Source organism: Polaribacter sp. 20A6, assembly GCF_011378915.1.
Taxonomy (GTDB): Bacteria; Bacteroidota; Bacteroidia; order Flavobacteriales; family Flavobacteriaceae; genus Polaribacter; species Polaribacter sejongensis.
The window spans coordinates 57,672-99,896 of record NZ_WTPZ01000010.1; the positions used below are offsets into that span (position 1 = coordinate 57,672).

Sequence of the window (42,225 nt, forward strand, 5' to 3'; positions counted from 1 at the left end):
GAGGTTTTTGCAACCGTAGTTATTGCTTTTATCTTTTTAAGAATGAAAATTTTATCAGCAAAAACAGCAGGAAAAGCGTCTATTGCTTCTGCAACCATATTTTTAGCAGGAGGAATTATTGGAACTTTACACCACTTATACTATTCAGGAACCCCCGTACAAGCGATTGCTTTAGGTGCAACCTTTAGTGCTTTAGAAGTAGTGCCGTTAACCTTAATGGGATTTGAAATTCGTGAAAATTGGAATCTTTTAAAATCGAACGAATGGATTCAGAAATACAAATGGCCTATATTTTTCTTTATTGCCGTGGCATTTTGGAACATGGTAGGAGCAGGTGTATTCGGTTTCTTAATTAACCCACCAATTGCGTTGTATTATATTCAAGGTTTAAATACTACGGCAGTGCATGCACATACTGCGTTGTTTGGTGTGTATGGTTTATTAGGTATGGGATTCATTATTATCTGTTTGCGTTTTTATTCAGACAGAGAATGGAGTTCTGTAAAATTAAAAAGAGCTTTTTGGTTTTTAAACATTGGTTTAGTAGCTATGGTCTTTTTAAGCATGTTGCCAGTAGGAATTATACAAGCCTACACGTCAATTACAAAAGGATACTCTTTTGCAAGAGATGCAGAATTACTATATTCTCCTACAGTACAAACCTTAAAATGGATGCGTATGATTGGTGACGTTATTTTCTCTGTAGGTATATTCTATTTTTGTTGGTTTACCATACAAGAAACCATTTATTGTATCAAAAAGAAAAATTAATTTTTAAATTTATATACAATCAGCACAGACCTTTCATAGGTTTGTGCTGATTTAATTTTTTATAAAATGAAAGAAATAGAAAACAGAGCAGATATAAATCTATTGGTCATTACTTTTTATAATGAAGTTAGAAAAGATGCTTTATTAGGTCCTATATTTAATCATCATTTAAAAGCAGAACAATGGCCTCCACATTTAGAGAAACTAACCGATTTCTGGGTAACAGCTTTATTGGGTGATGTTTGTTTTAAAGGCAATCCTACAAAAGCACATTTAAAAGTTGATAAACATTTAAAGCACACCATGAGTCAGGAACATTTTGGACAATGGTTACAGATTTGGTTTCAAACAATTGATTCTTTATATGTTGGTGAATTAGCACAAAGAGCCAAAGATGCGTCTAGAAGAATGGCAACAGGTCAGTATTTGAATGTTTGGAAAAGTAGAGAAGTGTAATATCTTGTGCAGTTAGAAGCTTTTAAACACTAATACTTCTGTTTTATATTGATATAATTATGATGTAAGTTCAAAAACTGAAATTCATGATTATTTTTATCTTTGATAATATTTAATTATGATGGCCTTTAAATTCTAAAAAAGTAATTAAGTGACAAATGTCAGTAAGTCTATTTTAGAATTTATATAGTTTTGTTGCTTGTAAAGTGTTTGAACATTAATTGCATCAAACGAATTATTAAAACGAATTATGAAAACGAATTATGAAAGTAATAAGACTTCTTTTTATTTTAACATTATTATCCAATTTTAGCTACGGACAAAGCAACAAACTAAAATTAAATCTCGATGAAGCTGGAAAAACATACATAAAAGCATCTCTTAGAATGCAATTATGGGCAAGGTATTTTGACACGAATCCAGGTACTACTATTAATAATGAAATTGCAAATAATGTGTTTGACATTTCTATGAGAAGATTAAGAATGGATATTTCGGCACAGTTATCACCTAAATTATATGTTTACGCTGCATTGGGGGGCAATAATTTGAATACTAAAACAGAAAAGGATTTTCAGTTTGGAGTTTTAGATTTATATGCTGAATATGAGTTTGCAAAAGAATTTGAATTAGGTATAGGAAAATCTGGTTGGGAAGGTTTAAATAGATGGAATGTAAGAAGTAGCAAATCTTTAATGGCCTTAGATGCGCCTTTATTTTCGTTGCTAACAGTTAATAAAAATGATGATATTGCTCGTAGTTTAGGTATTTGGGCAAAAGGACAAATACATAAGTTCGATTATATTTTATCTTTAAAAGATCCTATTCAATTTGGAGTTGACGCAACCGAAGGGAAAGTGGATTATGCTTTAAACAAACCGAGAAAAAGAATTTCTGGTTATGTAAAATATGAGTTTCTAGATAATGAAAGCAATAAATCTGCCTACAGCGGAGGAACAGGAACCTATATAGGAACAAAAAATATTTTAAACTTAGGAGCCGGTTTTATGAACCAACCTAAAATGACTTCACAGCTTGTAAATGGTGAAGAAAAATATTACGATTTTAAAAATTGGGCAGTAGATGTTTTTTATGATGCTCCGCTTGATAAAGAAAAAGGAACGGCTATTACAACCTATTTAGGGTATAATCATAATGATTTTGGTCCAAATTACATTCGAAATGTGGGTGCTAATGATATTACTTCTGGCGGGACTTCTTTTAATGGAAGTGGTAATGATTTCCCGATGATGGGAACTGGAAATACCACCTTTTTCCAATTAGGATACGCACTTGCTAAAGGGAAAAAAAGTTATCAATTACAACCAAATATTGCTGTTCAATATTCAGATTTTGATGCTTTACATGATGCAATGATTGTGTATGACTTAGGTATTAACTGTTTCTTTAGAGGCCACGATAACAAACTAACTTTAAGTTACCAAAATAGACCTGTTTATCAAAATATAAATAATCAATTAAAGGTTGATGAACGCAAAGGAATGGCTGTGTTACAATACCAAATTATAATCAACTAAACGTAATTGAATATTTAGATATTAATAGTTGGCTTTCATCAAAAAAACGATATAATTACAATGGAAAATAAAATTTTTAATTTGAAACAATTTGTTATTATCACTTTAATAACAAGTATTTGGATAAATATTGCGGAAGTAGCAAGAGCCATGTTTGTTGCATTTCCATTGATGGAAGAATTCTTTGCAGGCAGAATACCAATTGGTGCCATGGAAATAAGTAATGCCTTAATTTGGGGAATATGGGACACCTTGTTGTCTGCAACTTTAGTATTTATATTTTGGCTTTGTTCAGTTGCATTTGGAAATAACTTAAAATCAATTATTATTTCAGGTACTACCACTGCTTTAGCGACGATTGGTGTTTTCTGGATTGCCAGTGTAAATACAGGTTTGGGAGAGTGGAGTACGGCTGGTATTTTATTCCCTATCGCTTGGGTTGAAATGATTATTGGAGCTTGGATAGCGTCAAAACTTTATTCAAAAAACAAATAAAGAATATCTATTTGCTTTATAGAAAGAGAAAAACGAAAAGCTAACACCATGTAAAAATAATTACTTAATTAATGCTTAATCAAAAGTAGCTGTGTTTCATCATAAACGTAGATTTTCTTGAAATAGGTTTTAAGTTTCAACTAAACTCTCTAAAGCATAAAACAATCTATTAGCTGCATTCTCTTGCGATCCAAAAATAGAACGGAATAACTCTCCTTTTTCTGAAATAAGTAACCATTGTGGTGTTCCTTCTGCATTAAATTGATCATAAACTTTATGGTTTTTATCAATATAAATAGGAAACGGATTCTCGCCACTTGTAAAAACACTTTTAATATTGGCTTTGGTTCCTTCTCTGTTTAAAAAATCTGCATGAATGCCTGCAACCTGGATGGTTGGGTATTTCTGTTGAAACTCATATGCCAAAGGAATCGCACGACCTGTACAGCCTAAACAATCGTTGTTATAAATGATCAGTAGTAAAACCTTGTTTTTATACTTGGACATTAAATCAACAGGATTTCCTTCTAAATCTAAAACGGGTATGGATTGTATGGTGGTATTCATTTTAAAATGCTTGTTTTTATTCAGTTTACAAATTTAGTAATTGGTCGTTTATATTAACAAAACATTACCTAAAAAAACAGACTGATTTCCGTAATTTTGTACCCCTCAAAACGACTTTATATTTCAAATATAATTATTGATTTTAAATACTTATGAAAACTCAAAATACCGCATATTCCATTTTAGATCTTGCTTTAGTTTCTAAAGGAAATACTTTAAAAGACACCTTTAACAATGTACGAGAATTGGCACAAAACGCCGAAACATTTGGATACACGCGTTATTGGTTGGCAGAACATCATAATTCTACAAATATCGGTAGTATTGCTACAAGTATTTTAATTGGTTATGCCGCAGAAGGTACAAAAACCATTCGTGTTGGTTCTGGCGGTGTTATGTTGCCTAATCATTCGCCTTTAATTGTAGCCGAACAATTTGGAACGTTAGGTTCTTTGTATCCGAATAGAATAGATTTAGGTTTGGGAAGAGCTCCAGGAACCGATAGGGAAACAGCACAAGCCATTCGATCGGATTTTATGGAAGCAGCGCAACATTTTCCGAGAGAAATAGAAAAAATTCAGACTTATTTTTCTAAAGAAAACGAACATGCAAAAGTAAGAGCAACCGTTGCAGAAGGAGTAGAAGTACCTCTTTATATTTTAGGATCTAGCACAGACAGTGCACATTTGGCTGCAAAAAAAGGATTGCCATATGCATTTGCAAGTCATTTTGCTACGACGCATTTATGGAATGCTTTGGCTGTTTATAGAGAAGAATTTCAACCTTCGGATGTTTTAGAAAAACCATATATCATTGCGGGTGTAAACATTATTATTGCAGAAACAGATGAAGAAGCAGCTAATTTATCTACTTCTTTAATTAGAATGATACTTGGTTTATTTACCGGAAAAAGAGATTTTGTACAACCACCAACGCCAATGACGGATTATTACAAAGAGATTCTAGAAAATCCGCAAGTACATCAAATGCTGAAATATTCTTTTATAGGAAGTAAAGCTACTGTAAAAGCACAAGTAAAGGAGTTTTTAGCACAAACGCAAGCGGATGAATTGATTGCCGTAACCAATATTTATGGTATTGAAGATAGAATACGATCTTACGAGTTGTTTGCAGAAATTATGAAAGAATTGAATTCATAATTGAGCAGTAATTAATTAAAATAATGATAAAACTCTAAGTTTCCGTTCGAGCGCAGTCGAGAACTATTGAATTGCTAACATAGGTTTTGACTCCGCTCAACCAGACATTTTGATTAAAGTCTATAGAATCGTTATTTGAATTTTATGACATTTTATAGTTGATTATATCTAACAACGATTGCCTTCGTAATAAATAGCTTATAAGCCATTTAAAAAGTATATTTACGTGTCTTTTAGATTTAAAAAAATATTTCAATGCTTATAAATTACAGTGAACAACTTTCTAAACTAAATGTAAACATTCCTATAAATTTAGTATTATCTGGAGGAGGCATTAAATGCGCTGCACATTTGGCTTTGATAGAGAAAATAGAAGAGTTAGGCTTGCAAATAAATGCAATTTCCGGGAGTAGTGGAGGCGCTTTGGTAGCTTCTTTATATGCTTCTGGTATTTCTACTCAAGAAATTTTAGAAATCTTTAAAAGAACGAGTCTTTTTAAATTCTCCTTCTTTAGCATGACAAAAGCAGGGATTTTTGATACTTTTTTATTCAAATCGATTATTGAAAATAAAATAAAAGATAAATTCAGAGATTTAGAAATTCCAATTTATATTACTGCCTCTAACATGCAAAGTGGCAAACCTCGTTATTTTAGTAAAGGGAAATTATTAAAACCCGTACTCGCATCTTGTGCGATTCCTGGTATTTTTACACCTATTATCATCAATAAAACCCTGTATTCCGATGGCGGAATTTTAGATAACTTCCCGATTAAACCTTTTTTAAAATCAGGTTTACCAATTGTAGGAAGTTATGTGGCAGAACCTGCTCCAAAAACTCCTTTGCAATTAAATTCTACCTTTAAAGTAATTACACATGCTACGTACTTGAAATCGCATGCTGCAGAAAATTTTAAGTTTGACTACACAAAAATGACTGTTAGTTTTCCGTTGTCTGAGTATTCTGGACTAGATAATAAAGATTCTGAAAAGATTTATAATATTGGGAAAACGTATTTGGATGGGGTTGTTTAATACTCTTTAATTTTTCTAAAAAGAATCCTTTTCTTTAAAGGGACGTTATTTTTCCAACATATACCTACAAGGTTTTTGAAACCTTGCAGGAACATTTTATTTACCACTCTTTTATCAAATATTTTTTTTATTTACGGTTTCCCGTAATAAAATAATTTGTTTTTATTTTAAATTGCATTAAACATTTGTTAATAACAAGTTGAAAACTATTTGATTACAAAAAATCATTAAGCTGTATATTTGAGAATGTTTTGAAAGAAAGAATCAGAAACGCTTATTAGGAGTTTTCTTTTAGATCAATGTTATTTTAAAACTAAAATCAAATAACAAAAGATATCACTCCTTAATGCTTTTGAATAATTTCAGAGTTAAAATTGTTAAAGAAAATTTAATTAAAGAATATGTCTACAAATAAAAACGAACACCTTAAAAAAGTACTTGATACACACGATATAAATAACGTTGAGCATCTAAGCAAATTTATTAAAAAGAAAAATAAAGTTAAAGATGCTTTAAACAAAAAGTTTTCAGAACAAAAAGCTTCTAATTCTATTGATTCAGGTTCTTACGCAAAGAACACAGCTATTAATACAAAATTTGATATCGATTGCTGTATTCCTTTTAAAAAGAAAACACCTGGAAATAACTATGAAAAAGGTTTTGAAAGTTTGAGTGAAATGTTTGATGAAGTATACAAATACTTGAAAAATGAGTATACTAAAGAAGATGATGATATTACTAAAGACAATATTAGGAAGCAAAAGGTCTCAATAGGGATGAAATTTGATATTGATGGAGAAGAGTTTGATATGGATGTTGTTCCAGGAAGAGAAAGACCAAACAATAATAACTACAATGATAGTAATACTGATTTAAGCTTGCATATAAATACTTCTAATAGGTCAAAAAAAGAGGAAGATGAAGGGAAAACTAGAATAAAAACAAATATTAAAACTCATGTAGGACTATTAAATGGAGCTGCCAGAACTCACGAAAGAAAAGTAACGAAACTTCTAAAAGTTTGGAAGACTGAACGAAAGAACAAAAATGGAGGCAAACTTATAAAATCATTTATGATGGAACTCTATACAAAAGAAGCTTTTGATAATACAGATGAGATTCCAAACGGACTTTGGGAAAAAACTAAGTTAGTTATGAATCATATCATTGATAATATTGAAACTACTAATTTAGTTGACCCTGCAAATTCAAGTAATATTGTTTCAGACTCAATGAGTGATACGGCTAAAACTCAAACGAAGCGCGATATGAAAAATACCATTAAGGATGTAGAAGCAGATTCTGATCAAATAAAAGAATATTTTCCTATTAATGATGAATTCGATGATGATGATGACTCAAACTCTAATAGTTCTTCTACAGCTTCAGTATTAAGTACAAGTAAATTTGGATAATTTGAAAGAAGAGGATAAAACAATAAACAAAATAAACAGTCTATTAAAAAAAGATAAAGATTTAGTAGTTGTTGAAAACATAAAAAAAGCAGATAACTATTACAGAGGTAAAATTGAGGTAAATTATTTATATGAAAAATTAAGTTTTGATATAGCTATACCACATAACTATCCTTTAACACATCCTAATTCAGATAATATTTCTATTATTTTTAAAAACAAGAATTATATAGGTATTAACCATATAAATCTTGATGGATCTGTATGTTTTCATCCTGATAAAGATGACGATTTTGATCGGAAACTACTGTATGAAATTCAATGTCTGAAACAATGGATTAAAGATTATTATATTTTAAAAAAGGAAGATGATAATTATGCGTATTTAATTCATACAACTGAAAGTGGTTGTATCAACAAATTATACTTTACAAATACAAAAAACAGTTTTAGTAAAAACTCTTACGGAACGTTCAGATTTTCTATTTTCTCTGATGAAAAATTAGGAGAGAAAAAGTTTCCTGTGAAGAAACTATTTAGATTAGGTTTTGATAAAGGGAAAAATGATACTTGGTCAGATACTTTTATTAATGAACTAAAGAATAAAACTTCTAAAAAAGGATTGTATTATTTCATTGAAGAAGAACCTTTGATGAAAAAAAATACTGGAAGAAAAGGTATTGAAAATTGGGATGAATTAAAAGATTATTTATCAGATGACTTTATTGAAAAGCTATACTTAGGATTAAAACGAGATTTCAATAATAATTATTATTACGAAAATAGCTTATACTTAATAATTGGATATATAATTCCTAATAATGTAAATTATGAAGAGCATTGGGATTTAATAAGAATACCCAAAAAAAATATTCCAATTGATTCTATTAAAATACCAAAAGATATACAAACGAACTCAAAAATAAGATTTGAGCACATTTTAAAGAAAAATAAAATCAATTGGGGAACAACTGAAAATATTGATTATAGTCGATTTTTTGGAAGAGGAAAATTAGATAACAAAATTACTAATTCAAATATCTTAATTATTGGTTGTGGTGCAATTGGTAGTTCTTTATCTGAAAATTTGGTTAGAGGTGGGGCTAAAAATATAATTCTTATGGATTTTGATTCTACAAAAGGAGGAAATCTTTGTAGAGCTAATTATGAATTAAAAGATATGATATTCCCTAAAACTAATGGTTTAATTGATCGATTAAAATCAATCTCACCTTTTGTTGATTTAGCTGTAGAATATGATAAATTGAACAAGTTTGATTTAAAGATTCTTGGAGACGTTTTTAATAAAAAAATTGATATCATTTTTGATTGTTCTACAGATACTGAAGTTACATACATAATTGATAAACTCAATTTTACTGGAAAAACATTTAGTCTTGCTATAACTAATAATGCGAAGTCATTTGTTTCAATAACAGGTAGAAATCTAACAAAACAAGCTAAAACTATTTTTGATTTTGTCGAGAATGAATCACCTTCTTATTTTGAAGGAACAGGATGTGGATATCCAACTTTTGAAGCTAATTATAATGACATAAACGCCTTGTTAAATGTTGGGTTAAAAGTCATAAATAATAATTATTCAAAAAATAAAACCCATGAATCCTTTATTATTCAACCAGATTTTGGAGATGAACTAATAATAGATATTGAAGAGTATGAATATTATAATTTTAATGATATTAATAGTGCAATACACATATCTAAAAGTGTTTTAAAGAGAATAGAAGAAGAAACCAAGTTTCACTATCCAAAAGAATTTGGAGGTGTTTTTGTAGGCTATAAGTCAGATGTAGATTTTATTATAACTGATATATTAATACCTGATGAATATAAAAATGGAACAACTGTTTTTATTAGAGAACCAGGAACTTTAAACGAAAGGTTGCGTGAAATTCATAAAATGACTAATGGTAAAATTGAATATTTAGGAGAATGGCATTCGCACCCTAATGGACCAACAACTCCTAGTAGTACAGATATTAATGCAATGAAGATAATTTCAAAAGATAAAAACATAAATATTGATAAACCTTTATTAATGATTGCAGAAGTGGATAAAGTTTATTTTGGTAAAAATTTTTACATATATAATAATAAAGAATTAAAAAAATATGAGTAATAAAATAGATCTAAGGCAAATGTTCAATGGTTTGCAAACTCAAATGGTTGCTCAACTAAACACTAATAGATCATTTATTAAACATCCCGGATCAAAAGGAGACTCTCTTGAAAACACTTGGATTGATTGGTTAAGAAACTATTTACCTAATAGATATTGTGTTGATAAGGCTATTGTTATAGATTGTAAAGGACAGTTAAGCGATCAAATAGATTTAGTTATTTATGATCAGACATTTACTCCATTTGTATTCAAACAAAACGGTATTTTTTATATTCCTGCAGAGGGAGTATATGCTGTTTTTGAAGTTAAACCAGATTTAAATAAGGGGAATATCGTTTACGCAGGAGATAAGATTGAGAGTGTTCGAAAATTATTTAGAACTTCTACCAATATTGTTGATAGGGGAAGGCTTTTTAAACCAAGAGCCCTAACTAAAATTTTAGGAGGCATTCTTACAATAGAAACCAAAATAACTGACACGACAATAGAGGGCCATTTAAAAAAGCTAAAAAATTTAAAGTCAATTGATATTGGTTGTGCAGTAAATCATAAAAGTTTTTACGTTGACTATAATAAGGATGATAGTATATTCAACATACCAAAAGACAATGACTTAACTCATGAAGAACATAATGAGTTAATTAATACGTTTTATAATAGTAGAACTGTAAAAGATATTGAATTCAGTAAAAAAAACAATTCTTTAGTTACTTTTTTCCTTCAATTAACACGATATCTTCAACAAAGTATTGGTACAGTCGCTGCTATTGATTTATCTGAATATGCAAAAGCTATAAATTTTGAAATTGATGAAGAAATTTAAAGATAATGAATAAGAAGCTTATTAAATATAGCAAGAATGGAGTAGTTGTTTTTGGATTGACTAATTCATAAAAGGACTTATTAGAAATTCCAATTAAAAAGTGTAAATGTTTCTAAAATATAAAATACGATTTAGTTTAAAAAATCACAATCTAATCCCAACATATTATAATTTTAGTAGCAATTCAAAAGATATGGAGCGGCAAGTGTCCAAAGAGCTTTTGCGGTCTGGACACGATAGTGTAATATCTTGTAGAATTCAATAAAATTGTCAGAAGTCTAGATTTTTGGTTCTTTTCATCAATGGAAAAGAACAATGAAAATAAATTTTAAAGAAGTATCTTTTTTAGGTTGTTACGAGGAAATCGGAGTACTCTGTAATATTAGTTATAGATCGCTTCGTGCTTCGGAAGGACGCGTAAAATGTTATTCACAATCAATTTCATTGCGGCTTAAAAAGACCCTTCAGGTTTTAAAAACCTGAAGGGTCTCTAGTACCTCATAGGAAGAGAGCTATTCTCATTATTGTAAATAGGTGCTCTTTAATCAACAAACCACCAAAACTCCCATCCATAAAAAAACCGTTTTCGTATAGTCAAAACCAGCAAACGTCTATTACGTTCTTATAAGGTACCATAAAGTTTCACCTTTGAAGTGTTGAATTAAAACACTCAAAAAAATGAAATTATATATCATCATTCTTGGTTTACTATTTACGCAGCTTTCTTTTGCACAAGATATAACTACAAGTTCCGCATCTAAAGTTTGGTCTTTGCAAGACTGTATCGATTATGCTTTAGAAAATAACATTACGGTTAAAAATGCGGTACTGACTAAAAACATTGCCGAAGTAGATTATAACAAAGCAAAATCATCTCGATTACCAAATTTATTTGGAAGTGCATCTCAAAGTTTTTCTAGCGGAAATACGATAGATCCTATTACAAGTGATTTTGTAACAGACCAAATACACAGTACAAACGTAGGGATTAATAGTTCTGTGACTTTGTTTCAAGGAAATCAAATAACCAATCAAATAGCACAAAGTAAAATTTTATTCAACCAAAGTGTATTTGAAGAAGAAGTAATACAAAACAACATCGTTTTAAATATTTTAGAAACGTATTTGCAAACATTGTATAGCAAAGAAAGCATTGTTATTGCAGAAAACAACTTGGCAGCTTCAGAAACAGAAGTACTAAGAGCAAAGTCTCGTTTAGATGCAGGAAACATTGCATTAAGCGATTATACGGAAGCTCAAAGTCAGGCGGCAACCAACAAATACAATGTTATTTCTGCTAAAAACAATTATCAACAATACATTATTGCTTTAAAACAATTATTAGAGTTATCTCCAATCGAAGATATAGAAATTGAAACCATCGATGAAAATATGGATTTAGTAAATCTAGAATTGAACAAGGCTGATGTGTATGAAAAAGCATTGGGAATTTTACCAGAAATACAATCGAGCAACTTAAATATAGAAGCAAATAAAAAACAATTAGACATTGCAAAAGGAGGTTTTTTACCAACATTGGCTTTGTCAGGTAGTTTAGGTTCTGGATATACAAGTATTAATGATAATACGTTTTCAGATCAGGTAGATTTGAATTTCAATCAGAAATTAGGGTTGTCTTTAACCATTCCAATTTTTAATAGAAATCAAACAAAATCGGCGGTACAAACGGCAACCATCAACATAGAAAAAGCAGAAATACAAAAGTTATCTACAGAAAAAGAAGTATATAAAAAAGTAGAAACTGCGTATCAAAATGCATTGTCTGCACAAGAGCAAGTAATTGCAGCCGAAGCCTCTAAAGTAGCGTCGGAACAATCTTATAAATTGGCACAAAAAAAATACGAATTAGGTGCTTTAAGTACTACGGATTTAGTAATCAGTCAAAATAGGTACACCAACGCACAGCAAAACTATTTACAATCTAAATACTTAAATATTTTATACCACCAATTATTACAATTCTATCAAGGAAACGATATCAAACTTTAATATAAATCATTATGAAAAAAAATAAAAACATCATCATTATAAGCATTGTAGTCGTTGTACTTGCAATTGTAGGATACTCTTTTATGAAAGGCGGCGATGCCCTTATTATAGAAGCAAAAACGGTAGTTGCTAAAAAAGCAGATGTTACCACAATGGTAACGGCAACCGGAACGATTGAACCAATTACAAAAGTAGAAGTAGGTACACAGGTTTCTGGAGTTGTAGAAAAAATCTATGTAGATTATAACAGTGTAGTTACAGAAGGACAGCTAATTGCTGAATTAGATAAAACAAATTTAAATGCTTCTAAAACTCAAGCGCAAGCAAGTTATGACAATGCGGTAAGTCAGAGAAATTACATGAAAACGATTTACGACAGACAAAAATCGTTGTACGACAATCAAGTGATTAGTAGAGCTGATTTTGATGAAGCAACTTTTAATTACGAAACAGCAAAGGGGACAGTAACACAGCGTTATTCTGATTTACAATCTGCAAAAACCAATTTAGGATACGCCAATATTTATTCGCCAATAAATGGAGTTGTTTTATCTAGAGCTATTGATGAAGGACAAACAGTTGCTGCTAGTTTAAGTACACCAACATTGTTTACAATTGCACAAGATTTAAAAGAAATGCAAGTAGAAGCAGATGTTGATGAAGCAGATATAGGACAAGTAATAGAAGGGCAAAGAGTAGAATTTACAGTAGATGCGTATATCGGTGAAACTTTTGAGGGAGAAGTAACTCAAGTTCGTTTAGACCCTACAGTAACCTCGAATGTAGTTACATATACCGTGGTTATTAAAGCACATAATCCAGATTTAAAATTAAAACCAGGTTTAACAGCAACCATTTCTATTTTTACTTTAGAATTACAAGATGTGTTAACAGCAGAAGCTAAAGCAATTAATTTTAAGCCAGAAAGAGGAACCCTTGCAACTTATAATCTTCAACATCAAATAGAAGAAACAAACAATGGCCAAAGATCTAGAGAAGAAACGGCTCTTTGGGTGTTAGAAGCAAACGGAACTATTACACCAAAAACAGTAACTCTTGGTGCTAGTGATGGAGTAAATGTGCAAATTTTAAGTGGGATAAATAAAGGAGATAAATTGGTGTACAGTTTACAAGGTGTTTCTAAAACAGAAGCAGGAGGTACAGCAGAGAAAAGCGAAAGTCCTTTTATGCCACAACGTCCAGGAGGAAACAGAAAAAAATAAGAAACCATGAGTAAAGAAATCATTAAAATACAAGATTTAAAACGTGAGTTTACCATGGGAACCGAAACGGTTCATGCATTAAGAGGTATTTCTTTCGATATTAAAGAAGGCGAATTTGTTACCATTATGGGGGCTAGTGGATCTGGTAAAAGTACCATGCTAAATATCTTAGGATGTTTAGATCAGCCAACATCTGGTGTGTATGAAATTGATGGCGTATCTGTAAAAGATTTAAGCAGAAATGAACTGGCAACCATCAGAAATGAAAAAATAGGATTCATTTTTCAATCATATAATTTATTAGCAAGAACCTCTGCTATAGAAAACGTAGAATTACCTTTATTATACAACAGCAAGGTATCTACGGAAGAAAGAAGAGAACGTGCTATAAAAGCGTTAGAAATGGTTGGTTTGGGTGAGCGATTGCATCACACGCCATCGCAACTTTCAGGAGGACAACAACAGCGTGTTGCTATTGCCAGATCTTTGGTAAACAATCCTGTAATGATATTGGCAGATGAGGCTACCGGAAATTTAGACACAAGAACTTCTTACGAAATTATGTCTTTATTTCAAGAGTTGAATAAAAAGGGAATCACCATTACGTTTGTAACGCACGAACCAGATATTGCTACTTTTAGTAGTAGAACAGTTGTTTTAAAAGACGGGCATGTTATTAAAGATTATAAAAATGATAACATACAATCTGCAGCAAATGAATTAGCAAAATTACCTAAACAAGACGATTAATTATGAGACTATTAAATTTATTTAAAATTGCTACAAAAGCTATCATTCTTAATAAAACGAGAACTTTATTAACCATGTTAGGTATTATTATTGGAGTAGCTTCGGTAATTGCAATGCTAGCCATTGGTGAAGGATCTAAAGAAAGTATTCGTACTACTATTTCTGCAATGGGTTCTAATATGATTACCATTCAGCCTGGTGCAGACAGTAGAGGTCCGGCAAGAGGTAGTGGAGGAGATGTACAAACGTTAACACTTGCAAATTATGAAACTATTAAAGCACAGTCGGACTTAATTAGCTACATCACACCTGTAGTTAATGGTAACGGACAAATTATTAATGGCTCTAACAACTGGCCTTCTTCAATTTATGGTGTAAATCCAGAATATTTAGACATTAAAGTGGTTGGTTTACAAAGTGGAAGTATGTTTACAGATGCTGAGGTTAAATCGGCTTCTAAAGTGGCAGTAATTGGACAAACGGTGGTTGATAATGTGTTTCCTGATGGACAAGAACCGGTAGGGCAAATGATTCGTTTTAATAATATTCCGTTTAAAGTAATTGGTGTATTAGAAGAAAAAGGAGAAAATACTTTTGGTCAAGATCAAGATGATGTTGTAATAGCTCCTTATACGACAGTACAAAAACGTATTCTAGCAATAGATCACTTAAACCAGATTATAGCATCGGCAATTAGTGAAGATGATGCACCAGATGCCGTAGAACAGATAAGTAATATATTACGTACCGAACATAAATTGTTAGATGATGAGGAAGATGATTTTAGCGTACGTTCTATGGAAGAATTGATTTCTACCTTCAGTTCTACAACAGAAATGTTAACCATTCTGTTAGTTGCAGTTGCTAGTATTTCTTTATTAATTGGGGGTATTGGTATTATGAACATCATGTATGTTTCTGTAAAAGAAAGAACTAAAGAAATTGGTTTGCGTATGGCAGTAGGCGCAAAAGGAGCAGATATTTTAATGCAATTTTTAATTGAAGCTATTTTAATTAGTATTACCGGTGGGGTACTCGGTGTATTACTAGGATTAGGAGCCTCCGTATTTATAGAGCAATTTCTAGGCTGGCCAACAAGTGTTGCGTTATATTCTATCATTATTTCTTTTGCAGTGTGTGCTGTAACGGGTATTTTCTTCGGATGGTATCCTGCGAGAAAAGCATCGGCATTAGACCCAATTACCGCGTTACGTTACGAGTAAAAAATAATAAATAGTATAAAAATGAAAACATTAATAAATAACAGTACTTTAAAAGCTACATGTTTGTTGTTGATTGCTATTACAATACAATCTTGTAATAGTAAAAAAAAGAGTTCCAAAGAAGTTAAAGACGCAACAGTCAATTACACACAAATAGCAACAGGACAGGTGAAAGCTTATGGAGAAGATGGTGAAGTCTTAAGAGATTTAGCACCAGGTGATGCTCTTTACGGACAAGATGCTAATTATTTAAAAGGTGAAGAAATGTCTTTTCAAAAAAGCGAAGACGGAACAATTTTAGATTTAAACTCTGGATTGACATGGCAAGAAATTCCAACAACAGAAGGTTTTGATTGGCAAGGAGCAAAGGGTTATGTAGAAAATTTAGAGTTAGGTGGTTATGATGATTGGAGAATGCCTACACTTAAAGAATTATATTCTATTAGTGATTTTAGTACTGGTTGGCCTTATTTAGATACTAATTATTTTTCATTGGTTAATAATGAACGTGTAGATAAAAGCGAGCAATATTGGGCAATTGAAAAATATATTGGTCATACCGAAGAAGGTGGTTATACCGCTGCTTTTGGCGTAAATCATGCAACCGGACATATAAAAGCGTATCCTGGAGAAGCTCCTAAGGGTAGAGGAGATCACAAAGGTCCGCCACCAATGGGAAAACGAGATGCTAATAACCAAGGTTCTGCTGATCAAAAAGCATCGCCATCTAGAGATGTAGAACAAGATGGAAAAAATACAGCAGGACACAGACCTCCACCTCCAGGAAATGGAGAGAGACCAACTGGCAACCCAATGCTAAAGCATGTCCGTGCAGTGCGTGGTAGTATTTATGGAATTAATGATTTTGAAGATAATGGAAACCAAACAATTACAGATAATGCAACTGGTTTAATGTGGGCTAAAAATGATAGTAAAAAAGGTTTGGATTGGAAATCTTCGTTAAAATATGCAGAAGAATCAGAATTAGCAGGACACTCAGATTGGAGATTGCCAAATGTAAAGGAATTACAAGGTATTGTCGATTATTCTTATGCACCTGGGGCAAAAGATACTTCATTAGATAGACCCGCAATTGACCCAATATTTAATATTTCAGAAATAAAGAATGAGAATGGCGATAAAGATTATCCCTATTTTTGGACAAGCACTTCGGCAAGATTTCAAAAAGGAAAACCTTATTACTATGCATGGTACGTAGCTTTTGGTAAAGCTGTGAATGCAGAAGGTTTAGATTTTCACGGAGCAGGTTCTGTGAGATTTGATACCAAACATGAAAACGGACCTGCAGGAGAAGGTGGTGAGCGTTATTATAACTATGTACGTTTGGTGAGAAGTGTAGATTAAAAAATAAGAAGTAAAAAAATAACTAATAGTAAATGTGAATTTTACAATGAGAAAACCTAGTTTTAAAGACTAGGTTTTTTTCTATTTGTGAAATTCTTGTTAAATGTTGTGTTTTTGATTTTTAAACGATTTGTTTTCTAAAAGTAAGGGGTGTTATATTTTGAATTAGCCTTATATTCATTTTTTGCTAAAACGAAATCAAATTATAAAATATATTCAGATGAAATCCTTTATTCAACATACATTTTCCATGCTGTTTCTTTTGTTTTCTAGTAGTGTTATTTTGTCACAAGACAAAAACATTCAAATTACTGGACAATTAATTGAAGAAGCTACTTCACAAGCAATTCCGTATGCAACGGTAGTGCTTCATGATAAAACAACTAAGAAAATTATAGCAGGTACAACCTCTGATGATTCAGGGAAATTTAGTATTTCTACCTCCAATTCCAATTTTTATTTAGAAGTAAGTTTCATGGGGTTTGAAACAAAAAATATTCAAATTTTTAATATCAGTAATAATAAGGCTGATTTAGGAAAAATCATACTCGCTCCAGACAATCAAACATTAGATGAGGTAGTAATTACAGGGGAAGTTTCTAAAACCGTTTTTAAATTAGATAAACGTGTTTTTAATGTTGGGGCAGATATTAGTAGTACCGGAGCAAGTGCTTTAGAAGTACTAAATAATGTACCTTCTGTAAATGTAAATATTGAAGGTGAAATTAGTCTTAGAGGAAGTTCTGGAGTACAAATGCTAATCAATGGAAAACCTTCTGTTTTAGCAGATGAATCTAGCAATGCATTGGGTACAATTACTGCAGATATGATTGAGAGTATTGAAATCATTACAAATCCTTCAGCTAAATATGAAGCTTCTGGAACTGCTGGGATTTTAAACATCATACTTAAAAAAGAAGAAAAAAGAGGTTGGAATGGTTCTGTTTCGGTAAATACCGGAATTCCAGACAATCATAGTGTTGGTTTGAGTTTGAATAGAAGAACAGAAAGTTTTAACTTGTTTGCGCAATTAGGAGCTGGTTACAGGTCTTTACCAAAAGATTCTGAAGCTATTAATAGAGACTTAGTTAATGATGAGGTTATTTTTAGTAATGGAACAGAATACAGAGACGAAACGTTTTACAACCTTACTTTAGGTACCGATTATCATATTAACGACTTAAATGTGCTTACCTTATCTGCCAATGTAGCCTATGAAATTGAGGAACAACCTTCTGAAACAATTTTTAGCTCTTTTGATGCTAATGATGCTCTAATTTCTAGTTGGTTAAGAAATGAGGTTACAGATGCTACAAACCCTAAATATAAGTACGAGTTGAATTATAAGAAGCAGTTTGAAAATAATGAAGATCATACTTTATTGTTTAGTGCTTTGGGGAGTTTTTTCGGGAAAGATCAATCTTCTCAATTTACAAATACTACTATTTCTGGTGATGATAATGATAGCAATCAAAAAACAGCCACCAATTTTCAACAGTCAGATTATACGTTTAAAGCAGATTATACAAATCCAATTTCTGATGTTTATACCATAGAAACGGGTGCGCAATATGTAATTAATGATGTTGGTAACGATTATGAAGTAAGTGATTTAACCAATGGTGTTTTTGTGATTGATGATGCACTAACAAACAATTTTGAGTACAATCAAAAAGTATTGGGTGTTTATGGTACTGTTGCGTATGAAAGAGAAAAATGGGGTTTAAAAGCAGGATTAAGAGTTGAGAAAACCAACTTATCAACGCTTTTAACAAACACCAATGAATCTAACGAGCAAGACTTTACAAACTTATTTCCAACGGTGCATTCATCCTACAAAGTAGGAGAAGATTTTTCTTTACAAGCGGGATATTCTAAGCGTATTTTTAGACCTAGATTATGGGATTTGAATCCGTTTTTTAATATTAGAAACAACTTTAATGTTCGTGTAGGAAACCCAGATTTACAACCAGAGTTTACAGATTCTTATGAGTTGACAAGTATTTACAAGATTGGTAATGCCTCTTTAAGCTCTAGTCTATATCATAAATACACTACAGATATGGTAGAGCGTGTTTCTACATATATTGATGGTGTAACAATTACCACACCCGAAAACATTGGTACTAATTCTTCCATTGGTTTTGAAACAAATGGTAAATATAGAGCGAACAATTGGTTAACGATAACTGGAGATTTTAACTTAAATTATTTTGACAGAGTTGGTACTTTTGAGTCTCAGGTTTTTGATTTTTCAGGAAACCAATGGTCTTCAAGGTTAGGTTCTACAATAGGATTACCAGCAGATATAGATATAGAATTGACAGGGAATTATCAATCTGGATACGAAACGGTACAAGGAAATGTTACCGGATATGCACATTTAGATTTAGGTGTTCGTAAAAAAATATTTAAAGGAAAAGCAATTGTAAATTTAGGTATTAGAGATTTATTTGAATCTAGAATTTCTGAACAATTGGTATCACAAGAAACTTTTGAAACTTATAGTTTTGCACAACGTGGTCGCTTTATTACTTTAGGTATTAGCTACGGATTTGGTAAAGGCGAAGCAATGACGTATTCTGGTGGAAGAAGGAGGTAAGTTACCTCTCAGGTTCTCGACTCCGCTCGAACACCCTGATAAATAAACGGTATTTAAGAAGAGTAACAAAATGGTCTTCGAGCGGAGTCGAGAAGCATACCCAATAAGCATTCAATCTTAAAGAAATAGTACAAGTTCTCGACTTCACTCGAACACGCTGCTAAATAAATGGTATTTAAGAAGCGTATCCAATAAGCATTCAATCTTAAAGAAATAATACAAGTTCTCGACTCCGTTCGAACACCCTGATAAATAAACGGTATTCATGAAGAATAACAAAATGGTCTTCGAGCGGAGTCGAGAAGCATACCCAACAAATTTTCTTATCTTAGAGAAAAAAATGGCTGGATACGTATACATATTACAATGCTCCGATGGCACCTATTACACAGGAAGTACAAGGAATTTAGAAAAAAGATTAGCACAGCACCAATCAAAAAAGGGAGCTAATTACACTAAAACCAGATTACCAATAACATTAGTCTTTCAAGAATTATTTTTAAACATTGCAGATGCTTTCTATTATGAAAAGAAAATTCAAAAATGGTCACATGCTAAAAAAAAGGCATTGATTGAAAACAATTGGGAACTCTTACCTATACTTTCAGAATGTAAGAATGATACACACTTTAAAATAAAAAGTAAGGAAGATGTACAAGTTCTCGACTCCGCTCGAACACCTTGTTCAATAAATGGTATTTAAGAAGAGTAACAAAACGTTCTTCGAGCGTAGTCGAGAAGCATAGCCAATAAGCATTAAATTTAAAGAAATAATACAAGTTCTCGAATTCGTTCGAACGGATAATTGTAAATTAAATCTATTTAGTTATAGAGTTCTAAATAGATTTTTTAGGTCCAAAGAGAAATTGAACGATTAAAATAGCAATTGCTATGAGTAATCCTAAAACAGAAACACCTTGCCAACCAAAATGTTCCCAAGCAAAAGCTCCTAAAAAAGTACCGAACGCTCCACCAATAAAAAAGCCAACCATATAAACTGTATTCACGCGGTTTCTAGCTTCCGGATTCTTTGAAAATATACTAACCTGATTGGTAATATGTAAAACTTGCAAACCTAAATCTACAATAATTACGCCTAGTGCTAAACCAATTAAGGAGTATCCTGAGAAAAGGAAAATCAACCATGAAACCATCAATAATATGGTAGAGAAGACAATAAGCTGCATTTGTTTATACTTATGACTTATCTTTCCTACAACCGTTGCTCCAAGTGCACCAACAATACCAAAGACACCAAAAGCACCAGCAATATCACTATCGTAACCAAAATGGTCTTCCATTAAAAAGACAAAGGTGGTCCAAAAAACACTTAATCCTGCAAACCCAAGTCCACCACGTAAAGCAGCCAATCGTAACGAAGGTTCCGTTTTAAAATAATGGCCTATCGATTTTAATAAACTTCCGTAACTTCCTTTATAACTGGGTTTAATTTTCGGCAATTTATATTGAAGCAAAATAAACAACAATGCCATGAGTACTGTTGCGGCAGTAAACATAAAGCGCCATCCATACCATTTACCAACAATACCACTTATAACACGACTTCCTAAAATACCAATTAGCAATCCGCTCATTACAATACCAATGGCACGTCCTCTGCCTTTATCATCGGATAATTGTGCAACCATCGGTACAAATAATTGCGGTATTGCAGATGAAAATCCAATGAAAAAGCTACTTATAATTAGTAGATACAAAGTGCTTGATAACGATGCAGCAATTAGTGAGAGAATCATTAAAGCAAAATCGAATTGTAATATTTTTTTATTTGAAACTTTATCACCCAAAGGGACAATAAATAACAACCCAAAAGCATATCCCAATTGTGTAGCTAAAGGCACGTTACTTATGGCAGATTCACTAACCTCAAATTCTACAACCATTTGATGTAAAAGAGGTTGGTTATAATACAAATTTGCAACAACAAGTCCAGCAGATATACTCATTAAGTATAATACGGAATTGGATAAATTTTTACTCATATTTTAAATCTTAGTCGTGCCTTTAAATAAAGCATCAAAGGTATAAAACTATAAAAGGTATCAGTAATTAAAGGCTTAATAAATTGATATAATTTTAATGCTCTTTATTTCTAAATTGGGTAGCTGTAATACCTAAGTTTCGTTTAAAAAACTGATTAAAATTAGCAACTTCATTAAAACCTAAAGCATACGCAACTTCTGCTACAGATTTATCCATTTGGTGTAGTAATGTTTTTGCGTATAATATTTTATAATCGATTATTATTTTTTGAGCACTTTTGCCAGTTGCTTTTTTAAAACATTCGGTTAAGTATATGGGACTAATATTCATTTGTGAGGCATATTCTTTTACCGACAAAAATTGATGATTACTATTTAATTTATGCAAGTCTTTAATCTAAATAGGGGCTTGCATTATAATAACTTATAATTACAACATTTATCCGAAGCTATATTCTTATTAAAAGTGAAGGTACTTTTTGACACAAAATGTAGTAATCTTTTTTCTTGATATTAACTTCTTGTTTTTATTATAATCGTAAAATTAACAATTGTCTGTTTGAGCGCAGTCGAGAATTATTTGATGACTAAATGAAGTTTCTATTGCTCCTAACCAGCTCTATTATTTTTCATAAAACTCTTTTAAGACTATATTCTTACCTTTTGTTAATTTCTTCAATTCACTTAAAATATAATATCTATGCATAAACCCACAGAGGACAACAATTTTTTTGCCATGATTCTGTTGAGAAATTTGCATTATATTTTTAGCCATGGTTTGATTTCTTAAATCCCAAAAATCACCAGCTAATTTATATCCATCTCGATAACTTATTTTTTCTCCATTTGGTTTAGTATGAAAGTGAGTTTTAAATTCATTTCTTTTATTCGTTATTTTTGTCAACATTTTATATTGATAATATTGTCTTTCTTCGCAAATGCTATCGGTTGTAGCATTGTTAAAGTTTTCAGGAGATTTAGACGCCAATATTATTAAGGGTTCTAAAAGTGCTTTATATTTATTATAAATTCCAGCTTCTGAAACAGATAATAAATCAGCTTTACTTAAACTGTCTATCAGCTTTGTTGTAAATCCGTCCGTAGGGCGTGAACCGATATTTATTCTGTATTCATTTCTACCTTCAAACTCATATGGTCTTAAATGTGTTCCAGAGTATTTTTGAACATATTTTTCAGATGCGATACCTTCATTACTATTTAAATCATTTTTGTGTCTAAAATCAGAAGTAAAAGAAGATGAGTCCAGTTCTCGTAGTATATAATCAGGTTTTATATCTTCTAATATCTTAAAGAGGATCTCATCATTAAAATTAGGCTCTGGTTTATGCAACGTTCCAATAACAATTATTTCTGTAGTTTTTTCCGTTTTACAGGATAGAATTGTTAATGACGTTAGTAAAATTAGTAGTGTTTTATTCATTGATTAATTGTTGCCTATGTTCGGAATCATTTTAAAAAAAGCCTTATTTTTTATTCTTCTTTTAATTTCTTTAAATCAATTTCTCTAAAATATCTGTTCTGCTTATAGTTTTTTATACAATATTCTAAATTAGTTTTCCCTAATCTTTTTTGGGTATTGTTTTCAATGGAAGCCTTAGCTATAAAATAACTGAACTCAAGTTGATTGTCTTTAAACTTCTTTCGCCCTTGTTTAAAAAAGGCAATTGCCATTTCGAGATTTTTAATATCATGAATATAAAAATCATAATATGATTCTAGATTTGCTTTTAGAATTTTATTTTCTAAATCATCTTTACTATTCAGTATTTTATTAGCAAGGTAATTAGCCTTTTTAAAATCACCAATTTGCTTATTATAAAAAAATAGTGTGTGCGTTTGTGTTGGATATCCATTTACTATTGAATCGTATTCAATAATTTGATTGAGTGCTTTTTTATTTTTAGTATTAATACTCATTTGTATTAAAGAATAAAAATCGGTTTCTTTCATCTGTGTTTCAATTCCATAAGCTTTTTTATTCTTCGAATGATAAAGGTCAATATATTCTTTTATCTTAAAATTTTCTTTATTCGATTCTATATAGAAATCATCAATATTTCTGTATTCATTAAAGAGGAATTTTATGCCTTGTATCAAAGCCATTGCTGGCATCTCATTATGATTCGCATTAAATTCATTTATTTTTAGATGATCATTAAAAACTTTGCTTTTTAAGTATTTTGCAAACTCGTTAAATTCATAATCTTTCGTTCCATACCCTATAAATATATTTGTCTTTTCATTTGCAGTTAAATATGGTTCTATTTTTTTCTTGAAATTATCAGATTCTCCGCTCAATGAAAGTGAAATAACACCATCAAATGGATTGTTTTTTTGAAATGGTAAACAGATTACAAAATGGGCTGTATTTGAGTGTCCTATTATTGAATTATACCCTGAAGTATTATATGTAGTATTCATATAAGGAACCACTTCTTCGAATAAAAAGTTTTTCAGTTTTTCAGAACCCTCTAAATAAATAGTTTCATCTCCATTTTGATATTTACTAAAATTAGGTGTTGTTTCTATATTTCTGTTATTATGATAAACTCCAACAACGATGGATTGAGGAATAGCATCTGTCGCAACATCATAATCATTTTCTATGGTTCGTTTGCTTAATTGCTCAACATACTTTGCTGTTACATCAAAAAGACTATACCCGTCTAAAGTGTAGATAACTGGATATTTTTTCGTGATATCGTAATCTGTAGGTAAGAATATTTTTATAATTCTATTTTCATTTGGAAAATATTCCGATTTTAATTCAACGGTATGATACTCTAAAGAACTTATTTCTATTTTACTTTTCATTTGACCAAAAGCAAATGATTTAATAAGGAAAAAACTAAAAAGACTAATTATTAATTTCATATGTATGTTCTGTAAATATTTGCCTAATATGTTTGTATATTGAGAGTTGTCTTTTTAATAAATGCTATTTTCTAAAGGGAAATTGACGTTAATAAAAAACAAAAAACTTTAATTATGTGAAAAATAATAAATTATTAATACAAGATATTGCAAATAGTTTTTATTCAGGTATCGTAATATCCAGGTCAATATCCTCGATAGATTCTAATTTATATTTTACAAATCTTCCACTGATATTCGTTCCTTTTGCTTCTAAAACTATAAAATTCATTGGTGATTTCATTCTGTTGTATAATTGTGTTTCAAGAGCAGAGAGTCTAAAAATAGAGAAATAACTTTTTTCTGTTTCTTTTATTATAAATTTATATTTTGCTACTTTCTTGTTTTTATTATTCAGAATTTTAAAAGACATTTTTTTAATTCCTTTTTTTTCTTTTATATCAGAGAACACAAATTTATTTTTAGTGACATTTTTTTTCATATTTTTTGTTTCTATAAAATATAGTTTTAATGAATCAGATTTATCAATATGAAAATAATGTATTTTATTTTCTTTTGTATCATATAGGTTAGATACAAGAGTGTCATTACGATTGTATATTTGCATATAATATGAATCATCCTCAGAATTGAATAGATTAGTCCATTCCTGATTTGGAAAGTATAGAGTAGAAAAACTATTTTTTACAACTTTATCAAACTTATAGTTTTGGCTATGGCCAATACCAACAAATAATAAAAATAATACGGAAAATATTGTTTTAACTGTTTTCATAAATTATTTACTACGTTTTTGTATAAGGTTTGTAGCTCACTTAAAAGCAACTAAAATAACAAATAATAACTGAATAGAAAGTCACAGAAGGCTTATATATATGTTGGTGATAAGCACAAGGTATAATTTTTACCAAACTTATTTCAATATTTCTCCTAAAAATGTTACTTTTTTCAACCACCTTATTCTAAAGTTTGAAGAGGAATTTTTTATGGAAGCAATATAAGTTGTTCTTACAGGATTTACTCCGCAAAATTTTAATGTTCCATTTTTGAATTGGTTAATAGCTGGACTTTTCATAATCAGAAAATCATACCATTTTGGAGTATCTGCCGTAATTATTAATCTTGCAGATTTTCCTTTCAAAAGTTTTTTAGGTAATGCTTTGCCCTCAATTGGTTGGTATGTAATTCCTGGTAAAAAGACTCTGTCAATAAATCCTTTCATTATAGCTGGGTAACCATACCACCACATAGGAAATACCCAAACAATATGGTCTGCCTTTTTAATCTTTTCTATTGCTACAGATAAATCAGGTTCCAATTCCATTCGTTTTCGATAACCAAATTCTAGATTAGGATTAAATTTCAAATCCGCAATATTAATTTGTAGTATTGTTGCATCTGTTTTACCAGTCCCTTTTATGTAAGCACTTGATAAAGCATAATTAAAACTCTCTTTATCTGGATGTCCATTAATAATTAGTATTGTTTTCATACTTGTTCTTTGTTTTAGGCAAAGAACAATACTTCGTTACTTTTTTAAAAGGACATTTGTCTAATTCGTAATTGTTTTTCTTATTCTACTTAAATGTCTTTGGGTGATCCCTAAATATGAAGCTAGAAAATTTAAAGGAATGACTTGTAAATATTCTGGGTGATTTATAAGTAAATCTGTATATTTTTTTTCAGCTGATTCTTTTTGCAACAACAAAACTCTCTTTTCCATTTTAATGTATTCTTGTTCAGTAATTAATTTGAAAAACTTCAACCAATTTGTGCTTGATTTCTCCAACATTAAAATGTCTTCTCTAGATATCGTTAGTAGTTCTATATCTGTTAAGGCTTGAATATTTTCAATAGTTTTGGTTTGAGATAAGAAAGAAGAGTAGGCGCTAACAAATGAATTTGAAAAAGTAAAACAATAGGTAACTTCCTCTTCAGATGAAGAATAATAGAATGACCTAAACAATCCAGAAACTACAAACGCTACTTCTTTGGAGATTCGATTTTCTTTGATAAAAAAGTCACCTTTTTTCAATTTAATATTCTGAACCTTACTTTCAAAAAGGTCGATTTCATTGTCGGTTAGAATATTAAATGTTTGTAAGTAATTCCTCATTTTTTAATTGTTGTCAATGCTTTTTAGCTCAGTTCTTTGTTGGTAGTAGTGTTTTCATTTTCCGACATTTTATTGATTTTCGGCTGTATGATCCAAATTCCAATAAAGTAAAACCATAACATAAAAAATTCACCGGCAAATTCTCCAAAATTCACTTCTTTTTGCAATTCAACTGTTTTAAATGTTTTTGCAACAAAATACAAAGAATAAAACATTCCAAACATTGACAGTAAATGAAGAGGAATAATTACTCCAACCATTCCAGCGACAAATCCTCCACTTGGTCCAGTTCCAGTTTGCATTATTCCACTGATCATTCCACCAATAAAAATAGAAATACAGAGTATATAAACTAATGGAATAAAGAAAAATACTTTAAATTTCTTCGTTTTCATTGTTACGTTTTCTGGTATTTTCTTTTGTAAGCCAATTGCAATAGACCAAAACCAACCAAAAAAGACACCCATATAGAGTATCATTACTATTGGGAAAATTTTAAACATATTAAATATTTCTGTTGGGTCAGGATTTGTTTCGGAATTTATTTTCGAAAACATGGTTCCCATCATTACTATTTGAAATAGTATCGGAATTCCAAACATTAATGTGAAAAGTTGCCAATGTTTTGCTTTTAAAAATCTGTCTATCATTTTAGTTTTTGTTTTGTTTCAGCACAACTGCTAACGTTTAGTAAATGAAAAGTAGGCAATTTCGAAGCACGAAACTTTCGGTAAGCCTAAAGTTTGATACATGCCAATAGCCTTAAACTTACTACTATTTCACTTATTTTTTATATACATTGTTGGCAATATGTGCTTTTGTTTTTTCAAAGTCCGATTAATTTGAGACTACTTTTAGTCCGATAATTGAGGCAATTAATGTCATAATGAAAAATAGTCGCCAAAATGTCGCTGGTTCTTTAAAAATTAGAATTCCAATCAAAACTGTTCCTACAGCACCTATTCCTGTCCAAACTGCATATGCAGTTCCTATCGGTAGTTGTTGGGTCACCTTTACAAGAAGAAACATACTTATTCCTAAACAAATCAAGAATCCTATGTACCAATAAGTTGTTTCAATTCCTGTTGATTCTTTTGCTTTTCCAAGACAAGCTGCAAAAGCTACTTCAAATAGTCCGGCAATTATTAATAGTATCCAATTCATTCGTAATTATCTTCTTTTTGTGTTGTAAGTCAATATTCAATTTCTGTCTGTTTTTGCATTACTGCCAACTCTATTATTTAAAAAACAAATATATTGATTATCAAGTAGACCTTTTTGGATAAAGAAAGTTTTTCTTTGATATGATGTCTTTACATCCCTTACTTTATAAAGAACTATAAGATGCACCATTACTATTGATAGCAGTTGGTAATAAGCTATTAAAGCTAGTTTTTTGCTATTGCATAATCAGTATTGACTTAAGATTATAACTATAAAAGTCTTTTTAGTGAAAAATTAATGAGTTTATACTTGTTTTGTAGCGTCGTGGTTTATTTTTTCCTAGCAATAAATATCATATCTGTTAAAAATGCTCCATCTGGTTCGGGATATTTTTTTCTCTGCAAGTCAATAATTTCATATCCATATTTTTTTAAGCATTCTGATAAAAACTCCGCTTGATGATAATAAATATAAACTCTATTTTCTCCACTAAAACTAGTCAATTCGTAACCAGATTTTTCATAATCATCCTCCATTGTACTAATGTATAACAGTCCAGAACTATTTAAGAGTTTAGAAGCGTCATAAATAAGTTTTTCGCACTCTTCTTTGGACAGATATGGCATACAAAACCCACACATAATTCCGTCAAATTGTAATTCAATTTTTGAGATTTCTCGGCAATCAAAAACTTTGAATTCGGCTTTTGGATTATTTTCTTTCACAAACTCAATCATATTGGGAGCTAAATCAATTCCAAGTATTTTTAAATCGGGCTTCTTACCCAATAAATATTTTGTTACGTTCCCTGGACCTGAAGCAATTTCAAGAATTTTAGAATTCTCATCTTCAATTAATTCACAAAAGGTATCAAAAATATCATTGTATAAATCCATTTTCATAAATTTATCTTGATAATTACTAGCCGATTTGTTATACGTTTCTACTGATTCTTTATTTCTTTCTATCATTATTGAGTATTCCGTTCAAGTTAGTCGAACGGTTGCTATATGAAAAGTAGTCAGGTCTAAATTACGTTACGCTTTCTAACTTTAAAATATTTAATGATTGTAAGAATAACTCATTATATATATGGTAAACAACAGTGTTATAACAATAAATATACTTGAAATTACACTAGTTACAATAGCTGTTTTATTTTTATTAATCCGGATTGAAATTATAGATAATACTAGAGGTATTAGAAATAGTATGGGTAGTCCCAAAATAAAAGCTTCTGGTATTTTCCAAGATATCGGATTATCATTCACAACCAATGATATATATATTCCTAATATCAATAAAATAATAATAACTGCAATATTCAATTTTTTATGTTTTTCCATTTAAAGATATTTATTAGTCAGTATTTTTTATGTAATTGTAACTTTTGTTAAGTTCTTGAGTGGGGAATATTATTGATAATTATTACCAATTCTATTTTATAAAAACAAATATATTGATTATCAAGTAGACCCTTTTTAGATATAGAAAGTTTTTCTTTATTACGATGTCCTTACTTCGTTTATTATATAAAATGCTACAATATATACCACTACTGTGAATAACCTGTTTAACAAGCTTATTAAAACAGGCTTTTGCTATAACTAAATCTGTTTTAACTTATAATACCAATTATAGAAGTGTATTCGTGAAAATTAATGATTTTTTACTTGTTCTTTACCACAGTACTTTGTTGAAAAACGTTTTTTAAAATTTAATTTCAATCATAAAATTTAAGTTCTTTTTTATAGAATATTAAACAAATAATTAAGGCTAAAAAAGATGCTAGTATATCAAAAAAATCAAACTTCATATTTTGATTAATAAATCGTTCTAACCCCATAAATATTACTAAAGTTAATGTTATTAAGAATGAAGTAATAATTATTTTTCGAATGCTCTTTTTATTTTCTAATTTAAAAAGGAAAAGACAAGTCAGAAAAGTCATTATTGATCCTAAGAAATTAGGAATTATTCCAAGAATAAAGACTAAATACTCATTAGATTCACTATTTGAAAATACTTGTGGACGATAAATTTTCTGATTGAATATATAGACTATAAAAGAAACTAAAACGATTAATGGTTCTTTAACTTTTTTTAGAATTAAATTTATCTAATTAATTTGTATTTTGAGTCCATTCCATTCACTTATTTGTAAAGGAGTATTCTTTAATCTTTTATTTTCATCAATTCAGCATGCAAATTATTCAAGAAACTTTGTTGTGCTAGATCTTCATTAAAGTGTCTGTTATTTCTACCACAACCCTGAGTATCCAAAATGTTTTCTTTGTTAAAAGACCAATCATTTATATCTTTTACATTTATTGCTAAAGCTTTATTACAACTTTGCCATAGATTAGAAAATTCAGTTACCTTATTTTTATCTAATTTAGTAAAATCAGCATAAACACTATAACCTATCATATCTGGATTAAAAAAATTATTTATAGAAGTAATTGGTACGCCTCCCCAAGATATTACTTCTTTAAAAGAAATCGATAAAATATTCTTCTCATCAAGTAGTTTTTTTTGCTCATTTTTTTCCCAAAAGTATTGTTTTTTATAAGTGATTTTGGTTCCTTTTGGTAAAAGTATATTTTTAATAACTATTGGTTCTATAGTCATAAAAAAAGGGCTTTCATCTGCCTTGTTAGAAACAACATACATAGATCCTAATCCTTTAGCATAAACATAAAAGTAACCAACAACAATAAGTACTATTATTCCAAGTACTATAAATATTTTTTTTGTTTCCATTTTTTATTAGAAGTTTTGCTTCATATTGCAGGTAGTGGTTATCTATCTAGAAAATCAGACGAAGCAAACGTGTAACTCCCTTTATTTAGCAAAATACCAGCAATTTTTTATATAGGTGTAGCTATAGTTATTTTTTTCTATACACTATTAAATTATACTTAAATTCGGTTCCATCACTTTCTAAAAGTTCAAATACTTTTAATTCCGTCTTCTTTTTCAATTAGTTATTCGTTTCTGATGCTTATAATCTTAACTAATTAGCCCAAATTCAGCTAACGTTTAAAGTAGTAATTCTATCATTTAATTCATTTCTAAAATGTGCTACAACGGTTTAAGTAAGAATTGTAAGGGATTATAATATACTTACTTTTCAGTTTAGTACTTAGTCAAATTTACAATTTTTCATTTAAAAAATAATCCGCAAAATTGTAAATTTTGCGGACTTTGTAAAATGCATTAAACTTTAGTTTAGTAATAAACCCTTATTATTTTTACACTGTGTTAGCCACTGGCTTTATTTAGTTTTTATAGTTCCATTTCTATATAAATCTAATGCTTCATTTAATAACGATTCAATAAAATCAATTGGCAGGTCTTTATTTGGGTTTACTCTAAAAACTTTCATTCGAGAACGACTTCCTTCTTCTAATTCTATATGGTTTAAGTGTTTTCCTTCAACCATTAATAGATAAGGCTCATCTGTTTTTTTATCAGTCCAAAGATAGCAGAACATTTTTTTCTTATAACAAAAACAAGGCATTCCCCATTTTCTTGTCTCCAAAACATTATCATCTTGCCTAAGAATAACTTCTCTTAAAGCAAGCAGGCAACTTTTGTTTGGTTCTTTCTTGTCCAAATAATAATTATCAGTATCTCTAATCATTTTTGTTAGAAATTATTTTACAGCAATTAGAATATCAATTTCTGCATCATTCTGGTTTTGTGCTTTTTCTCCAAATACTTCAAAATCTGCCGAATAAACTCGGTCTAAATCCATTTTCCATATTTCTTTCCATTTATTAACGATTAATCCCTTTGTTAAATCTCCCTTAGTAGAAAAGTTAACATATTTCCCTCCTTTAAAAGACTTACCTACCATTCCATTGGGTATTTCATTTAGGTGTTCAACTTTACACCCCAAAACTGTTGTATATGGCTTTGTATGATCGCTTTGATATTCTGTGTAGATTGAATAAATAGTAGAGTCAATTTTATTAGGGATTTTTTCAAGAATCCCTTCCGATATAAACTTATTCCACAATTCTCCAATGTCTTTTGCTGCTTGTTCGTTTTCATTAGTTGTTCTTATTGAAATACCAATTACTTTAAATGCTTCAACAGTTACTTTGTTCATATTTTTATATAATTTTATGATTTATAATGCTGCAAAAGTAAATGCAGATTATGACAAAGGTGTGTCAGGGGTTGTTAAGTATTTTTCTCTACAAATTTCAAAATATTCTTGAAGTGTTATTTTTTGAGGTTCAAAATACTGATTTTTAACAATCAATTTCTGAATATTATCTAATCTAAAAACCCTAAAATCTTTTCTTAATCTACATACAGCAATTAAAAGCCAATTTTCTTGAGTACTATACAAAGCGAAAGGTTCAATAGTACGTTTAGTGTTTTCTCCTTGTAAGGATAGATATTCTATTTCAATAAGATTAAAATCTGAAATAGCAGATTGGATAATCATTAAATAGCCACTTGTTTTCTGGTTTTCTGTATTATTTCTGAAATGTATTCTTTCTGATAAGAATTCAATTTTTTCTTTTTGTGAATGTCTTAATATTGATTTTATTTTAGCAACTGCATTTTGATATTCTATTGCGAAAGATTTGTCTTTATTTTTTAATATAAGTTGTTCCGCAGTAATCAAAGCATTTGCTTCTTTTTCAGTAAACATTACGGGTGGAAGATTAAAACCATCCATTAGAGAATATCCTTTTCCTTCTTCCGTAATTATTGGAATTCCTGAGTTTTCAAGAGTTCTAATGTCTCTATATATGGTTCGAATACTTACATTATGTTTTTCAGCAATTTCTCGTGCTGTCAATATTCGTTTTGATTGCAATTGGGTTAGAATAGCAGTTAATCTCGAAAGTCTTGATTTTTCTTCCATTTTGGTCGGTTTTTCCTGCTTATGGCTAATGTGTTCGTATAAGCTTAGTTTTGTGTTTCAAGCAACTAATTACAAACCAAGAAACTCCGCGAGTACTTTGGTAAATAGGAGAGAAGCCAACAATAAATTAAATACGCTGTTGTAGCACATTATTATTCGTTCGTCTTTTTTTCGACAACTAATGTTTTTGTTATTTTATCGTATAAATTCTGATTTTTTTTGTCCCATAATATCCAAATACTTGGGATAAGCAAATATCCAAGCACGTGTTTTAAACCTTCTCTAATCGCCCCTTTTTCAGGTTTATTATAATCTTCTCCTGTTTCCTCTGAAATCACTTTTAGGTTATATATTCTGTGTCCTAAATTCCCAATAAATATTGGATAAAATATTGCTCCAATAATTATTCCGGTCACTAAAGAATAAATTATATCTAAAAATTGAAAGTCACTCTCAAAATCTGCCCAAAATTCAGAAACAGATTTTCCCATAATTAAATAAATTACTAAAAATAAAACTCCAAAAATTAACCCTTCAATTATAGTCGCAATTAATCTTTTTCCTTTAGAAGCTAATTTGTATCCGTGTGTTTGTATTTCATTCATTTTTCTTCTTTTTATGAGTTTTTTTGTTATTTTGCTACGGTTTAGCTATGAACAGTACGGGAGCAAACTAGCGTTTGCTTGCCGCTACGCACGTAGCGAAATCTTTTTGTTTTGTTTTTTCTTTTCCTGTCCAAAGCAAAATCCAAAAGATTTTGCGGACTCTATAAATATACACTGACCTTAGCGTTTAAAACCTAAGCCCGTATTGTTTATAGGTTTTGTTGTAAGCAGTTTTATTCACAGTCTATGTCTGAGACGTTTCTTGCCTCTAGAATATTTACGACCTCGTAAGTGCTTTCATAATCAGCAGCAAATCCATCTTCTGATTTTCCTTTATCAATAATTTCAATACTCACAAATATTGGGGAGTAAGGTTCTTTGTTTTTTGTTAAATTATAGTATAATTCATAAAATTCCTCTTCCGCCAAAATCCAAAATTCATTATTATCTCCACAAGGGGAAAAACTACTAACTTCATGTCCTAATGTCATTCTTCCTCTCAAAATATTTTGTGTATAATCAGATTTGGATTGGTCTTTTTCAGAATAAACTAGGGAATCAGTGTTTATTTTTGAGTTTTGTTCTACTATTTTTTCATTCGTAAAGTTTTTAACGGTTTTTTTTTGCTTCTCCTTACAAGAAATTAGAAATGGATTAAAAACAAATAGAACTAATAACAGTTTGAATATATCTTTTAATTTCATGTTTTTTTTTTGCAATAATTATCTTTTTTGAAAAATTACTTACAACGTTGTTGTATATGGTTTGTTGCGTGGGTTACACAACTAATTTAATAAATTAAACTCAACGTTAGGGAAATCCGTAGGATTTTCCGAGTACACACAGACCCAAGCAATTAATTATACACGTTGTTACCACACGTTTTATCTTTTTCTTTCCATAATTATTCCATTAAACATATATTTTCCAATGGGTAATCGACTGGTAAAATTCTCAAATTGTTTTTTTAAGTCAATTTCTTGGTTTACAATTCCAAATATTTTTCTTGCTTCCAGAACTTCGAGAGGTAATTGAACTGAATTTGTTTTATAGTAATAGTCCGATTCCAATTCCCAATATGAAGCACTTTTATTCACTCCGTTTTTCAGAAAACTGAAAGTAATTGTAGTTCCATCCAACCCCACAATACAATCTTCAATTTCGTTACAATCTTTCAAATTTTCAAATCCATCGTTTCTCAATTCCGCCATCAACTTTTTTACCATTTTTTCAGGCACTTTTATTTTTTGGACAATTTTTTTCTTTTGCTCTTCTTTTCGGTTTGTTTTCCAGACTGAATGGATTAAATCGCCCTTAAATTCACCATTCTTGAGCTCAATTAATTCCAACCTTTGAAATTCCGCCACTTCAATCCGATAAATTTCTTTTTGTGAAAGACTATCTAATTTGGTCGATTCAAATTCATTTTTAGTTTGACCGAAAGCAATTGTTCCGATTAGTAATATTGATGCTATTAAGATTATTTTTTTCAAATGTGTGGTAACGTGGTTGTATAAGCTTTGTTGCGTGGTTTAAGCAGTGAATTTACTAAATAAAACACGAACGGCGAAATTCCGGAGGAATTTCCCAAGTGAGCTATAAATAGCAATAAAGTTTATACGGTGTTACCACACGTTTTTATTTATTATTTCAATTAGTTTTTGTTCAATTTCTATTTCAGAATCTGAATGTCCACCTTCTGTAATGAATAAATCACTTTTCATTAATTTTTCATTCAATTCAATTGCAAATTTAGAAGGACATATAGCATCTTCTTTTCCGTGAACAATTTTGATTGGTATATTTTCAATTTTAGTTATGTTGTCAAAAATATAATTTTCCTCAATAAAGCAATTATTACTTAAATAGTGAGATTCCATTATAGATAAAGATTCATAAGGAATTTGATTTAAAATATTCTCAACTTCTTTCTTTGTAATATTCTTTTTAAAAATAGATATTTCGTAAAAAGCCCATTCATAAGAAAAATGTTTCCTCTCTTGTTTTGAACCGTTTATCATTTTATGCAAATAATATTCAGGTATTGATAATTGATTTTCTTTTGGTACGTTTTTGCTAAATCTTTCCCATATTTTTGGAAAGTCATTTTTTACACCTCCATTTAAATAATGTTCGATAGATGTTTTATTTCCCAAAAATATTCCTCGAAGTAACATTCCTTTAATTCTATCTGCATTTTGTATTGCATAAACAAGTCCAAGAGTTGTTCCCCAAGAACCTCCAAAGAGAATGATTTTATCTATTTTTAAGTAATCTAATAGTTTATTGATATCATTTACTAAATCTTGAGTAGTATTTTCTCTAATTGAACCAAAAGGAATACTTTTAGATGCTCCTCTTTGGTCAAAAAACACAACTTTCTGTTTGTTAAAATTAAAAAATCTTTTATCGTGTTCAGAAAATCCAGCTCCAGGTCCTCCGTGAACAAATAAAATCGGTTCAGTTTCTGAATTTCCGCAAACTTCATAATATATTTTATGAGTTTTACTTACTTCTAAATATTCAGTTTTGGTTGATTTGTAGTTCAAATTATTCTCGGTGGTTAATGTGTGGTAACGTTGTTGTGTTATGGAAAGTTGCGATTTTTATGAACGGCTATTTTCCGCAGGAAAATTGAAGTGAGTAAAAATGCAACTGCCTTCGGTTAAACTAAAAATAAGCAATTTTTTATACACGGTGTTGTACACAGTACTTTTATTCCCAATTCTTTAATATTTCCTTTATTCCTTTTTCAATTCCGTTATAATAATTTCCATTTTTAAATTCAGGAATCATACTTTTTTCAATAATCTTTTCACGAGTGCTTTCTGATAAAATATTTTTCGTGTCGTTGGCTATTGCAATTCCGACATCTTTTAAGGATTCACTTACAGTTATTATAATTCCGCTATTTGTAAATCCGTTATCAATACTCCAATCTTTGATTAATTTCTCTTTTGAAGGGACTGTCAAAATCAGAATTTTTTTTCCACTTTCTTTTTGAAGATTAACCAAAAATTTTTCTAATTTCTCATTTTGTTTTTTCGTAAATATCTTTTCCAAATCCTTCACATAAGTATCAGGTCCAGCCTCATAATTTTCTGGCATATCAGAAAAGTCAAATTCAACTTTTGGCGGTTTAGTTTTGTCTTCCGTCTTTTTTGAATTATTACAGGCAAATAGGCTAATTAATAAAATTCCAATTATCAGTTTTTCGATTTTCATTTCAGGCGCTTGGGTATTGTGTACAACGTTGTTGTATAAGATTAGTTGCGTATTTCAAGCACTAAAGTTAGTAAATAAATCACAGATAGAAAGTCCGCGAGACTTTCGTAAATAGGCTAAAACCAGCAATTAATTTTATACGGTGTTATACAGCGTTATTTTTCACTCAATAATTGTTCAATAGTCTTTTCAATAATAATATGTGTTTGTTCCATATATCCAGCGAGAAATAATTTAATTATTCCATTTTTGTTAATTATTATATTTTGAGGCTGAAAACCTTCAAATATTTTGCTTGTTTCGTTATTTATAAAACCTTGATTATATTTAAATTCGTGTTTTTCTAAAAAAGTCGTAACTCTCGCTTTCTTGTCACTTGTAATTGCTAAAAAAAGAATATCCTTGTCCAATTTATATTTTTCAAGAATTTTGTTTAGTTCAGGAATTTCTTTTACACATGGCGAACAAGTAGTTGACCACCAATTTATTATTACAATTTTATCTTTAAAGTCTTCAGATGAAATATTTTCTCCAGAAATAGTATTAATAGTCATTTCAGGGAATTTTTTCTCTTGTTGTATTAGTTTTTCTACTTTTACAAGTGATGCGATATTGCTAGTTAATCCATTATTGAGCCATAAATACTCAACCTTATTAGTCAAAGGTTGATGTAAAACTCTAAGAGAAACACTGTAAGGCGAAATTTGGTCAAGTGGATTGATTTCGAAAGTTATATCTTCTGTTAAAAGGTTCAATGAATCTTTTGGTTTTAATGAAATACCTCGGAGAAAATTACTTCCTTTAAAATTAGAGGATATCCAATAGTTAGTTTTATTATTTTTAGTCATTGAACCAAAAAAAATATTTAGAGAATCAAGACCAGTTTCAAATCGGGTAAATTTTAAATCAGAATCGATGTTTTCTTTTTTAAAGTCTTCTAATTGTTTAGGACAATCAGTAGCCAATTTCGCCGTTAAATAATTGCTATTTTTATTACAAGAATAAAAAAATATAAAGACTAAAATTAAATATATTCTTCTCATTTTATTGGTTAGTTTATTAAATTCTGGATGGTTTTTTCTAATGCTGTATAACTACTTATATAAGTTATTAATTAAACTATATGCTACCAAAAAGAGGGGATATCAAAACTTTTTAGAAGTATTATTCTTCTATAGTATTTGATGCTTTTAGCAGCTAGACGAATGTAGTTCCTTTTCAGAAACTTTCAAAGACAATTTTTAGTAATTATTCGCTTTGTTTTTATAAAACAACTCCTTACGTATTTGGCTTTTAGCTGATGTAAGCAGCTAATTATTTCACACATGCTAGTGTTTAGCGTAAAATGCATAAATAGGGGCTTAAAAGCAATATTGTAACAACATATTCTTCATTAATAACTACGTGTTTTTAAGAGCTATTTTTTAGTTTTAAAAAAAAAGTACTACCTTAGAAGAAACCCTTTTTGCTATAGAGCGGTTTGTTCACTTAAATAAAAAGAAAATGAAAAAAGAAAACAAGCACCTACCAGTGTCAGAAAACAAGCACTTAGAATTTGACCACGATTTGTTAAAAGGAGAAATCTGGCTTACTACAGAAGAAGCCATGGCGCATTTAAAGGTAAGCCGCAGTACCATGTACAGATTGCGTAAAAAGAACCTGATACCAAACTTTAAATTAGGGCACATACCCATGTACCCAAAACACCTGTTAAATAAGTTGTTAATGCATCTTGCTTTAAAGGATTTAAAATACTAGTAAGAGGTAGTTTATAGTCAACCCCTTGTTATTTTAAAAGCAGATTTTAATACTTTATAAACACAAAAAAAGCGCAGTAACATATCACTATTATAGGTGATGCATATTTGCGCTTTTATATTTAATTTTCATTTAAATACCCTTTTTCGTTTACCTTTTATAACCATTGCTGTTGCTTTAGAATAGCTTAAAAACAAGTATAGTTATGCTAGGTTACTAGAGGTTACTTTTTTTTACAGTACCGTTGCATTGCCTAGATAGGTACTTACGGCTGCAAAATTGGTATCTGGTTTGTAAAACGAACCCCAAACCTCTACCTCAAAACTAGACATATAACTAGGCAAAGTTACTACGCCTGTGGTAGCATTTCTTGTAGCTACGTTTAAATTAGAATAAAACAAATTAAGATCGGGTGCGTAGACTACTACCATCAACTCATCTGTAGCAGTGGCTTTTCCTTGTCCGCTATTGTCTGTCCAACCCAAATTTATAGTTTGTGCCGGCGCTATGGTTAGGGTACCAGTATCTATCCCTCTTAAATCTCCTTTGCTTATCAATACTTTGGCATAATCCATAACCATGCCCTGTGGAGCATTTATTACTGCGTTTTTAAGATGGTAAGACGTAGCCAAATTACTACGCGATTTATCGCCCTGTGGGTTGCCAAAATATTCACTTAATATGGCCCCAATCGGACTTAAAAAACCAATGACTGTTTTAAACTTTTGGCGTTGTTCCTCTTGTTTTTCCGAAGGCGTATATTTACCACGTTGGGGTAAACTACGCATTACATTTTTTCCACGCCATCTAGAACCTACTACGTTACCTACCTTGCCAGAAAATCCGCCAAGTATTCCTTTTTCAAATGTTGCCATAATAATTGTTTTTTATGATTAATATACCCTAAATCTATGTGCTAAATTATTAACAAACAAAACCTTGGCGCCGGCTTACATCTATAGACCTTTTTTAAGCGAAAGAAATGGATTAGGCTAAACATTGAGGACTTATAACAAAGGTTGCTTTTTACGGAATTAAACCGCCATTTACTGACCTTTGTTGACACATAACAGTGGTTTTACTACGGTTTTGTTCGGGTTTTGTTCGGGGATGCTTCGGGTAGGTTAGGGGTGTGTTTTTTAAAAATAGATACTTTTAGGGAGCAATCACGGACCAAACAAGTAGCAGTTTTAAAGAAATACCAATACTACTGTGTTATTGTTTGCTTTTTAAGAACAATTACCATCTATAAAAAGCTGTTATTGGTATAGAGAATACTGTAAAACATCAATTAAGTGGCACCAAAACGCTAAATAGTTTTACCTTTGATTTGTTCTTTAAAAAATAATATTATTAAATAATGAATTGTAAGCAAAAAGCTGAATGCTGTTTTAGTTTGCCATTCAAAAACAAATAAAATGTATAAAAATAAAAAAATAACCCTCTTTTCTCATATACTCGTTTGGCTTGTACTCTTTAGCATGCCTTATTTATTATCTTATGGGCAAGAACAAGATTTGAATAGAGTTATTGCACATTTTTGGATTCCAATTGCGTTTTATGCCATTATATTTTATGCCAATTATTTTGTATGGATAGACAAGTATTTGTTCTCTAATAAAACAGTTCATTTTATTATTATTAATCTAATTGTTATTGCCTCTTTTATTATATTAAAGGAAGTGCTTAAAGATTATTATTTTAATGAAACCTTCAGAATAACGCCTAAAAAAGAGGGAGTAGGGCCACCTATTAAAATGTTTTTGTACATACAAATGCTCTCATATATGGCACCTTTATTATTTTCAATAGCCATAAAAACGACCAAAAGGTGGGTACAAACAGAAGCGGAACGAAAAGAAGCGGCAAATGTTAAATTAAAATCGGAATTGCAACATTTACATTATCAGTTGCAACCCCATTTCTTTTTTAATTCTTTGAATAATATTTATGCGATGGTAGATATTTCACCAGATCAAGCCAAAACATCTATTCACAGTTTAAGTAAATTGATGCGCTATATGTTGTATGAAACCAATGTTGAATTGATCTCGCTATCTAAAGAAATCGATTTTATGAAAAAGTACATCGATTTAATGAAATTGCGTGTTTCCGACAAAACGGTTGTCAATTATAATTTTCCACAGCAAGAAACAGGCATTAAAGTTGCCCCTTTATTATTTATATCTTTAATAGAAAATGCTTTTAAACATGGTGTTTCCGCAAGTAAATCGAGTACTATTGATATCAACATCAGTACGCAAGATAAAACGGTTTTGTTTACCATAGAAAATGATGATTTCCCTAAAAAATCTGATGATAAAAGTGGTTCTGGTATTGGACTTGTAAATATTAAAAAACGTTTAGAATTATTATATTTGAATAAAAATAGTTTCAGTACCATTGTAAAAGACAATCGTTTTATAGCTAAATTAGAAATTGAAACCAACTAACTTATGAGCAATATAAAAATTACCTGTGTTATTGTAGATGATGAACCAATGGCGCTTAATTTAGTAGAAAGTTATGTAGAAAAAACACCTTTTTTAGTTTTAAAAAAGAAGTGTAGCAGTGCTATTGAAGCTATGGAATTCATAAAAAATGAGCCCGTAGATTTATTGTTTTTAGACATACAAATGCCAGATTTAACAGGTATTGAGTTTTCTAAAATGCTACCAAAAGAAACCCGTGTTATTTTTACCACTGCGTTTGATCAATATGCATTGGAAGGTTTTAAAGTAGAAGCCTTAGACTATCTTTTAAAACCTTTTGATTATGCAGAATTTTTAGCCTCAGCCAACAAAGCAAATACGTGGTTCGAATTGGTAAAAGGAAAAAAACACCCTATAGTTTCTGATGAAAAAGAGTTTCTTTTTGTAAAATCGGAATACAAACAATTGCGTATTAAATTGGCAGATGTCTTGTATTTTGAAGGATTGAAAGATTATATTAAAATTTGGATGAAAGACAATCCGAAGGCTATTCTAACACTCATGAGCTTAAAATCTTTAGAAGCAGAATTGCCAGAAGCTCAATTTATGCGTGTGCATCGTTCTTTTATTGTCTCCCTAAAAAACATTGAAGTGATAGAGAGAAGTCAGATTGTAATTAATAAACAACGGATTACCGTTTCTGAAAATTACAAACCTAAGTTTTTGGAGTTTGTGAATAATAATTCTTTGTAAGGAAAAACTGTGTGTAAAACTAAAAGTTATTATTCCAAACAACGCCTGTATGTCATTCCGAAGAATTGAGGAATCGCATCATGCTCGAACCAACTTTTAATCCTCCATATGTGGTTCCTCCTATGTCGGAATAACAAAACTATGTGTAAAACTCAGAGGTAACATTACAAACAACGCTTTTGTCATTCCGAAGAATTGAGGAATCCCATCATGCTTGAACCAACTTTAATCCTCCTTTGTCGGAATGACAAAACTGTGTATAAAACTCAATGGTGTCATTCCAAACAACGCCTTGTCATTCCGAAGTAATGAGGAATCCCATCATGCTCAAGTAAACTTTTAATGCTCCTTATGAGATTCCGCTTTTGTCGGAATAACAAAACTGTGTGTAAAACTCAAAGTTCTCATTCCAAACAACACCTTTGTCATTCCGAAGAATTGAGGAACCGCATCATGCTTGAACCAACTTTTAATCCTCCTTATGTGATTCCTCCTTTGTCGGAATGACAAAACTGTGTGTAAAACTCAGAGGTAACATTCCAAACAACGCCTGTGTCATTCCGAAGAATTGAGGAATCCCATCCTGCTCAAGTAAACTTTTAATCCTCCTTATGAGATTCTTCCTTTGTCAGAATGACAAAACTGTGTTTAAAACTCAAAGCTGTCATTCCAAACAACGCCTTTGTCATTCCGAAGTATTGAGGAATCCCATCCTGCTCGAGGCCAACTTTTAATGCTCCTTTTGTGATTCCTCCTTTGTAGGAAAGACAAAACTGTTTGTAAAACTCAGAGTTAACATTCCAAACA

The 42,225-nt window shown here is 30.4% G+C and carries 42 protein-coding genes (1 of these 42 cut by a window edge); 19 read left to right on the top strand and 23 right to left on the bottom strand.

The features are described 5' to 3' along the window. From GQS57_RS16985 to GQS57_RS17000, 4 genes are all read left to right on the top strand, one after another. Positions 1-771: the end of a nitric-oxide reductase large subunit gene (locus GQS57_RS16985; protein WP_165734100.1), read on the top strand. It extends 1,449 nt beyond the left edge of the window; 771 of the gene's 2,220 nt are visible here — the last part of the coding sequence; its start codon lies beyond the left edge, outside the window; it ends in the stop codon at positions 769-771. Between the two features lie 66 nt (positions 772-837). Further along, a complete protein-coding gene (locus GQS57_RS16990) occupies positions 838-1,227 on the top strand; it encodes a group III truncated hemoglobin (protein ID WP_165734101.1) in 390 nt (129 codons plus the stop codon). A gap of 263 nt (positions 1,228-1,490) precedes the next feature. Then, the gene (locus GQS57_RS16995) at positions 1,491-2,765 is read left to right on the top strand and encodes a porin (RefSeq protein ID WP_165734103.1); all 1,275 of its coding nucleotides are present in this window, start codon (positions 1,491-1,493) and stop codon (positions 2,763-2,765) included. A gap of 81 nt (positions 2,766-2,846) precedes the next feature. Further along, positions 2,847-3,260: a hypothetical protein gene (locus tag GQS57_RS17000; protein ID WP_165734105.1), complete on the top strand. Its 414-nt coding sequence runs from the start codon at positions 2,847-2,849 to the stop codon at positions 3,258-3,260. Between the two features lie 129 nt (positions 3,261-3,389). Here the strand turns inward: GQS57_RS17000 and GQS57_RS17005 are convergent, their stop codons facing one another. Then, entirely contained in the window at positions 3,390-3,827 is a 438-nt protein-coding gene (locus tag GQS57_RS17005) for a redoxin domain-containing protein (protein ID WP_165734107.1), read from the bottom strand. A 152-nt stretch (positions 3,828-3,979) separates the two neighbouring features. On the opposite strand from GQS57_RS17005, the gene GQS57_RS17010 reads away from it, so the two are divergent. The 12 genes from GQS57_RS17010 to GQS57_RS17065 all read left to right on the top strand — a co-directional run bounded on the left by GQS57_RS17010 (position 3,980) and on the right by GQS57_RS17065 (position 20,282). Beyond that, positions 3,980-4,987 carry an LLM class flavin-dependent oxidoreductase gene (locus GQS57_RS17010; RefSeq protein ID WP_165734108.1) on the top strand — a complete coding sequence of 336 codons (1,008 nt, stop codon included), beginning with the start codon at positions 3,980-3,982 and terminating at the stop codon, positions 4,985-4,987. Between the two features lie 255 nt (positions 4,988-5,242). After that, on the top strand, positions 5,243-6,022 hold the full coding sequence (locus GQS57_RS17015) for a patatin-like phospholipase family protein (RefSeq protein WP_165734110.1): 780 nt from the start codon (positions 5,243-5,245) through the stop codon (positions 6,020-6,022). 401 nt (positions 6,023-6,423) lie between these two features. Next, a complete protein-coding gene (locus tag GQS57_RS17020) occupies positions 6,424-7,437 on the top strand; it encodes a nucleotidyltransferase (RefSeq protein ID WP_165734111.1) in 1,014 nt (337 codons plus the stop codon). Then, the gene (locus tag GQS57_RS17025) at positions 7,430-9,580 is read left to right on the top strand and encodes a ThiF family adenylyltransferase (protein WP_165734113.1); all 2,151 of its coding nucleotides are present in this window, start codon (positions 7,430-7,432) and stop codon (positions 9,578-9,580) included. Before GQS57_RS17020 ends, GQS57_RS17025 begins: the two co-directional genes overlap by 8 nt. After that, positions 9,573-10,406: a DUF6602 domain-containing protein gene (locus GQS57_RS17030; RefSeq protein ID WP_165734115.1), complete on the top strand. Its 834-nt coding sequence runs from the start codon at positions 9,573-9,575 to the stop codon at positions 10,404-10,406. The genes GQS57_RS17025 and GQS57_RS17030 overlap by 8 nt, the downstream gene beginning before the upstream one ends. A gap of 678 nt (positions 10,407-11,084) precedes the next feature. Beyond that, complete coding sequence (locus tag GQS57_RS17035; RefSeq protein WP_165734117.1) at positions 11,085-12,416, top strand: TolC family protein; 1,332 nt, start codon at positions 11,085-11,087, stop codon at positions 12,414-12,416. A gap of 11 nt (positions 12,417-12,427) precedes the next feature. Then, positions 12,428-13,639: an efflux RND transporter periplasmic adaptor subunit gene (locus GQS57_RS17040; protein WP_165734119.1), complete on the top strand. Its 1,212-nt coding sequence runs from the start codon at positions 12,428-12,430 to the stop codon at positions 13,637-13,639. 6 nt (positions 13,640-13,645) lie between these two features. After that, positions 13,646-14,389 (top strand): ABC transporter ATP-binding protein, encoded by a 744-nt coding sequence (locus GQS57_RS17045; RefSeq protein WP_165734121.1) that lies wholly within the window; start codon positions 13,646-13,648, stop codon positions 14,387-14,389. A gap of 2 nt (positions 14,390-14,391) precedes the next feature. Then, on the top strand, positions 14,392-15,612 hold the full coding sequence (locus tag GQS57_RS17050; RefSeq protein ID WP_165734123.1) for an ABC transporter permease: 1,221 nt from the start codon (positions 14,392-14,394) through the stop codon (positions 15,610-15,612). A 21-nt stretch (positions 15,613-15,633) separates the two neighbouring features. Then, on the top strand, positions 15,634-16,977 hold the full coding sequence (locus GQS57_RS17055) for a DUF1566 domain-containing protein (protein ID WP_165734125.1): 1,344 nt from the start codon (positions 15,634-15,636) through the stop codon (positions 16,975-16,977). A gap of 220 nt (positions 16,978-17,197) precedes the next feature. After that, positions 17,198-19,579: an outer membrane beta-barrel family protein gene (locus GQS57_RS17060; protein WP_165734126.1), complete on the top strand. Its 2,382-nt coding sequence runs from the start codon at positions 17,198-17,200 to the stop codon at positions 19,577-19,579. A gap of 265 nt (positions 19,580-19,844) precedes the next feature. Next, positions 19,845-20,282: a GIY-YIG nuclease family protein gene (locus tag GQS57_RS17065; protein WP_240915515.1), complete on the top strand. Its 438-nt coding sequence runs from the start codon at positions 19,845-19,847 to the stop codon at positions 20,280-20,282. Positions 20,283-20,415: 133 nt separating this feature from the next. On the opposite strand, the gene GQS57_RS17070 is transcribed toward GQS57_RS17065, so the two are convergent. The 20 genes from GQS57_RS17070 to GQS57_RS17165 all read right to left on the bottom strand — a co-directional run bounded on the left by GQS57_RS17070 (position 20,416) and on the right by GQS57_RS17165 (position 37,518). Then, positions 20,416-21,582, bottom strand: coding sequence for an MFS transporter (locus tag GQS57_RS17070; protein WP_165734128.1), 1,167 nt, complete (start codon positions 21,580-21,582; stop codon positions 20,416-20,418). Positions 21,583-21,676: 94 nt separating this feature from the next. Continuing rightward, positions 21,677-21,913, bottom strand: coding sequence for an AraC family transcriptional regulator (locus GQS57_RS17075; RefSeq protein WP_165734130.1), 237 nt, complete (start codon positions 21,911-21,913; stop codon positions 21,677-21,679). Positions 21,914-22,204: 291 nt separating this feature from the next. Continuing rightward, complete coding sequence (locus GQS57_RS17080) at positions 22,205-23,023, bottom strand: hypothetical protein (RefSeq protein WP_165734132.1); 819 nt, start codon at positions 23,021-23,023, stop codon at positions 22,205-22,207. A gap of 50 nt (positions 23,024-23,073) precedes the next feature. Continuing rightward, a complete protein-coding gene (locus GQS57_RS17085; RefSeq protein WP_165734133.1) occupies positions 23,074-24,477 on the bottom strand; it encodes an alpha/beta hydrolase in 1,404 nt (467 codons plus the stop codon). 160 nt (positions 24,478-24,637) lie between these two features. After that, positions 24,638-25,252 carry a hypothetical protein gene (locus GQS57_RS17090; protein ID WP_165734135.1) on the bottom strand — a complete coding sequence of 205 codons (615 nt, stop codon included), beginning with the start codon at positions 25,250-25,252 and terminating at the stop codon, positions 24,638-24,640. Positions 25,253-25,390: 138 nt separating this feature from the next. Further along, positions 25,391-25,969 carry an NAD(P)H-dependent oxidoreductase gene (locus tag GQS57_RS17095; protein ID WP_165734137.1) on the bottom strand — a complete coding sequence of 193 codons (579 nt, stop codon included), beginning with the start codon at positions 25,967-25,969 and terminating at the stop codon, positions 25,391-25,393. 60 nt (positions 25,970-26,029) lie between these two features. Further along, entirely contained in the window at positions 26,030-26,593 is a 564-nt protein-coding gene (locus tag GQS57_RS17100) for a Crp/Fnr family transcriptional regulator (protein ID WP_165734139.1), read from the bottom strand. A 23-nt stretch (positions 26,594-26,616) separates the two neighbouring features. Next, positions 26,617-27,243, bottom strand: a complete 627-nt coding sequence (locus GQS57_RS17105; protein WP_165734140.1) for a hypothetical protein — start codon at positions 27,241-27,243, stop codon at positions 26,617-26,619. A 187-nt stretch (positions 27,244-27,430) separates the two neighbouring features. Next, the gene (locus GQS57_RS17110; RefSeq protein WP_136581885.1) at positions 27,431-27,757 is read right to left on the bottom strand and encodes a multidrug efflux SMR transporter; all 327 of its coding nucleotides are present in this window, start codon (positions 27,755-27,757) and stop codon (positions 27,431-27,433) included. Between the two features lie 329 nt (positions 27,758-28,086). Next, entirely contained in the window at positions 28,087-28,728 is a 642-nt protein-coding gene (locus tag GQS57_RS17115; protein WP_165734142.1) for a trans-aconitate 2-methyltransferase, read from the bottom strand. 1,204 nt (positions 28,729-29,932) lie between these two features. After that, positions 29,933-30,520, bottom strand: a complete 588-nt coding sequence (locus GQS57_RS17120; RefSeq protein WP_165734144.1) for a hypothetical protein — start codon at positions 30,518-30,520, stop codon at positions 29,933-29,935. 514 nt (positions 30,521-31,034) lie between these two features. Beyond that, the gene (locus GQS57_RS17125; protein ID WP_205860293.1) at positions 31,035-31,403 is read right to left on the bottom strand and encodes a DUF1801 domain-containing protein; all 369 of its coding nucleotides are present in this window, start codon (positions 31,401-31,403) and stop codon (positions 31,035-31,037) included. 12 nt (positions 31,404-31,415) lie between these two features. Next, positions 31,416-31,874 (bottom strand): GyrI-like domain-containing protein, encoded by a 459-nt coding sequence (locus GQS57_RS17130; RefSeq protein ID WP_165734146.1) that lies wholly within the window; start codon positions 31,872-31,874, stop codon positions 31,416-31,418. Positions 31,875-31,922: 48 nt separating this feature from the next. Continuing rightward, positions 31,923-32,645: a YafY family protein gene (locus GQS57_RS17135; protein WP_165734148.1), complete on the bottom strand. Its 723-nt coding sequence runs from the start codon at positions 32,643-32,645 to the stop codon at positions 31,923-31,925. Between the two features lie 152 nt (positions 32,646-32,797). After that, positions 32,798-33,250 carry an RDD family protein gene (locus GQS57_RS17140; protein WP_165734150.1) on the bottom strand — a complete coding sequence of 151 codons (453 nt, stop codon included), beginning with the start codon at positions 33,248-33,250 and terminating at the stop codon, positions 32,798-32,800. Between the two features lie 233 nt (positions 33,251-33,483). Continuing rightward, positions 33,484-33,954, bottom strand: coding sequence for a hypothetical protein (locus tag GQS57_RS17145; RefSeq protein WP_165734152.1), 471 nt, complete (start codon positions 33,952-33,954; stop codon positions 33,484-33,486). A 180-nt stretch (positions 33,955-34,134) separates the two neighbouring features. After that, complete coding sequence (locus GQS57_RS17150; protein WP_165734154.1) at positions 34,135-34,743, bottom strand: hypothetical protein; 609 nt, start codon at positions 34,741-34,743, stop codon at positions 34,135-34,137. Positions 34,744-34,875: 132 nt separating this feature from the next. Continuing rightward, positions 34,876-35,799, bottom strand: coding sequence for a prolyl aminopeptidase (pip, locus tag GQS57_RS17155; RefSeq protein WP_165734156.1), 924 nt, complete (start codon positions 35,797-35,799; stop codon positions 34,876-34,878). 166 nt (positions 35,800-35,965) lie between these two features. Then, positions 35,966-36,475 carry a YgcG family protein gene (locus tag GQS57_RS17160; RefSeq protein ID WP_165734158.1) on the bottom strand — a complete coding sequence of 170 codons (510 nt, stop codon included), beginning with the start codon at positions 36,473-36,475 and terminating at the stop codon, positions 35,966-35,968. 155 nt (positions 36,476-36,630) lie between these two features. Beyond that, entirely contained in the window at positions 36,631-37,518 is an 888-nt protein-coding gene (locus tag GQS57_RS17165; RefSeq protein WP_165734160.1) for a peroxiredoxin, read from the bottom strand. A 460-nt stretch (positions 37,519-37,978) separates the two neighbouring features. On the opposite strand from GQS57_RS17165, the gene GQS57_RS17170 reads away from it, so the two are divergent. Continuing rightward, a complete protein-coding gene (locus GQS57_RS17170) occupies positions 37,979-38,233 on the top strand; it encodes a helix-turn-helix domain-containing protein (RefSeq protein WP_165734162.1) in 255 nt (84 codons plus the stop codon). A 233-nt stretch (positions 38,234-38,466) separates the two neighbouring features. On the opposite strand, the gene GQS57_RS17175 is transcribed toward GQS57_RS17170, so the two are convergent. After that, positions 38,467-39,108, bottom strand: coding sequence for a DUF6266 family protein (locus GQS57_RS17175; protein WP_165734164.1), 642 nt, complete (start codon positions 39,106-39,108; stop codon positions 38,467-38,469). A 543-nt stretch (positions 39,109-39,651) separates the two neighbouring features. On the opposite strand from GQS57_RS17175, the gene GQS57_RS17180 reads away from it, so the two are divergent. Together GQS57_RS17180 and GQS57_RS17185 are read left to right on the top strand one after the other, a co-directional pair. Beyond that, a complete protein-coding gene (locus GQS57_RS17180; RefSeq protein ID WP_165734166.1) occupies positions 39,652-40,686 on the top strand; it encodes a sensor histidine kinase in 1,035 nt (344 codons plus the stop codon). A 3-nt stretch (positions 40,687-40,689) separates the two neighbouring features. Then, a complete protein-coding gene (locus GQS57_RS17185; RefSeq protein ID WP_205860294.1) occupies positions 40,690-41,418 on the top strand; it encodes a LytTR family DNA-binding domain-containing protein in 729 nt (242 codons plus the stop codon). Positions 41,419-42,017: 599 nt separating this feature from the next. Here the strand turns inward: GQS57_RS17185 and GQS57_RS18890 are convergent. Further along, on the bottom strand, positions 42,018-42,225 hold a 208-nt coding region (locus GQS57_RS18890; protein ID WP_205860295.1), incomplete at its 5' end, for a hypothetical protein.

Coding starts and splice junctions, on each gene's coding strand:
- GQS57_RS17185 (WP_205860294.1), top strand. CDS start 40,690: ATGAGCAATATAAAAATTACCTGTGTTATTGTAGATGATGAACCAATG.
- GQS57_RS17085 (WP_165734133.1), bottom strand. CDS start 24,477: ATGAAATTAATAATTAGTCTTTTTAGTTTTTTCCTTATTAAATCATTT.
- GQS57_RS17070 (WP_165734128.1), bottom strand. CDS start 21,582: ATGAGTAAAAATTTATCCAATTCCGTATTATACTTAATGAGTATATCT.
- GQS57_RS17030 (WP_165734115.1), top strand. CDS start 9,573: ATGAGTAATAAAATAGATCTAAGGCAAATGTTCAATGGTTTGCAAACT.
- GQS57_RS17065 (WP_240915515.1), top strand. CDS start 19,845: ATGAAGAATAACAAAATGGTCTTCGAGCGGAGTCGAGAAGCATACCCA.
- GQS57_RS17095 (WP_165734137.1), bottom strand. CDS start 25,969: ATGAAAACAATACTAATTATTAATGGACATCCAGATAAAGAGAGTTTT.
- GQS57_RS17050 (WP_165734123.1), top strand. CDS start 14,392: ATGAGACTATTAAATTTATTTAAAATTGCTACAAAAGCTATCATTCTT.
- GQS57_RS17165 (WP_165734160.1), bottom strand. CDS start 37,518: ATGAGAAGAATATATTTAATTTTAGTCTTTATATTTTTTTATTCTTGT.
- GQS57_RS17170 (WP_165734162.1), top strand. CDS start 37,979: ATGAAAAAAGAAAACAAGCACCTACCAGTGTCAGAAAACAAGCACTTA.
- GQS57_RS17120 (WP_165734144.1), bottom strand. CDS start 30,520: ATGGAAACAAAAAAAATATTTATAGTACTTGGAATAATAGTACTTATT.
- GQS57_RS17075 (WP_165734130.1), bottom strand. CDS start 21,913: ATGAATATTAGTCCCATATACTTAACCGAATGTTTTAAAAAAGCAACT.
- GQS57_RS16995 (WP_165734103.1), top strand. CDS start 1,491: ATGAAAGTAATAAGACTTCTTTTTATTTTAACATTATTATCCAATTTT.
- GQS57_RS17020 (WP_165734111.1), top strand. CDS start 6,424: ATGTCTACAAATAAAAACGAACACCTTAAAAAAGTACTTGATACACAC.
- GQS57_RS17180 (WP_165734166.1), top strand. CDS start 39,652: ATGTATAAAAATAAAAAAATAACCCTCTTTTCTCATATACTCGTTTGG.
- GQS57_RS17110 (WP_136581885.1), bottom strand. CDS start 27,757: ATGAATTGGATACTATTAATAATTGCCGGACTATTTGAAGTAGCTTTT.
- GQS57_RS17055 (WP_165734125.1), top strand. CDS start 15,634: ATGAAAACATTAATAAATAACAGTACTTTAAAAGCTACATGTTTGTTG.
- GQS57_RS17115 (WP_165734142.1), bottom strand. CDS start 28,728: ATGATAGAAAGAAATAAAGAATCAGTAGAAACGTATAACAAATCGGCT.
- GQS57_RS17175 (WP_165734164.1), bottom strand. CDS start 39,108: ATGGCAACATTTGAAAAAGGAATACTTGGCGGATTTTCTGGCAAGGTA.
- GQS57_RS17105 (WP_165734140.1), bottom strand. CDS start 27,243: ATGATAGACAGATTTTTAAAAGCAAAACATTGGCAACTTTTCACATTA.
- GQS57_RS17080 (WP_165734132.1), bottom strand. CDS start 23,023: ATGAATAAAACACTACTAATTTTACTAACGTCATTAACAATTCTATCC.
- GQS57_RS17160 (WP_165734158.1), bottom strand. CDS start 36,475: ATGAAAATCGAAAAACTGATAATTGGAATTTTATTAATTAGCCTATTT.
- GQS57_RS17035 (WP_165734117.1), top strand. CDS start 11,085: ATGAAATTATATATCATCATTCTTGGTTTACTATTTACGCAGCTTTCT.
- GQS57_RS17005 (WP_165734107.1), bottom strand. CDS start 3,827: ATGAATACCACCATACAATCCATACCCGTTTTAGATTTAGAAGGAAAT.
- GQS57_RS17010 (WP_165734108.1), top strand. CDS start 3,980: ATGAAAACTCAAAATACCGCATATTCCATTTTAGATCTTGCTTTAGTT.
- GQS57_RS17045 (WP_165734121.1), top strand. CDS start 13,646: ATGAGTAAAGAAATCATTAAAATACAAGATTTAAAACGTGAGTTTACC.
- GQS57_RS17125 (WP_205860293.1), bottom strand. CDS start 31,403: ATGATTAGAGATACTGATAATTATTATTTGGACAAGAAAGAACCAAAC.
- GQS57_RS17135 (WP_165734148.1), bottom strand. CDS start 32,645: ATGGAAGAAAAATCAAGACTTTCGAGATTAACTGCTATTCTAACCCAA.
- GQS57_RS17130 (WP_165734146.1), bottom strand. CDS start 31,874: ATGAACAAAGTAACTGTTGAAGCATTTAAAGTAATTGGTATTTCAATA.
- GQS57_RS17015 (WP_165734110.1), top strand. CDS start 5,243: ATGCTTATAAATTACAGTGAACAACTTTCTAAACTAAATGTAAACATT.
- GQS57_RS17090 (WP_165734135.1), bottom strand. CDS start 25,252: ATGAAAACAGTTAAAACAATATTTTCCGTATTATTTTTATTATTTGTT.
- GQS57_RS17145 (WP_165734152.1), bottom strand. CDS start 33,954: ATGAAATTAAAAGATATATTCAAACTGTTATTAGTTCTATTTGTTTTT.
- GQS57_RS17100 (WP_165734139.1), bottom strand. CDS start 26,593: ATGAGGAATTACTTACAAACATTTAATATTCTAACCGACAATGAAATC.
- GQS57_RS16990 (WP_165734101.1), top strand. CDS start 838: ATGAAAGAAATAGAAAACAGAGCAGATATAAATCTATTGGTCATTACT.
- GQS57_RS17140 (WP_165734150.1), bottom strand. CDS start 33,250: ATGAATGAAATACAAACACACGGATACAAATTAGCTTCTAAAGGAAAA.
- GQS57_RS17040 (WP_165734119.1), top strand. CDS start 12,428: ATGAAAAAAAATAAAAACATCATCATTATAAGCATTGTAGTCGTTGTA.
- GQS57_RS17060 (WP_165734126.1), top strand. CDS start 17,198: ATGAAATCCTTTATTCAACATACATTTTCCATGCTGTTTCTTTTGTTT.